The sequence below is a fragment of the Delftia sp. RIT313 genome (assembly GCF_000632165.1).
Taxonomy (GTDB): domain Bacteria; phylum Pseudomonadota; class Gammaproteobacteria; order Burkholderiales; family Burkholderiaceae_C; genus Comamonas; species Comamonas acidovorans.
Genome location: NZ_JFYT01000029.1, coordinates 57,672 through 113,989, shown reverse-complemented (window position 1 = coordinate 113,989; position 56,318 = coordinate 57,672). Strand labels below are relative to the sequence as shown.

Genomic DNA, 56,318 nt, shown 5'->3' with positions numbered 1-56,318 from the left:
GGGCCTGGAGCCCGGCGAGGTGTTCGTGCACCGCAACGTGGCCAACGTGGTCGTGCCCAGCGACCTGAACTGCCTGTCCACCATCCAGTACGCGGTGGACCAGCTCAAGGTCGAGCACCTGATGGTCGTGGGCCACTATGGCTGCGGCGGCGTGCTGGCGGCACTGGAAGATGTGCGCGTGGGCCTGGCCGACAACTGGATCCGCCATGTGAAGGATGTGCGCGACAAGCACCAGGCGCTGCTGGCCAGCCTGTCTCCGCAATGGCGCCACGATGCGCTGTGCGAACTCAATGCCATCGAGCAGGTCATCAATGTGGCGCAGAGCACGGTGATGCAGGATGCCTGGGCGCGCGGCCAGAAGGTCACGCTGCACGGCTGGTGCTATGGCCTCAAGGACGGCCTGATCACCAATCTGCAGATGACCGTGCCCGGTGTCGGCGGCATCGCCAACATCCATGCCGAGGCTGTCGAGCTGGTCGCCAGCCGCCAGCGCGACTGAGCGGCCATGGCAGGCGGGACCCCGGGAGACTTCATGCCGATGCCTGCCCAGGACACCCTGCTTGCCCATGACATCGCGCGGGCGATGATGGATGGCTTCAACCGCCATTACCGCCTGTTCCGCGCCGAATCCGCCCGCGCCAAGCACCGCTTCGAAACCGCCGACTGGCTGGGCCAGCAGCGTGCCCAGCGCGAGCGCATCGAGTTCTACGACCTGCGCGTGCGCGAATGCGTGCGCCGGCTGGAAAAGGAATTTGCGGCGGGCGCCCAGCCCATGCCGGTCTGGCAGCAGATCAAGCGCCACTACATCGGGCTCATGGTCAACCACCTGCAGCCGGAGCTGGCCGAGACCTTCTTCAACTCGGTCACCACCAAGATCCTGCACCGCACGCATTTCCACAACGACTTCATCTTCGTGCGGCCCGCCGTCAGCACGGAATACATAGAGAACCAGGAGCCGGCTGCGCGCCCGGCCTACCTGGCCTTCTACCCCACGCGCGAGACGCTGCCGCAGACGCTGCGCGAAGTCGTGGAGCAATTCGCGCTGCAGCGCCCCTTCGAGGACCTGGAGCGCGACATCGCCCGCCTGGCCGAGCGCCTGGAGCCGCAGCTGCAGGCCATGCGCCTGTACGCCAACTTCCAGATCCAGGTGCTGTCCAGCCTGTTTTTCCGCAACAAGGGCGCCTACATCGTCGGCAAGATCATCAACGGCTTTGCCGAGCTGTCCTGGGCCGTGCCCATCCTGCACGGCGACAACGGCCGGCTGGTGCTGCATGCGGCCCTTTTCGGCGAGAAGGACTTCCACGGCCTGTTCAGCTTTGCGCGCGCCTACTTCATGGTCGATACCGACGTGCCCAGCGCCTACGTGCAGTTCCTGCGCAGCCTCATGCCGCGCAAGCCGCGCGCCGAGCTGTACAACGCCCTGGGCCTGGCCAAGCAGGGCAAGACGCTGTTCTACCGCGACTTCCTGCACCACCTGCGGCATTCGCGCGACCAGTTCCGCATCGCGCCCGGCATCAAGGGCATGGTCATGCTGGTGTTCGACCTGCCCAGCTTTCCCTATGTGTTCAAGCTCATCAAGGACCGCTTCGCCGCGCCCAAGGAGATCACGCGCGAACAGGTCAAGGCCAAGTACCGCCTGGTCAAGCAGCACGACCGCGTGGGGCGCATGGCCGACACGCTGGAGTACAGCCTGGTCGCCTTCCCGCGCGAGCGCTTTTCGGATGCGCTGATCGCCGAGATCCTGGAGCATGCGCCCAGCCAGGTCGAGATCAGCGACCGCGACGGCGATGGCCGGCAGGAGGTCATCATCTCCCACCTCTACATAGAGCGGCGCATGGTGCCGCTGAACATGCTGCTGCAGGAGTGCTTCGATGACGGGCTGGACCTGCCGGCACCGCGGCAGCGCCTGGAGAGCGCCGTGATCGAGTACGGCAATGCCATCAAGGATCTGGTCGCGGCCAACATCTTTCCGGGCGACATGCTGTGGAAGAACTTCGGCATCACGCGCGGCGGCAAGGTGGTGTTCTACGACTACGACGAGATCGAATACCTGACCGACTGCCACTTCCGCCAGGTGCCCGCGCCGCGCAACGAGGAGGACGAGCTCAGCGGCGAGGTCTGGTACCCCGTGGGCCCGCGCGATGTGTTCCCGGAAACCTTCGCGCCCTTTCTGCTGGGCAACCCGGCCGTGCGCGAAGTCTTCATGCGCCACCATGCCGACCTGCTCGACCCCGCCTTCTGGCAGGCGCACCAGCAGCGCATCCGCGAAGGCCATGTCCACGATGTCTTCCCCTACGAGCGCAGCCGCTGGCTGGCCTGACCCGTTTTCCCTTTCTTTCACCATCACGACAACCCAGGAGACAAGCATGCAAGACCCCATCGTCATCGTCGGCGCAGCCCGCACCCCCATGGGCGCCTTCCAGGGCGACTTCGCCGACCTCGCGGCCCATGATCTGGGCGGCGCTGCCATCAAGGCGGCCGTGCAGCGCGCGGGCGTGGCGCCCGAGAAAGTGGACGAAGTTCTGTTCGGCAACTGCCTGATGGCGGGCCAGGGCCAGGCGCCCGCCCGCCAGGCCGGCTTCAAGGGCGGCCTGCCACGCAGCACGGGCGCCGTGACCCTGTCCAAGATGTGCGGCGCCGGCATGGAGGCCACCATCCTGGCGCACGACCAGCTGGTCGCAGGCAGCCGCGATGTCGTGGTCTCCGGCGGCATGGAGAGCATGACCAATGCGCCCTACCTGCTCAAGAAGGGCCGTGGCGGCTACCGCATGGGCCACGACAAGGTCTATGACCACATGATGCTCGACGGCCTGGAGGACGCCTACGAGCCTGGCCGCTCCATGGGCACTTTTGGCGAGGACTGCGCCGCCAAATACCACTTCACGCGCGAGCAGCAGGACGCCTACGCCATCGAAAGCGTCAAGCGCGCCCAGGCGGCCACGGAAAGCGGAGCCTTCGCCGCCGAGATCACGCCCGTCACCGTCTCCACGCGCAAGGGCGACGTCACCGTCAGCATCGACGAAGGCCCGGCCAAGGCCAAGCTGGACAAGATTTCCAGCCTCAAGCCCGCCTTCAAGAAGGACGGCACGATCACGGCCGCATCGAGCTCCAGCATCAACGACGGCGCCGCCGCCCTGGTGCTGATGCGCGAGTCCACGGCCAAGGAACTGGGCTGCAAGCCGCTGGCGCGCATCGTCGCCCATGCCACGCATGCCCAGGAGCCCGAATGGTTCACCACGGCCCCCGTGGGCGCCACGCAGAAGGCCCTCAAGAAGGCTGGCTGGACGGCGGCGGACGTGGACCTGTGGGAAGTCAACGAAGCCTTTGCTGTCGTGCCCATGGCCCTGATGGCCGAGCTGGGCGTGCCGCGCGACAAGGTCAACGTCAACGGCGGCGCCTGTGCGCTGGGTCACCCCATTGGCGCCAGCGGCGCGCGCATTCTGGTCACGCTGCTGCACGCCCTGCAGGCGCGCGGCGGCAAGCGCGGCCTGGCCACGCTGTGCATAGGCGGCGGCGAGGGAACAGCCATGGCGATAGAAATGGTCACCCCCTGAGGCGCTGCGCGCCCTCCCCCTGAAAGGGGGACGACACCCTCGGTGCGGGGCGGCCCTTCCTCGGTGTCTCTGATTTGCATTGCGCCAGTTTTATGGGCAGCGCCACAGACGTCCAGAGAGCTAGACTTGGATCGGCCGATCCGCTATTACCTTAACCTCTCGACCATGATCACCAGCGAAGAACAGTTGCGCAGCCTGTATGCCATGCCGGCCGAAAGGGCCTTGCTCAAGCAGCAGGTGGACCTGGACCGGCATTGCCTGCGCTTCATCGCGCTGTCGCCGCTGTGCATCGTGGCCACGGGGGGCGGGGCGGGCGCGATGATGGATGCCTCGCCGCGCGGCGGCAAGCCGGGCTTCATCAAGGCGCCCGACAACCAGACGCTGCTGATTCCCGATTCGGGCGGCAACAACCGTCTGGACAGCTTCAGCAACCTGATCGCCGATCCGCGCATCGGCCTGCTGTTCATGGTGCCGGGTTTCGACGAGACCCTGCGCGTCAACGGCGTGGCCAAGCTGCGCGACGAGGCCCACTACACGGCGCTGTTCGCCAGCGAAGGCTTCCGGCCCAAGATCGTTCTGGAGATCCAGGTGCAGGAGGCCTATCTGCACTGTGCCAAGGCCCTGATGCGCGCCCGGCTCTGGAAGCCAGAGTCCCAGGTGTCGCGCAACGTCATGCCCTCGGTGAACCAGATGGTCCACCAGCAGATCGGCCTGCCTGCGCCCACCGAGACGCAGGAGGCCATGGTCGAGCGCTACGAAAAGCAGATCGCGGACGAGCAGGGCCGCTGACCGCATTCCATTTGAAAGGTCGAAAGACATGGCAGTCACTCTGGTGTTGGGAGCCTCGCGCGGGCTTGGTTTTGCCTTGGTGGAGGCCTATGCGGCCCAGGGCCGCAGCGTGGTCGCCACGGTGCGCAGCGAGGCCGACCGCGAGCGCGTCGAGGCCACGGGCGCCAAGGTGCTGCTGGTGGATGTGGCCGATCCGGCCAGCGTCAGCGGCCTGGCCTGGCAGCTCGACGGCGAGAAGATCGAGTTGGCGCTGTATGTGGCCGGAGTGTGGGATGCTCACAGCTCGGCCACGCCGCCCACGCGCGAGCAGTTCGACCGCGTCATGCACACCAATGTGCTGGGCGCCATGCAGGTGCTGCCCCAGGTGGCGCCGCTGGTCGAGGCGGCGGGCGGCGTGTTCGGCCTGTTCTCCAGCCAGATGTCGCTGCTGGCCGACGCCGAATCCGACGCCTGGCTCTACCGCGTCAGCAAGGCTGCGCTCAACATGGTCGTGGCCAGCGCCCAGCCGCAATGGCCGGGCGCCACCGTGGTCGCGCTGGACCCGGGCTGGGTGCAGACCGACATGGGTGGCGCGGCTGCCACCTTCACCGTGGAGCAAAGCGTGCAGGGCCTGGTGCGCACGCTGGCCGGCGTCACGCCGGCCGACCGGGGCCGCATGCTGAGGCATGACGGGCAGCGCATCGCCTGGTAGATCCGACGGCAGATCCGACCGGCGCAACGGACAACGAACAACGAAACAAGAATCAGGAGACAAGACATGCTGCTCAACGCAGACCAGGAAATGATCCGTGATGCGGTGCGCGACTTCGTGCGCACCGAGATCACGCCCCATGCCGCACGCTGGGACAAGGAACACCACTTTCCCAAGAACGTGCACCAGGGCCTGGCGGCGCTGGGCGCCTACGGCATCTGCGTGCCCGAGGAGTACGGCGGCGCCGGCCTTGACTACCTGAGCCTGGCCCTGGTGCTGGAGGAAATCGCAGCCGGCGACGGCGGCACCAGCACGGTGATCAGCGTGACCAACTGCCCCGTCAACGCCATCCTCATGCGCTACGGCAGCGAGGCGCAAAAGCAGCAATGGCTGGCGCCGCTGGCGCGCGGCGAGATGCTGGGCGCCTTCTGCCTGACCGAGCCGCATGTGGGCTCGGATGCCTCGGCGCTGCGCACCACGGCCACGCGCGACGGCAGCGACTACGTGATCAACGGCGTCAAGCAGTTCATCACCAGCGGCAAGAACGGCGACGTGGCCATCGTCATCGCCGTCACCGACAAGGCTGCTGGCAAGCGCGGCATGAGCGCCTTCATCGTTCCGACCTCCGCACCCGGCTACCAGGTGCTGCGGCTGGAGGACAAGCTGGGCCAGCACAGTTCGGACACGGCCCAGATCCAGTTCGAGGGCTGCCGCATCCCCGCCGCCAACCTCATCGGCGCCGAGGGCGAGGGCTACAGGATTGCGCTGTCGGCGCTGGAAGGAGGGCGCATCGGCATTGCCGCGCAAAGCGTGGGCATGGCGCGTGCGGCCTTCGATTGCGCGCTGCAGTACTCCAAGGAGCGCGAGAGCTTCGGCCAGCCCATCTTCAACCACCAGGCCGTGGGCTTTCGCCTGGCCGACTGCGCCACGCAGATCGAGGCCGCGCGCCAGCTGATCTGGCATGCGGCCAGCCTGCGCGATGCCGGCCTGCCCTGCCTCAAGGAAGCGGCCATGGCCAAGCTGTTCGCCAGCGAAATGGCCGAGCGCGTGTGCAGCTCCGCCATCCAGACCCTGGGCGGCTATGGCGTGGTCAGCGACTTCCCCGTGGAACGCATCTACCGCGACGTGCGCGTCTGCCAGATCTACGAAGGCACGAGCGACGTGCAGAAAATTCTCATCCAGCGCGCCCTGGCCTGAGGCCAATCCCCCACGCTGCGGGTCGGGCCGGATGGCCCTGACACCCGCAGGGCTTAGCATGGAGCATCGCCGGCACGGTGCCCGAGAGAGGCGGGCGGCCGTTTCCGGCAGGTTTGTGACCACCTTCGCAGGAGATCCCGACATGCCCATCGCTTCCGTCAACGGCCAGAACCTGTACTACGAGGACACGGGCGGTAGAGGCCCGGTCCTGGTGTTTTCGCACGGGCTGCTCATGGACCACACCATGTTCGCTCCCCAGGTCCAGGCACTGCAAGGGCGCTTTCGCTGCATCAGCTGGGACGAGCGCGGCCATGGCCAGACGGCAGACCCCGAGCAGTGCGCCCCCTTCGACTACTACGACTCGGCCGACGACCTGGCCGCCCTGCTCGAGCACCTGGGCGTGGAGCGCGCGGTGCTGGTGGGCATGTCGCAGGGCGGCTATCTGTCGCTGCGCTGCGCGCTCATCCACCCCGAGATCGTGCGCGCGCTGGTGCTGATCGACACCCAGGCCATGCTGGAAGACCCCGAGCAGATGCCCCACCACGAAGCCTTGCTGCGCGCCTGGATGGAGCATGGCCTCAGCGACGACATGGCGACCACGGTGGAGCGCACCATCCTGGGCCAGGGCTGGAGCGGCGCGGCCGCCTGGCGTGCCAAATGGAAGAAGGCCACGCCCATCAACCTGGGGCAGAGCTTTCTGGCGCTGGCCCAGCGCGATGACATCAGCCCACGCCTGCCCGACATCCATGTGCCGGCCCTGGTCATCCATGGCACGGACGACACCGCCATCGCGCCCGACCGTGCACGCGCCATGGCCAAGGCCTTGCCCAGGGCGCAGTGGGTGGAGGTGCCGGGTGCCGGCCATGCGGCCAACCTCACGCATCCGCAGCCCGTGAACCTGGCCATCGAGCGCTTCCTGGAGCAGCTCGACTGACAGAGCCTGCCGGGCAGGGGGTCAGACCGGCGGATCGCCGTCGTTCTCGCTGTCGCGGCGGCGCAGGACGACGGTGATGCTGCCGTCGGTCTCCAGCGTGGCGCGCTCCACCTCGCGCAGGTGCAGGCAGCCGCCCGCGCGCAGCGCGGCCTCGATATCGTCGCGCGTGATGCGTTCCTCGCGCATCAGGTCCTTGTTCAGGTGTCCGTCCCTGATCAGGGCCTTGGCCTTGCCGTCGATGAGCCGCTCCAGCGCGGGAAAGCGAAAGGTCAGCCAGGACAGCAGCAGATGGCACAGGATCAGCGTGGAGGCCGAGACCATGCCGCCGATCAGCGAGTTGTCCCCGGCATTCATGGAGTTCTGCACCGCATTCGACAGGATGAGCAGCAGCACCAGGTCGAACGGCGCGTACTGCCCCGTCTGGCGCCGCCCGGTCAGGCGCAGGAACACCAGCAAAAACAGGTAGACGGCCACGCCGCGCACCACGAACTCCCACCATGGGACCGACATTGAAAACATGGGCTCTCCTTACAGGCCCGAGGGCCCGCGGTCAGTATCATGGCCCGCCTGTCCTCCATCAAGAACCCGGTCGCAGCAAGGCGGCCGTGACTGACATGCATTCCTGCTCCCGCGCCGTCCTCCCCCAAATTCCGCAAGTTCCGCAAGTTCCGCAGGGCCAGCCGCTATGAGCGCTGCCGCCACCTCCCCGGCCTGTCCCTGCGGTCTTCAGGATGCCAAGGGCCGTCCCCTGGCCTTCGATGCCTGCTGCGGCCGCTACCTGGACCATTTCGGCGACTGCCCTGCGCCCGACGCCCAGGCGTTGATGCGCTCGCGCTACAGCGCCTTCGTGCGCGAGGACACCGCCTATCTGCTGGCCACCTGGCACGCCAGCCAGCGGCCCGCCACGCTGGACTTCGAGCCTTCGGCACGCTGGCTGGGGCTGGCGGTCAAGGACTTCCGCAGCACCGGCGAGGACAGTGCCGAGGTGGAATTCGTCGCGCGCTACCGCGTGGGTGGCCGCGCCGTGCGCCTGCATGAGCGCAGCCGTTTCGTGCGCGAAGCCGGGCGCTGGCTCTACGTGGATGGCGACCAGTTCTGAACACGGCGGCGGCCCTGCCGAGCCGCTGTGGAAACTGCAGCAGCGCCAGCGGCTGCTGCTGTCCATCGCATCGCGGGGCTCGTCCGAGGCGGCGGCCCTCATCATCCCCGGCATCGTGGTCTGGCTGCAGCGGCACGAAACGGGTGCCTTCCAGGCGCCGCTGCTGATGTGGTGGCTGGGCATGGCGTTCATGGCCTGCGTCTTTGTCGGGTTGCGGCGCCAGTTGCGCCGGGACCTGGGTGCTGCCGTGCCATCGGCCGAGTTGCCAGCGCGGCTGCAGCGCTGGGAACGCGTGATGGGCCGCATGGCCCTGCTCAACGCCGGTTCCTGGGCGCTGGCGATACCGCTGACCCATGGCAGCGGCCATGAATTCCGGCTTTTCATCTACCTGGTGCTGTGCGGCGTCGTGGCCTCGGCCGCCACCTTCCTGGCGCCGGCGGCTGCCGTGTTCAAGCGCTTCTTCGGCGTGCTGTACGGCGCCATGCTGCTGGCCGTGGTCTGGTACTTCCCGAACAGGGGCCTGTACCTGCTGCCGCTGCTCATGCTGTATGGCGCCACCATCGCGCGCCATGCCTGGGGGGCGCGCCAGCTCATGCTGCAGCAATGGGCGCAGGAGCGTGACCGCCAGCTGCTGGCCGAGCGCTACCTGGCCGCCAAGGAGCAGGCCGAACAGGCGCTGGAGGCCAAGAGCCGCTTCCTGTCGGCCGCCAGCCATGACCTGCGCCAACCGCTGCATGCTTTGGGCCTGCTGGTGGAAACCGCCCGCCAGCGCAATGCCGACGGCGCACTGGCAGGCGTGCTTGACGATGCCCAGGCCTGTGCCCAGTCGCTGGGCACCATGTGCAACGACCTGCTGGACCTGTCGCGCCTGGAGAACGGCACCTGGGAGCTGCGCGCCCAGGTGATGGACCTGCGCATTCTGCTGGGCGATGCCACGCGCCTGTTCGCGGCCGAGGCGCGGCAGCGCGGGCTGGTGCTGCGCTGGCGCGTGGCGCGCGGCATGGACAGCCTGGTGCGTGCCGACGAGGCCCTGCTGCGCCAGATGGTGTTCAACCTGCTGCACAACGCCCTGCGCTACACCCAACGCGGCGGGGTGCTGCTGGCCGCCCGCGTGCACGGCGGGGGCTGGCGCATCGAGGTCTGGGACACGGGCCTGGGCATTGCGGCCGAAGACCGGCCCCATGTCTTCGCACCGCACTTTCGCGCGCGCTCAGGCCAGGCGGCCCGGCGCGCGGCCCAGCCTGCGGCCGACCACCTGCCCGGCGTGAGCAGCCAGGGCCTGGGCCTGGCCGTCGTGGCCGCAGCCGCGCGGCGCATGGGCGTGGAGCACGGCCTGCTGTCCACGCCGGGGCGGGGGTCCTGCTTCTGGCTGCAATTGCCGTCCAGCCTGAATGTGCAGGCGGCCTTGCCGCAGTCCGAGGGACCGTCCGAGGGACCGCAGGCGCAGGCCCGGCCGCCCCTGCTCCAGGGCCGGTGCTGGGTGGTCGATGACGATGCGCAGGTGGCGCGGGCCCTGGCCGGCCTGCTGCGCGATTGGGGGCTGCAGGTGGATGTGGCTGCCACAGGCCGCGAGGTGGCCGACTGGCTGGCGGCGGGGCAGCACCCCGATTTCGTGCTGTGCGACCACCATCTGGCCCAGGGCGAGAACGGCTTTGCGCTGCTGCAGAACGTGCTGGCGCAAGCGCCGCAGGCGGCGGGCGCCCTGCTCAGTGGCGAGCCGTCACCGGCGCTGGAGCAGGAGGCGCAGGAACTGGGCTATCTGCTGCTGCGCAAGCCCGTGGACCCGCTGGCGCTGCTGGCCCTGCTTCAGCGCAGGCTGGCCGTGGCCGGCGCCTGAACCGTATCGGTCGGCGGCACGGAGGGCGGCAGCTCCAGCGCAATGCCCTGCATGCGCGTGATGGCGTCGATGCGGCTGTGCACGCCCAGGCGCTGCAGGGCGCCGGCCACATGCTCCTTGACCGTGTGCGGCGACAGATGCAGCAACTGCGCAATGCTGGGATTGGGCAGGCCGCGCAGCACCAGATCCAGCACCTGGGCCTGGCGCGGGGTGAGGCCCAGCTCGGCCGCCGTCATGCGGATGGCATGGGCGCCGCCCGGTGACTGCGGCGCCAGCGGGGCGGCGGGGAACCAGGTCTCGCCGCGCAGCAGGGCCGCCACGGCCTGCTGCAGCACCTGCGGCGGCTGGGACTTGAGCACAAAGCCATGGGCCCCGGCCGCGCGTGCCTTCAGGGCAATCGCGCCATGCGTGTCGCCGCTGGTCATGAGCACGCGGCAGGCGGGCGCCAGCGTGCGGATTTCGCGCACCACGTCCGTGCCCGCGCTGGCACCCAGCCAGAAATCCACGATGGCCAGATGCGGCGATCCCCTGCCGGCCATGCACTGCAGGCCTTCGCCCGCATCGGCCACGGCATGGACTTCGGACAGGCCGAATTGTTTCAGGAACTCGGACACGCCCATGGCCGTCAGCGGGTGGTCGTCGATCACCAGGGCATAGCGCCCCGATTGGAGACAGGAGGAATCGGTCAGGAGGGGATGGCTGTGCATGGTCCGCGCAAAGGCATGTCGAAAGGGCTGGAGCGCCAGGGCGCGCCCGGATACACCTTGCGCACATCGTAACGATTACCCCCCGGCCGGGGGGTGACCGGATGTCGGCCAACTCCCCAAAATCGCCGCCGATGCCCTGAGATTCCGCATGGAACGGGCACGTATTCAACGAGAAGGGGAGATAGTCATGAAGATGGTACAGCTCACGCGCCGCAGTGCGGCATTGATGCTTCTGGGAACCCTGGCCGCCTGTGGCGGCGGCGGTGGTGGTGGATCGGGAGAACCGGGCGGCGGAGATCCCGGCAATGGCGGAAATCCCGGCAACCCCGGCACGCCCGGCAACCCCGGCGGCGGCACGACGACCCCGGTGACCGGCCAGTACCGCATGGAGACGGCTGCCGAAAACTTCGACGCGGCCCTGTCCGCCATGAACACGCTGGGGGCGCAAGGCTATGCCTTCACCTACAGCCTGGCCTCGGGCGGCACGACGTTCCCCGTTCCCATCGGTGACTTCTACGTCACCGACACGGCCCACACCGGCACGCGCCTGGACTACCGCATGGTGGCCGACGTGGCGGGCGTCTCGGCCCTGGTGGCCCAGCTCAATGCGCAGGGCGCGCAGGGCTACCTGTACAAGTCGGGCATGGCGTTCCCCAGCAGCACGCAGGACCTGCGCAACCTCTATGTGCGCAGCAGCAGCGCCGCCGCCACCTACAGCTACGAGACGCGCCCCGCCGTGGGTGCGCTGGACACGTCCGGCTTCACGCAGCAACTGGCCGAGATGAGCGGCCGGGGGTTCCGCTACACGGGCCCGCTGATCTCGGGCGACGAGATGTTCAACCTCTACGTCAAGGACTCCAAGGCACCGGCCTTCGAGTACGCGGTGTTCGCCCTGGCCGCGCCCTTCGGCATGGCCAACGGCACGGCGCTGAAGCAGCGCCTGGACGAGATGGGTGCCAAGGGCCACCTGCTGCGTGGCGCCCTGGTGCTGCGCGGCAATACCGAAGGCGTGCAGCTGTACGAAAAGAGCGGCGACCAGCAGGGAGCCATCGAGTACCGCCTCGAATCCGTGTCCAACAACGCCAGCCTCGCGCAGCGCCTGGAGCAGTTCAACCGCAACGCGGCCGAAGGCTTTTTCGCCTTCGGCGATGTGGTTACCGACGATGGCCAGTTCCATTCCATCTCGGTGCGCAACGTCAAGCGCATGGTCCATCCGCTGGCCGGTGCATCCTTCCCCTGAGCAGGGCACAGGCATGCGCGGCCGGCGCATAATCCGGCCATTTTCCGCAGCAAGGGCGCCCCAGGGCGCCCTTGCTCAGTTTGTTTCGAGAATCCATCCATGACTGCTTTCGAGGCCGTGCTCTTCGACTGTGACGGCGTGCTCGTCGACAGTGAATCCATCACCAACCGCGTGCTGTGCACCATGCTCAATGAATCGGGCTGGCCCATCAGCACCGAGGAATGCCTGCGCGAATTCATCGGCAAGACCGTGCGCAGCCAGGCCGCGCTGATCGAGGCGCGCACCGGCAAGCCGCTGACCGACGCATGGATGGCCGCCTTCTACGAGCGCCGCAACGCCGCGCTGCGCGCCGAGCTGGTGGCCATTGACGGCGCGCTGTCCGCCGTCAGCGAATCCCATGCGCTGTGCGCTGGCCGCATCGCCTGCGCCTCGGGCGCGGACCGCGCCAAGGTGGAGATGCAGCTGGCCCAGGTCGGCATGGCCCCGTATTTCGAGGGCCGCGTCTTCAGCGGCCATGAGCTGCCGCGCAGCAAGCCATTTCCCGATGTGTACCTGGCCGCCGCCGCCGCCCTGGGCGTGGAGCCGGCGCGCTGCCTGGTCATCGAGGACACGGTGACCGGCGTCACCGCCGGCGTGGCCGCAGGCGCCACGGTCTGGGGCTACTTCCCGGCCGACCAGGGCCACGCATCGGCCGAGCAACTGCTCGAGGCCGGCGCCAGCTGCGTGTTCGGCGACATGGGCGAGCTGCCCGCCATGCTGCGCGCCATCGGGCAGGCCAGCGTCAGCGCTTGAGCTTGGGCTTGAGCCGGCCCTAGCGCAGCCGCGGCGAAGGCGTCTCGTCCACGGCCTGCGCACGCGCGGCCTGCTGCTCGGCCTGCAGCGCCCGCTGGAAGGCGGGCCGCTGCTGCAGGCGCTGCCAGTAGGCCTGGGTGGCAGGCCCCCATTGCGGCTCCATCTCCAGGTGCGCCGACAGCATCAGCGCATAGCCCACAGCCACGTCGGCAGCGGTGAAGCGGTCTGCCGTGAGCCAGTCGCGCTGCTCCACGGCCTGCTCCACGGCGCGCAGCCGCGCGAGGAACCAGCGCTGGTAGTCCTGGGCCACCTGGGGCTGGCGCCGTTCGGCCGGCTCGAAGTGCGCATAGCGCAGCACCAGGGTCTGCGGGAAGGTCAGCGTGGCATCGCTCATGTGCAGCCAGTTGAGGTAGGCCGCAAAGCCCACCTCCTGCGGCTGCACGGACAGGCCCGCCCCGGGGTGCAGGGCGGCCAGGTATTCGCAGATGGCGGCTGACTCGGTCAGCCTGGCCTCGCCGTGGCGCAGCAGCGGCACCGTGCCCAGCGGGTTGAGCTCCAGGTAGCTGCGCTGCAGCACGCGCGGCGGAAACGGCAGCATGTGCAGCGTGTAGGGAAGCTGCAGTTCTTCGAGCATCCACAGCGCGCGGAAGGAGCGCGCGCTGACGCAGTGGTGGAGATGGTGCATGCGCAAAGCCTAGGCCAGATGCGCGGACGGCGGCTGTCGCGCAGGATGCAAATCGCGCCAGGATGCGCGCTGCCCTCACTCGGGCCGGGCTCGCGCGCTCTTGCGGAATTCGGAAGGCGACAGCCCCGTCCACAGCCGGAAGGCGCGGATGAAGCTCTTGTCGTTGAGAAAGCCGCAGGACTGGGCGATGCGCTTGATGGGCCGGCTGGTGCGCAGCAGCAGCGCCACGGCACGCTCGCGCCGCACCTCGTCCTTGAGCGCCTGCAGCGAGGCGCCTTCTTCCTTGAGCTGGCGATGCAGGCTGCGCTGGGACAGGTGCAGCTGGCGCGCCAGCGTGTCGGCCGTCTGCAGGCATTCGGCGTCGGCCGCCAGCAGCTGGCGCACGCGCTGCACCAGCTGGCGCTCGCGCCGGTAGGGGCGCACCTGCAGCGGCAGGGCGCGCTGCAGCATGCGCTGCAGCGCAGGCTCGTCGCGCGTCAGCGGCATATCCAGAAAACGCGCGTCGAACTGGAGGCAGGCCCGGGCCGCGCCAAACTCCACCTCGCCCGGCGGGAACAGCAGCGCATACACGCCCGCATGCGGCGGGGGATCGAAGGGAAAGCAGGCGCGCCGCAGCGGCAGCGGCTCATCGATGAACCAGCTGGCCAGGCCGTGGATATTGCGCAGCACCGACAGCAGGCAGAACTCGCGCATGGCGCCCAGCGTGGACAGCTCCTCGATGGCCAGCGTGGCCAAGCCGTCTTCCTGCGTCAGCGTGAGGCGGATGTCGTCGGCCAGCAGGCCATGGTGGCGGCACCAGCGCGCCAGCGCCAGGCCCAGCTGCTCGCTGCCCATGCTGGCGCGTGCCAGCATGCCGTAGCTGCCCCAGGGCAGGCGCCGGGAGAACCAGCCCAGGGCCTCGTCGTCGAGTTCGCGCATGGCGGCATCGGACAGTGCCTCCATCTGCAGCGCCGTGATGCACTCGTTGCGCTCTTTGACGGAGTCTGGCGCGATTTGTGCCTTCTCCAGGGCGGACAGGGCGCTGATGCCCCGGCGTTCGTAGGCCAGCATAATGGCCTGCACAAAGGCCATGGGCGTGACTGCAGGGTGTGCGGAGGCCATGGTGGCGGCCGCCTGGGGCAGGGGGGTCTTGACCAGCGAGGGGGTGAACATGCTGGCAATTATTGCAACCTTCGTGGCCTGTTCTGCTCGGGGTTGGCCCTTATGCTGCCACGCAATAGCTGCCGTGACGGGGCAGGCCACTGCATTTGCCCGTCCCAGGCGCCGCCGACGACACAGGAGACAACGCATGCCCGCCCAGAACGCCCCGCTCGCTTCCAGCCATGCCCAAGGCCGCACCGATGTGCCGCTGATCGAGCAGACCATCGGCGACTTCTTTGCCGACATGGCGGCCCGCCAGCCCGATCGCGAGGCCCTGGTCAGCCGCCACCAGGGCCTGCGCTACAGCTATGCCGGCCTGCACACCGAGGCGCGCCGCCTGGCCAGCGCGCTGCTGGGCCTGGGGCTGGACAAGGGCGATCGCGTCGGCATCTGGTCGCACAACAACGCCGAATGGGTGCTGATGCAGCTGGCCACGGCCCAGGTCGGCCTGGTGCTGGTCAACATCAATCCGGCCTACCGCACCTCCGAGGTGGAGTACGCGCTCAACAAGGTCGGCTGCAAGGCGCTGGTGACCATGGCGCAGTTCAAGACCAGCGACTACCTGGGCATGCTGCGCGAACTGGCACCAGAGCTGGCCACGGCCGAGCCCGGCCGCCTGCATTGCGCGCGCCTGCCCCAGCTGCGCAGCGTGGTCTGGATCGACGTGGCAGGGCAGGGCGAAGAGCAGCCCGGCATGCTGCGCTTTTCCAGCCTGCTGGCGCGCGGTGATGCGCAGGATGCGCGCATCGACGCCGTGGCCGCCACGCTGAAGAACACCGACCCCATCAACATCCAGTTCACCAGCGGCACCACGGGCTTTCCCAAGGGCGCCACGCTGACCCACCGCAACATTCTGAACAACGGCTTTTTCATCGGCGAGTGCATGCGGCTGACGCCCGAGGACCGGCTGTGCATTCCCGTGCCGCTGTACCACTGCTTCGGCATGGTGCTGGGCAACCTGGCCTGCTTCACGCATGGCTCGGCCATCGTCTACCCGAATGACGGATTCGATCCGCTGCTGGTGCTGGAGACCGTGCAGGCCGAGCGCTGCACGGGTCTGCACGGCGTGCCCACGATGTTCATCGCCGAGCTGGACCACCCGCGCTTCAAGGAGTTCGACCTGAGCACGCTGCGCACCGGCATCATGGCCGGCTCGCCCTGCCCCATCGAGGTGATGAAGCGCGTGGTCAGCGACATGCACCTGTCCGAGATCACCATCGCCTACGGCATGACCGAGACCAGCCCCGTCAGCTGCCAGAGCGATGCCGACACGCCGCTGGAGCGCCGTGTGTCCACCGTAGGCAAGGTGCAGCCGCACCTGGAAGTGAAGATCGTCGACCCGGCCACGGGCGAGGTCGTGGCGCCCGGCGTCTCGGGCGAGCTGTGCACGCGCGGCTACTCGGTCATGCATGGCTACTGGGGGGACGAGGCCCGCACGCGCGAGGCCATCGACGACGATGCCTGGATGCACACGGGCGACCTGGCCACCATGGATGAGCAGGGCTACGTGAACATCGTCGGCCGCATCAAGGACATGGTGATCCGCGGCGGCGAGAACATCTACCCGCGCGAGATCGAGGAATTCCTCTACCGCCATCCCCAGGTGCAGGACGTGCAGGTGGTCGGCGTGCCCGATGTGCGCTACGGCGAGGAGCTGTGCGCCTGGATCATCGTCAAGCCCGGACAGACGCTGACCGAAGACGGCGTGCGCGACTTCTGCAAGGGCCAGATCGCCCACTACAAGGTGCCGCGCTACATCCGCTTCGTCGAGGCCTTCCCGATGACGGTGACCGGCAAGATCCAGAAGTTCAAGATCCGCGACGAGATGATCGCCATGCTGGATCTGCGTCCGGCCAGGACCGCCTGAGGGCTGCTTTCATGTGCTGCCGCCAGCTGTCCACCGCGTGCCGCCTAGTGCGTGCCGCCCTCGGGCGCGGCCACGGCCGAGGCTGCAGCGCGGCGCGCCACCACCAGGCGCTTGCGCAGCGAGATCTCCTGCATGTCCAGCTCGCTGACCAGGCGGCGCAGCGACTCGTCGTTGATGCGGTGGGCCTGGCGCTCGGCGTAGAGCGCGTCGCGCTCCTGGTGGATGCAGCGCAGGCGCAGCTCGATCTCCAACAGGTAGCGCAGCTTGCGCTGGCGCACGACTTCGGGCGCCTCGCGCTGGATCTCGATGCTGGAGGCCGTGCCGCTGCCGTCGTCCAGCAGCTGGACGCGGTTGCGGTACTCCTGCGTCAGGTGGCCCATGACCTCCTGGTGCATGGCCACCCATTCGGGCGTGTGGCCCTGGATCTCTTCCTCGCTCAGCGTCAGCCCGCCAATGGCGGACTGGCAGGCGGCCACGCGCGCCAGGCGCTCCTCGCGCACCGTGGGCGATTCGCCGGGCTGGGGCATGCGGCGCAGGATCAGCGGCAGCGCGATGCTGCCCAGCACCAGGGTGAACAAGATGGTGCCGGTGGCCAGGAAGATCAGCATCTCGCGGCCCGGAAAGGGCTGGCCGTTGTTCAGCAGCATGGGCACGGACAGCGCGCCAGCCAGCGTCACGGCGCCGCGTATGCCGGCCATGGTGGTGGCCAGGTTCAGCAGGTGCGAGGGGCGCTCTGCCATCTTTCCCTGGAAGTGGGCGCGTGCCAGGCTGCGCTGCACGCCCAGGGTCAGCCAGATCCAGCGCATCAGCAGCAGCGCGCTGGAGATGATCACCACATAGCCCACCAGCACCCACCATTCGCTGCCCGCATCGTGCAGCGTCACGCCGATGATGGAGGGCAGCTGCAGGCCCAGCAGCAGGAAGATGGCGCCGTTGAACGAGGCTTCCACCATGCTCCAGGTGCCCTCGGTCTGCAGCCGCTCGCTGATGTAGCTGCTGCGCTCCAAGTCGGCGAAGTTGGTGGCAATGCCCGCGGCCACGGCCGACAGGATGCCCGACACGCCGATCTTTTCGCCCACGATGTAGGCGGCGAAGGGCAGCAGGATCAGCAGCAGCACCATCTGCGTGGCCGCCACGTCGCCCAGGCGGCGCGTGATGGTGCTGCGCGCATAGGAAAAGCCCCAGCCGATCAGCGTGCCCACGCCCAGGCCGCCCAGGGCCATCCACATGAATTCCTTGGCCACCTCGGTCCACGAGAACAGGCCGGTCAGCGTGGCGGCAATGGCGAACTTCAGCGCCACCAGGCCCGAGGCATCGTTGAGCAGGGACTCGCCTTCGAGGATGTGCATGGTCTTCTCGGGCATGCCCAGGTTGCGCGTGATGGCCGAGACGGCCACGGCATCGGTGGGCGAGACCACGGCGGCCAGCGCAAAGGCCACGGTCAGCGGCATGCCGGGCACCAGCCAGTGGATCAGCCAGCCCAGCCCCACCACCGTGAACAGCACCAGGCCCAGCGCCAGGCGCAGGATGGGGCGGTACAGCGAGAAGAACTCGCGCTTGGGGATGCGCCAGCCGTCGGCAAACAGCAGCGGCGGGATGAACAGCAGCAGGAACAGCTCGGGATCGAAGGCGATGTGCAGGCCCTTTTGCGGCCAGGCGATCAGCGCTCCCAGGGCGATCTGTATCAGCGGCAGCGGGATGGCGCGCACATAGCGCGCGGCAATGCCGGTCAGTGCCCCCAGCAGCAAAACGAGCAAGACGATTTCAACGGTGTGCATACGGCATTTTCCCCAGCCCGGGCCGCCGTTCTTTGCAGCACATTCGAAAAAACCAAGCGCCCGCATCGGGCAAACACAAGAAGAGGCCACACATGAGCATTCTGGGCACCCAACTCAATCCGCGTTCGGCGGACTTCCTGGCCAATGCCGCCGCCATGCGCGCCGTGGTCGAAGACCTGCAGGCCCAGGTGGCCAAGGTCGCCGAGGGCGGCGGCGAGGCCGCGCGCGCCAAGCACGTGGCGCGCGGCAAGCTGCTGCCGCGCGACCGCGTGGCCATGCTGCTGGACCCGGGCACGCCCTTTCTGGAGATCGCGCCGCTGGCCGCGCTCAACATGTACCGCAACGATGCACCCGGCGCGGGCCTGATCGCCGGCATCGGCCGCGTCAGCGGCGTGGACTGCATGATCGTGTGCAACGACGCCACGGTGAAGGGCGGCACCTACTACCCGATGACGGTGAAGAAGCACCTGCGCGCCCAGGAGATCGCCGCACAGAACCGGCTGCCCTGCATCTACCTGGTGGACTCGGGCGGCGCCAACCTGCCCAACCAGGACGATGTGTTTCCCGACCGCGAGCACTTCGGCCGCATCTTCTTCAACCAGGCCAACATGAGCGCCCAGGGCATTGCCCAGATCGCCGTGGTCATGGGCTCGTGCACGGCCGGCGGCGCCTATGTGCCGGCCATGAGCGACGAGTCCATCATCGTCAAGAACCAGGGCACCATCTTCCTGGGCGGCCCGCCGCTGGTGAAGGCCGCCACGGGCGAGGTGGTCAGCGCCGAGGACCTGGGCGGCGGCGACGTGCACACGCGCCTGTCGGGCGTGGCCGACCACCTGGCCCACAACGACACCCACGCGCTGGCGCTGGCGCGCCAGTCCGTGGCCAACCTCAACCATGCCAAGCAGCCGGCGGCCGGCGACCTGCCCCCCGAGGCGCCGCTGTTCGATGGCGGCGAGCTGTACGGCGTGATCCCCGTGGACACGCGCAAGCCCTTCGATGTGCGCGAGATCATCGCCCGCGTGGTGGACGGCAGCCGCTTCGACGAGTTCAAGGCCCGCTTCGGCGCCACCCTGGTCTGCGGCTTTGCGCGCATCGAGGGCATGCAGGTGGGCATCATCGCCAACAACGGCATCCTGTTCAGCGAATCGGCGGTCAAGGGCGCGCACTTCATCGAGCTGTGCTGCCAGCGCAAGATCCCGCTGGTCTTCCTGCAGAACATCACGGGCTTCATGGTGGGCCGCAAGTACGAGAACGAAGGCATTGCCCGCCACGGCGCCAAGCTGGTCACGGCCGTGGCCACGGCGGCCGTGCCGAAGTTCACCATCATCATCGGCGGCTCCTTCGGCGCGGGCAACTACGGCATGTGCGGCCGCGCCTACTCGCCGCGCTTCCTGTGGATGTGGCCCAACGCGCGCATCTCGGTCATGGGCGGCGAGCAGGCGGCCAGCGTGCTGGCCACCGTCAAGCGCGACGGCATCGAGGCCAAGGGCGGCCAGTGGACGGCCGAGGAGGAAGAGGCCTTCAAGGCCCCCATCCGCCAGCAGTACGAGGATCAGGGCCACCCCTATTACGCGACGGCGCGCCTGTGGGACGATGGCGTCATCGACCCTGCCGACACGCGCCGCGTGCTGGCGCTGGGCCTGGCGGCCACGCGCAACGCTCCCATAGCGGACACGCGCTTCGGCGTGTTCCGCATGTGACGGCGGCCCCTCTTTCCTTGCAGCGAGGTACTTCATGAAAACCACCGCACTGACCCTCGAATTCCAGGGCCCCCTGGCCACCATCACGCTGACCCAGCCCGAAGTGCGCAACGCCTTCAGCGACGAGGTCATCGCCGACATCACCCAGGCCTTCCACTCCGTGGGCAAGCGCAGCGACGTGCGCGCCGTGGTGCTGGCCGCCGAGGGCCCGGCCTTTTGCGCAGGCGCCAACCTCAACTGGATGCGCCGCATGGCCGACTACTCGCGCGACGAGAACCGCGAGGACGCCGGCCTGCTGGCCGAAATGCTGCGCGTGATCTACGAATGCCCGCAGCCCACCATCGCGCGCGTGCAGGGCGATGTCTATGCGGGCGGCATGGGCCTGGTCGCTGCCTGCGACATGGCCGTGGCCGCCGAGGGCGCGGGCTTTTGCCTGTCCGAGGTGAAGATCGGCCTGATCCCCGCCACCATCAGCCCCTACGTGATCCGCGCCATGGGCGCGCGCGCTGCCCACCGCTACTTCCTGACCGGTGAGCGCTTCGACGCGGCCGAGGCGCTGCGCATCGGCTTCGTGCACCGCGTGGTGGCGGCCGACGAGCTGGACAACGCCGTGGACGGCCTGCTCAAGCACCTGGTCAGCGCCGGTCCCGCCGCCGCCCGCGCCTGCAAGCGCCTGGTGATCGACGTGGCCGAGCGCGAGATCAACGAGCAGCTGATCGCCGCCACCGTCGAAGGCATTGCCGACATCCGCGCCAGCGCCGAGGGCAAGGAGGGCGTGCAGGCCTTCCTGCAAAAGCGCAAGCCGGCCTGGCTGGCCTGACACGCGCGGGCTACCCATTCATCGCGCCACCACCGAGCAACGCCGAGCCAACGCCGAGCCAACACCATGAGCACCCTGACCGACTCCCTCGTCCAGTGGCTGCAGTCCGTGGGCCTGTACCCGGGCCCGGCCGTGCACCACACGGTCAGCGAGGCGGCTGGCGAAGTGGCCGAGCGCGTGGGCCAGGCCACCAGCGGCATGGACATGGCCGGCCTGCTGGCGCTGGCCGCCGCACTGGGCTGGGCCAGCGGCTTTAGGCTCTACGCCGTGGTCTTCGTGACCGGGCTGCTGGGCGCGCTGGGCTGGGTGGCGCTGCCGGGCGGGCTGCATGTGCTGGAGCATCCGGCCTTGCTGTTCGCCAGCGGCGCGCTGCTGTTCGTGGAGTTCTTCGCCGACAAGATCCCCGGCGTGGACTCGGTCTGGGACCTGCTGCAAAGCGTGATTCGCATCCCTGCGGGCGCGGCGCTGGCGGCCGGCGTCTTCGGCGCCGACAGCGCGACCATGGCCACCATGGCAGCCCTGATGGGCGGCTCGCTGGCCCTGTCCAGCCAGGTGGCCAAGAGCACGGCGCGCGCGGCCATCAACACCTCGCCGGAGCCGTTTTCCAACGTGGGCGCGAGCCTGGTGGAGGACGGTGCCTCGGTGGGCGCGATCTGGCTGGCGCTCACGCATCCGCTGGCCTTCGCCGCCGTGCTGCTGGTCGTGGTCATCGCCCTGTGGCTGCTGACCTGGGCGCTGTGGCGCTTTCTCAAGGCCGTGGTGCAGCGCCTGCGCTCGCTGTTGGGCGGCTCTCCCGCGATGAATCAAAAACCATAGCCGCCGGTCGCCGAATGACCGGGGCTGCAGAGAAAACACTGGAGATAACGCATGTTCAAGAAGATCCTGATCGCCAACCGCGGTGAAATCGCCTGCCGCGTCGCGGCTTCCGCCCGCCGCATGGGCGTGCGCACCGTGGCCGTGTACTCGGACGCCGATGCCCGCGCCAAGCATGTGCAGGCCTGCGACGAGGCCGTGCACATCGGCGGCAGCGCCCCCAAGGACAGCTATCTGCGCTGGGAACGCATCCTGGAGGCCGCCAAGGCCACGGGCGCCCAGGCCATCCACCCCGGCTACGGCTTTCTCAGCGAGAACGAGGAATTCGCCCAGGCCTGCGCCGATGCCGGCCTGGTCTTCATCGGCCCGCCGCCCTCGGCCATCCGCGCCATGGGCCTGAAGGCGGCCTCCAAGCAGCTCATGGAAAAGGCCGGCGTGCCCCTGGTGCCCGGCTACCACGGGGCCGACCAGGACCCGCAGCTGCTGCAGCGCGAGGCCGACCGCATCGGCTACCCGGTGCTGATCAAGGCCAGCGCGGGCGGCGGCGGCAAGGGCATGCGCCTGGTCGAGCGCAGCGAGGACTTCGCCGCCGCCCTGGCCAGCTGCCAGCGCGAGGCCATCAACAGCTTCGGCGACGACGCCGTGCTGGTCGAGAAATACGTGCTGCGCCCGCGCCACATCGAAATCCAGGTCTTTGGCGACACCCAGGGCAACTGCGTCTACCTGTTCGAGCGCGACTGCTCGGTCCAGCGCCGCCACCAGAAGGTGCTGGAGGAGTCCCCAGCGCCTGGCATGACGCCCGCGCTGCGCCAGAAGATGGGCGAGGCCGCCGTGGCCGCCGCCCAGGCCGTGAACTACGTGGGCGCGGGCACGGTGGAATTCATCGTCGAGCAGCCCGGCGGCTACGACCAGCCCGAGGCCATGAAGTTCTACTTCATGGAAATGAACACCCGCCTGCAGGTCGAGCACCCGGTGACCGAGGCCATCACGGGCGAGGACCTGGTGGACTGGCAGCTGCGCGTAGCCAGCGGCCTGCCCCTGCCCAAGCGCCAGGACGAGCTGCGCATCACCGGCCACGCCATCGAGGCGCGCATCTGCGCCGAAAACCCCGACAACGGCTTCCTGCCCGCCACCGGCACCCTGCATGTCTACCGCAAGCCCGACTGCGCCAGCTTCCATGTCGGCGACGTGCGCGTGGACGATGGCGTGCGCGAGGGCGATGCCATCAGCCCCTTCTACGACTCCATGATCGCCAAGCTCATCGTGCATGGCGGCACGCGCGAACAGGCGCTGGCGCGGCTCGATGCCGCCCTGGCCGAGACACGCATCGTGGGCCTGGCCACCAATGTGCAGTTCCTGCGCCTGGTCATCGCCAGCGATGCCTTTGCAACCGCCAAGCTGGACACGGCGCTGATCGAGCGCGAGAAGCAGCATCTGTTCCACCAGCAGCGCCTGCCGCAGGCCCAGGCCGTGGCCGCCGCCGTGGCCCAGGTGCTGCAGGCCGAGCGCGCGCAGGAAACCACCGACCCCTTCAGCCGCCGCGACGGCTGGCGCTCGCACGGCGTGGCCGAGCGGCGCTGGGACTTCCGTCAGGGCGAGGCCGCCGTGCCCGCGCGCCTGCGCTACCTGCATGACGGCGCGCTGCAACTGGCCGTGGGCGAGGGCGAGTCCCTCGCCGAGGGCCTGCTGTCCTGGCAACAGGCCGGGGACGGCGCCTTCGACGTGCAGTTCGCGGGCCAGCGCCTGCGCGCCCAGGTCCATGTGCTGGGCGAGCAATGCCATGTGTTCGCCCCCCAGGGCGCGGCCGTGCTGGGCCTTGCCGATCCGCTGGCCCATGCGGGCGAGGTGCAGTCCGAAGGCGGCCGCCTGACGGCGCCCATGCCGGGCAAGGTGGTCTCCTTTGCCGTCAAGGCCGGAGACAAGGTCAGCAAGGGCCAGCCGCTGGCCGTGATGGAGGCCATGAAGATGGAGCACACCATCGCCGCGCCCGGCGACGGCGTGGTGGCCGAGCTGCTGTACGCGCCCGGCGACCAGGTGACCGAAGGCTCCGAGCTGCTGCGCCTGGAAAGCTGAGCCCGCAGGCAAGACAGTTTTGCGCAAAAGTCGCGCGTGGGCGTCGCCAGGCCGTTAGGCTTGGCCCCCTATGCGAGTGACTTTCTGCTGCGAAGACACCAGGCCCGACGCCTGGCTGCAAGGACTGCGCGCGGCCCTGCCGGGCGCCGAGGTGGACATCTGGTCGCCGGGCGCGCCGCAGGCCGACTACGCCCTGGTCTGGGCGCCACCCCAGCGCTTCATCGACGAGCAGCCGGGCCTCAAGGCCGTGTTCAACATCGGCGCGGGTGTCGATGCGCTGCTGCCGCTGCGCCTGCCGGCCGACCTTCCCGTCTACCGCCTGGAGGACGCCGGCATGGCCGTGCAGATGGCCGAATATGTCTGCCAGGCCGTGATCCGCTTCTTCCGCGGCCTGGACGGCTACGAGGCCGACATGGCCGCCGGCCTGTGGCAGCACCGGCCCAATCCCCGGCGTGCCGACTTCCCCGTGGGCGTCATGGGGCTGGGCCGCATGGGCGAGCGCGTGGCGCGCGCGCTGACGGTGTTCGATTTCCCCGTCAACGGCTGGAGCCGTACGCCGCATGCCATCGACGGCGTGCGGGGCTTCTGCGGCCCGCAGGACTTCGACGCCTTTCTGCGCGCCACCCGCATCCTCGTCAACCTGCTGCCGCTGACGCCCGAGACCGACAGCATCATCGACGCGCGCAGCCTGGCCCTGCTGCAGCCGGGCGCCTATGTGATCAACGTGGGACGCGGCGGTCATGTGGCGGACGAGGACCTCATCGCCGCCATCGACGGGGGCCATGTGTCCGGCGCGTTGCTCGACGTGTTCCGCACCGAGCCGCTGCCCGACGGCCATGCCTTCTGGCGGCATCCGCGCATCACGCTCACGCCCCACACCTCGGCCCGCACCCTGGCGCGCGACAGCGTGGAGCAGATCGTGGGCAAGGTCGCGGCGCTGAGCCGGGGCGAGGCCGTGAGCGGCCGCGTGGACCTGCGGCGCGGCTACTGACGGGCGCGCTCAGTCCAGCGTCACGCCGGTGCTGCGCACCAGCGCACCCAGGCGCTGGGAGTCGCTCTTGATCAAGGCGCCGAATTCGGCCGCCGTGCCGCCCACGGCCGGCGTGCCTATGGCCTCCCAGCGCGTGCGAAAGGCCGGGTCCTTGAAGATGGCGTTGACCGTGGCATTGAGTTTGTCGATGGCGGCGGGCGGCGTGCCCGCGCGCACGGCAATGCCATGCCAGCCCGTGATCTGGTAGCCGGGTACGCCGGCCTGGGCCATGGTGGGCACGTCGGGCAGCACCTTGGTGCGCTCGGCCGAGGTGACGGCCAGCGGGATCAGGCGCCCGCCCTGGATGTGCTGCAGCGAGCTGCCCACGATGTCGAACATCACGCCCACCTGGCCGCCGATCAGGTCGTTGAGTGCCGGTCCTGCACCCCGGTAGGGCACATGGCCCAGCTTGACCTGCTCCATGGAGTTGAACAGCTCGCCCGCCAGGTGCTGGGGCGTGCCATTGCCGGCTGAGGCAAAGCTCAGCGTCTTGCCCGTTTTGGCCAGGGCCAGCAGCTCGGCCACGGTCTTGACGCCCAGCGAGGGATGGACCTCCAGCACCAGCGGGAAGGCCGACAGCTGCACCACGGGCTCCAGGTCCTTGAGCGGGTTGAAGGGCATGCTCTTGTACAGCGAGGAATTCACGGCCATGGGGCCGCTGGCGGCCAGCAGCAGGGTGTGGCCGTCGGCGGGCGCCTGGCGGGCCACCTCGGCGCTGCCCAGGTTGCCGCCCGCGCCGCTCTTGTTCTCCACGATGACGGTCACGCCCAGGCGCTGCTGCAGCTCGGGCTGCAGCATGCGTGCCATCAGGTCGGTGGGGCCGCCGGGTGGATAGGGCACGACGAAGCGGATGGTCTTGCTGGGGAACGCCGGCGACGGGGTCTGGGCCGAGGCCTGGCCCGCCAGGCCCAGGGCCATGAAGGCCAGGGGAAGCGCCGTGAATGCGGTGGCTGCCTTGATTTTGGCGATGGCGTCACGCCGCGTGCCGTGGGTGGGCTGTTGCATGGTTGTGTCTCCTGCCTTTGGTTGGAATGGAAGGCCCGTCTTGTGCGGGCTCATGGGCCTATCGGCTTATGGGCTTATGGGCTTATGGGCCTGTAAGGCGCCTGGTGCTCAGCCCGGTGTGAAGCGCCGGCGTATGTCGTCGGCCGTGGCCAGGGGGCGGCCCAGCGCCTGGGCGGACACCACGGCCTGGCGGACCAGGGCGGCGTTGTCGGGCGCGGTGTGGCCGTCCCGCGTCAGCAGGTTGTTCTCGAAGCCCACGCGCGCATGGCCGCCAAACGCGGCGGCTGCCGCGATGCAGGTGTTTTCCGTGGCGCCGAAGGCGCACACGGCCCAGGGCTCGCCGCCGTCATGCGCCGCAAGAAAGGGCAGCAGGTCCTGGGGCCGCGAGGTCTGGCCAGCGCTGTAGCGGCCCAGCACGAAGAGCAGGAACCAGGGCGCCTCGGGCACCACGCCCTGGGCGCGCAGCGCCTGCCAGCGGCGCAGGTCGGCCACGTCGTAGAGGATGACCTGCACCATGACCTGGTCGCGCACCAGGCCCGTGAAAAAGTGCGCCAGTCCCGCATCGCCGATCTCGGGCTGGTCGATCTCGCGCAGGCCGATGGAGACGGCCTCGGGCCGCAGCGCCTGCACCATGGCGATCTGCTCGGGCGCGCGGTAGACGCCGGCCGCCTCGCTGGTGATCTGCACCACCATGTCCGTGCCCACGGCCTCGCGCACCACGCGCCAGGCTTCGCGGTAGCCGTCCACATCCAGGCTGTGGCGCCCCTGGGCGTCGCGGATGTGCATGTGGATCATGGCCGCGCCGGCATCCAGGCAGGCGCGTGCCGTGGCAGCCAGCGCCTGCGGTGTGATCGGCAGGGCTCGGTGGTCGGCCGGCTGCTTGTAGGCGCCGTTGGGGGCCACGGTGACGATCAGCGTGTCGCTCCACTGCGACGTGGTTGACGTGGGCGATGTGGGCGACGCGGTTGACTTGGGGACCGGCGTGCTCATGGCGTGTCCTGTGCCTGCTCCGGCACCGGCAGCTCGCTGGCCAGCAGGGCCAGGCCCTGGCGCAGCAGCGCGTCGTAGCGGGAACGCTCGGCCAGGCGGCGGTCCTCGGGCCAGTCGAAGAAGCCCTTGCCGGTCTTCATGCCCAGATCGCCGCGCGCCACGCGATCGCGCAGGGCCTGGGCCGGCACATCGGTGTTGGACAGCGTGGGGTACATGGTGGCGGCGGCCGCGCAGTGCACCTCGATGCCCGCATGGTCGCGCTGCAGCACGGGGCCGGCTGCCAGGAAGCGGAAGCCGAAGCCGAAGCGCACGGCGGCATCCACGTCCTCGGGCGAGGCAATGCCCTCGTCGATGAGGGCGAAGGCCTCGCGCGACAGCGCATGCTGCATGCGGTTGGCCAGAAAGCCGGGCTTGTCCTTCTTCACCAGCACCGGCACGCTGCCGCAGCCGCGCATGAAGCCGTGCAGCCACTGGCCCAGGGCCGGGTCGCTGCGCTCTCCCAGCACCACTTCCACCAGTGGCACCAAATGGGCGGGCATGAAGAAGTGCAGGCCCAGCATGCGCTGCGCCGTGGGCAGGCCGCTGGCGATGGCGCTGATGGGAAAGCCCGAGCTGTTGCTGGCCAGCACGGCGTCGGCCGGCGCATGCGCCTCAAGTTCGGCGAACAGCGCCTGCTTGGCATCCAGCCGCTCGGTGATGCATTCCACCACCAGGGCGACGCCATCCCAGGCCACATCCTCCAGCGCCGCGCAGACCGAGACCTGGGACGCGCACCGGGCAAAGCCGGCCGTGGCCAGCTCGATGGCAATGTGCTGCAGCAGCAGCTCGCGCCGTGCCGCGCCGGGGTCGACCACGGTCACCAGGGCGCCGCCCCGGGCCAGGACCACGGCCACATCGGCACCCATGGTGCCTCCCCCGACGACCACCGTGCGCGCGTTGCGCGGCGAACTGCTGTGCATGCTGTCTCCTGCTGATTTCATGGATTTGAGGCGCAGTCTAGGCAGCCGTCATTGAACGGTAAAGACGCATTTTTCGCTAAACTGATCGGCTATGAAGATCAATTGGTCGGCCCGCGAGGTCGATGTCTTTCTGGCGCTGGCCGATTCGCTGAGCTTTCGGCGCACGGCGCTGCAGATGCACCTGTCGCAGTCGGCCGTCTCGGGCACGCTGGCGCGGCTGGAAGAGATGCTGGGCGCGCGCCTGTTCGAGCGCACCACGCGCGCCGTGGAACTGACACAGGCCGGCGAGGTCTTCGCCGAGCAGGCGCGCATCCTGCGCCACCAGATGGACGAGACCGTGCGCCGCGTGCAGGAGGTGGCCCAGGTGCAGGTGGGCCGGCTGGCGCTGGCGGCCCTGCCTTCGCTGGCCGCGGGCCTGCTGCCCCGCGTGCTGGCGCGCTTCGCGGCCGAGCATCCGGGCGTGCATCTGGAACTGTTCGACAGCCTGGCCGGGCCGGCCTTCGACATGGTGCGCGCAGGCCGCGTGGACTTTGCGCTCACGGCGGCCAACCCCGCCTATGCCGACCTGGACTACCTGCCCCTGGCCTCCGACCGCTTCGTGCTGCTGCTGGGCCGCGGCCATGCGCTGGCGCGCGGGCGCGGCGATCTGGGCTGGGCCGACGTGGCCCATCTGCCCCACATCTCCATGCCGGCCGGCACCAGCGTGCGCCAGTACGCCGACGAGGCCCTGCTGACCCACGGCATACGCTTTGCGCCCCAGTACGCCGTGGAGCACCTGGCCACCATCGCGGCCATGGTGGCCGCCGATCTGGGCGTGAGCGCGCTGCCCCTGCTGGCCGCGCAGGTGGTGCAGCGGCCGGAAGTGGTGGCGCGCCCGCTGGCACGGCCGGTGCTGCGCCGCCCCATCGGCCTGGTGCGCCTGAGCGGCCGCCGCCTGTCGCCGGCTGCCGCGCGCATGGTGGAGATGCTGCGCGAGGAAATGGCGGCCCTGCCGGGCTGAAGGGGGCGCTGGCAGCCGTTGTGCATGGCCCGGCAGGATATGGGGTGGTGCCCGGGCCTGCAAGCCTGGACAATAGGGGCCGTACCCGTCATCCCGGTGAGAACACCCCATGAGCATTCCTTCCCGCGTCAAACTCGTCGATGTAGGCCCCCGCGACGGCCTGCAGAATGAAAAACAGCCCGTGCCCGCCGCCGTCAAGATCGAGCTGGTGCACCGCCTGCAGGAAGCCGGCCTCAAGGAAATCGAGGTCACCAGCTACGTCAGCCCCAAATGGGTGCCGCAGATGGCCGACAACGCCGAAGTCATGGCCGGCATCGTCCGCCGCCCCGGCGTGCGCTACAGCGTGCTCACGCCCAACATGAAGGGTCTGGAGGCCGCGCTGTCGGCGCCGCGCGAACTGTGGCCCGACGAGATCGTGGTCTTCGGCGCAGCCAGCGAGGCCTTCAGCCAGAAGAACATCAACTGCTCCATTGCCGAAAGCATCGAGCGCTTCGCCCCCGTGGCCGAAGCCGCCCGCGCCCAGGGCATCTACGTGCGCGGCGCCATGAGCTGCACCGTGGGCTGCCCCTACGAAGGCGAGATCGCCCCCGAGCGCGTGGCCTACCTGGCCGGCCTCATGAAGGGCATCGGCGTGCAGCATGTGGGCGTGGCCGACACCATCGGCGTGGGCACGCCCGTCAAGGTGCGCAAGGCCATCGAGGCCACGCTGCAGCACTTCGCCATCGACGATGTCTCGGGCCATTTCCACGACACCTACGGCCAGGCCGTGTCCAACACGCTGGCCGCGCTGTCGCTGGGCGTGTGGCAGTTCGACACCTCGGTGGCGGGCCTGGGCGGCTGCCCCTACGCCAAGGGCGCCACGGGCAATGTGGCCACGGAGGACGTGGTCTACATGCTGCAGGGCATGGGCATAGAGACCGGCATCGACCTGGACAAGCTGATTGACGCCGGCCAGTTCATCAGCGACCACCTGGGCCGCCCCACGCAGTCGCGCGTGGCCAAGGCACTGCTCACCAAGCGCGCCAGCGCGGCTGCATGCGAGGCGGTGTGAGCATGTGCGGATCTGAACTCCACCATCTTCCCGAAGGCGTGCAGCGCGTGGCGGCCTTCCTGCAGCAGGCCGGCCACGGCGACGGACCGCGCATGCTGGACGGCGCCGCGCGCACGGCCCAGGAAGCGGCCGACCAGCTGGGCATCCTCGTGGGCCAGGTGGCCAAGAGCATCATCTTCCGCCGCCGCAGCGACGGCGTGGCCGTGCTGGTCGTGGCCTCGGGCGACCGCCGCGTGGACGAGAAGAAGGTCGCGGCCCTGGTCGGCCCCGTGGGCCGTGCCGATGCCGACTTCGTCAAGGCGCAGACGGGCTTTTCCATCGGCGGCGTCAGCCCCGTGGCCCATGCCAACACGCCCGTGACCCTGGTGGACCGGGAGCTGCAGCGTTTCGACACCGTCTGGGCGGCCGCCGGCCATCCGCATGCGGTGTTCGCGGCCACGCCGGCTGCGCTGCAACTGCTGGCCGGCGCGCCCTGGGCCGACGTGGTGCAGGAGGTGGCGGCATGATGGGCCCCAAGGAAATGCTGGCCCAGAAGGCCCGCGCCGCATACGCTCCGCGTGCCGAAGAGGAGCCCGTGCTCTCGCCCTGCATCTCGGTCTGCCGCATGACGCCCGACCGCAGCCATTGCGAAGGGTGCTTTCGCACCATCGACGAGATCCGCGCCTGGTCCAAGTCCGATGCGCCGCAGCGCCTGGCGATCTGGAACGCGCTGCTGGAGCGCGCAGGCATCGCGGCCACCGCACCCTAGATCCCCATCACGACGCACCCGCCATGAAGCAGATCACCTTCCATCTCGACTTCATCTCGCCCTATGCCTGGCTGGCGTTCGCGCAACTGCCGCAGGCGCTGCAGGGCATCAGCCACCACATGCAGTACCGCCCCGTGCTGCTGGGCGCGCTGCTGCAGCGCCACGCCAACCCGGGACCGGCCGGCATCGCGGGCAAGCGCGAATGGACCTACCGCCATGTGAGCTGGCTGGGCCATGCCACGGGCGTGGGGCTGGACATGCCGGCCCGCCATCCGTTCAACCCGCTGCCGCTGCTGCGCCTGGCGCTGGAGTGCAGCGATGACGGCTCCATCAACCGCTTTGTGGCGGACGCCGTGCTGCGCCATGTCTGGCTGGGCGGCGCCGACGCGCTGGACCCCGCGCGGCTCGACGCACTGCGCGCCACGCTGGCGCCGCAGCTGCGCACGGATGCGGCGGACAACGCCAAGCGCCTGCTGCGCGAGAACACCGACGCCGCCGCCGCGCAAGGCCTGTTCGGCGTGCCGGCGTGGGAGGTCGATGGCCGCCTCTTCTGGGGCCTGGACAGCCTGCCCATGCTGCGCGCCTACCTGGAGGGCGACAGCTGGTTCGACAGCGGCTGGGACGCGGCTGCAAGCGTGGAGCAAGGCCTGAAGGTTTGAATGGCGGGGCTGGAACAACGGCCCCGCCCCATGCCCAACGCCTTCAACTTCGCCGCCTCGCCCTTCGACTGCCTCACGCCCGACGAACAGGCGCTGGTGCGCGATGGCGTGGACATCGCCTACTTCCCCGAGGGCGCCGTGGTGCTGGACGCGGGCTCGGCGCCCACCCACCTGTTCGTCATCATCAAGGGCCATGTGGTGCAGACCGAGGGCGACGAGGTGCTGGCCAGCTACGGCCCCGACGACAGCTTCGACGGCCGCGCCCTGGTGGCCGGCCGCACGGGTAGCCGCTTCACTGTGGCCGAGGAGCTCATCGCCTACCAGCTTGCGCGCGAAACCGTGGGCGAGCTGATCGCGCGCAACACGGCCTTTGGCGCCCTGCTGTTCTCCGACCTGGGCCACAAGCTGGGCACATTGGCCCAGCGCGCCGACCGGCACGAATTGCAGTCGCTGACGCTGGCGCGCGTGGACCAGGCCTATCTGCGTGCCGCCCATGTGGTGGATGCGGCCACCGACATCGTCTCCGTGGTGCGCCTGTTCCATGCCGAGCGCACAACCTGCGTGCTGATCTCGGGACTGCCGCAGGGCGGCCTGGGCATCTTCACGGGCACCACGCTGCAGCGCGCCATCCTGGACGGCCGCCCGCTGGACCGGCTGGCCGTGGGCGAATTCGCCAGCCAGCCCGTGTTCACCGTGCGCGCCGACGACCAGCTGGGCGATGCCCTGGTCGTGCTGCTGCGTGCGCGCGTGCACCGGCTGGCCGTGCTGGATGCACAGGGCCAGGTGCTGGGCATCCTGGAGGCGCTGGACCTGTTCAGCTTCCTGGCCAACCACTCCCACCTGATCACCGTGCAGATCGAGCAGGCCGCCGACCTGCAGGCGCTGGAGCAGGCCGCCGCCCAGATCACGCGCCTGGTGGCCGCCCTGCACCGGGGCGGCACGCGGGTGGCCCTGATGGCGCGGCTGGTGCAGCAGCTCAATGCGCGCCTGTTCGAGCGTGCCTGGCAGATGCTGGCGCCGCCGGACCTGGTGGCCCACAGCTGCCTCTTCGTCATGGGCAGCGAGGGGCGCGGCGAGCAGTTGCTCAAGACCGACCAGGACAACGGCCTGCTGCTGCGCGACGGCTATGCGCCGCCCCAGGACCTCGATGCCATCTGCGCGCGCTTTTCCGCGCAGCTGCAGCGCTTCGGCTACCCCGAATGCCCGGGCGGCATCATGCTCAGCAACCCGCAATGGCGCGGCACGGTGGCCAGCTTCGGCAGGCAGGTGCGCGAATGGCTGATCCTGCCCGGCCCCGAGGGCCTCATGCACCTGGCGATCTTCCTGGACGCCCATGCCGTGGCCGGCGATGCCGCGCTGCTGGCCACGGTGCGGCGCGACCTGATGGCGCTGGCCCTGGACAGCGATGCCCAGGTGGCGCGCTTCGCCTCGGCCGTCGACGCCTTCGCGCACGAGCCGGGCAGCTGGTGGGAGCGGCTGCTGGGCCGCGGCGGCGAGGGCGCGCCCGTGCACCTCAAGAAGGCCGGCATCTTCCCCATCGTCCATGGCGTGCGCAGTCTGGCGCTGTCCCAGCGCATCGCCGCCACCGGCACGGCCGAGCGCATCGCGGCCCTGGTGGACAAGGGCGTGCTCGACAGCGCCCAGGGCCAGGAGCTGCTCCAGGGCCTGCATTTCCTCATGGGCCTGCGCCTGCAGGCGGGACTGGCCGAGATCGACCTGGGCCGCCCCGTCACCGGCCATGTGGACCCGGCTCGCCTGAGCAGCCTGGAGCGTGATCTGCTCAAGGACACGCTGGCCGTGGTGCGGCGCTTCCGCGAACTGCTGCGCCAGCGCCTGCGGCTGGACGCCGTATGAGCGCGGCGCCCTTGCAGCGCTGGGTGGCGGGCCTGCGGCGCAACTGGCAGCGGCGCAGGCTGGCGGACCCGGCCTATGCCTTTCTCTTCGACGCGCCGCCGCCCGGCGAATGGGTGGCGCTGGACTGCGAGACCACGGGCCTGGATGTGCGCTGCGACCAGATCATCTCCATCGGCGCCGTGCGCATCGTGGGCGAGCGCATCCTGTCCAGCGAGCGCCTGGAGCTGCTGGTGCGCCCCTCGCGCAGCGTGCCCGGCGACAGCGTGCGCATCCACCGCCTGCGCGAGCGGGACCTGGCCCGGGGCCTGGCCATCGAGGACGCGCTGGTGCAGCTGCTGCGCTTCATCGGCAGCCGCCCGCTGGTCGGCTACTACCTGGAATTCGATGTGGTCATGATCGAGCGCGTGCTGCGTCCCTGGCTGGGCACGGGCCTGCCCAACGAGCGCATCGAGGTCTCGGCCCTGTACTACGACCACCGCTTCCGGCAACTGCTGCCCTGGCAGCAGCAGGCGCCCGAGATCGACCTGCGCTTTGCCACGCTGATGGCCGACCTGGGCCTGCCGCAGCGCGAGGCCCACGACGCGCTCAACGACGCTGTGATGGCGGCGCTGGCCTTCATCAAGCTGCGCAGGCTGGCCGGCGCGACGTAGGGCGCCCGGAAAGGCGTTCGCTCAAGCGGCGGAGACCGCAGGGTTCAGGCTGTACAGGCCGGTGATGCTGGCCTTGCCCAGCACCTGGCCGGCTTGCAGCGCCGCGCGCACATTGGCGCCGGTCAGCTCGCCGGAGACCGCCAGCGTGGGCGTGGCCAGCGCATAGACGGTGAAGACGTAGTGGTGGACGATGCTGTCGTTCCACGGAGGGCAGGGGCCGTCGTAGCCGAAGTAGTCGCCCTTCATCTGCTCGTCGCCCGCGAACCAGCCCGTGTAGTCGTTGATGCCGTGGCGCAGGCCGCCGGGGGCTGCCGGGCCGCTCTTGCCGCGCGGCGTGACGCCGTCGGACTGGGCGCCTGCCGCGATCTCGGTGGTGGCGGCCGGAATGTCCAGCAGCAGCCAGTGGAAGAAGTCCACGCGCGGCAGGCTGGCGGGCACTTCGCGGCCTTCCTGGTTCACATCGTCGCCGCGGCTGGGCACGTCGGGGTCATGGCAGACCACGACGAAGGACTGCGTGCCCGCAGGCGCGCCGCTCCAGGCCAGGTGCGGGTTGCGGTTGGACGACAGCGCCACGTGCGAGGCCGCATCGGGCACCGCGAACGCGAATTCGCCGGGAATCGCCTGGCCGTCCTGGAAGCTTTGGCTGATGAGTTGCATGTCGGATCTGTCCTGTGCGTTGAAGAGGGAATCGGTGCTGCACAGGCGAAGCTGCGCAGACCCCGCAAGTCTAGAGGCCTGGACGGCGCCGGCCATCGCAGATCCGATCAGGCGCCTTCTCCAGCCGATCAAGCTGAGGGCGGCGGCTGCCACGCCAACGAAAAAGCCGGGCGCTGGGCCCGGCTTTTCATGGTGGGAGCCTGAGGGGCTCGGTGGCTCAGTGGCCCGAAGCTCCCGAGGCGCCAAGGCCTGTTTCCGAGCGCACCTGCTGCGCGGGGAAGATGGCGCGTTCCTTGGCGGCCTGGGCGCTCTTGTCGAGCACCGAGAACAGCCACACGCCCACGAAGCCGATGGTCATGGAGAACAGCGCGGGCGAGGCGTAGGGGAACCAGGCCGAGCCTGCGGGGTTGCCCAGCGTGGCCTCCCACACCGGGGGCGAGACCACGGTCAGGCCCACGGAGGAGATCAGGCCCATGAAGCCGCCGATCACCGCGCCCTTGGTGGTGCAGTCCTTCCACAGCACCGACAGCAGCAGTGGGGGGAAGTTGGCCGAGGCCGCGACCGCGAAGGCCAGCGACACCATGAAGGCGATGTTCTGCTTCTCGAACACGATGCCCAGCAGCACGGCGATGGCGCCCAGCGTCAGCGTGGTGATGCGCGAGACGCGCAGCTCGGCGGCGCTGTCGGCCTTGCCCTTCTTGATCACGGTGGCGTACAGGTCATGCGACACGGCCGAGGCGCCCGACAGCGTCAGGCCCGCGACCACGGCCAGGATGGTGGCGAAGGCCACGGCCGAGATGAAGCCGTAGAACACGTCGCCGCCCACGCTCTTGGCCACCAGCACGGCCGCCATGTTGGCCGTGCCCGCGCCGCCGTGGATCACGCCCTTGACCGTATCGGCCATCTCGGGGTTGGTCAGCACCAGGGTGATGGCGCCGAAGCCGATGATGAAGATCAGCACGTAGAAGTAGCCGATCCAGGTCGTGGCCCAGAACACGCTCTTGCGCGCTTCCTTGGCATCGGGCACGGTGAAGAAGCGCATCAGGATGTGGGGCAGGCCCAGCGTGCCGAACATCAGCGCCATGCCGAAGCTGATGGCCGAGATCGGGTCCTTGATGAAGCCGCCCGGGCCCATGATGGCCAGGCCCGCCTTGGCGGCGGCCGAGGGGTCGGCGCCGTTGTTGGCAGCGATCTCGGAGCGCACGCGCACGCCTTCGGCGAACAGCGCCTCGGGGCTGAATCCGTACTTGGCCAGCACCATGAAGCCCATGAAGGTCACGCCGGCCAGCAGCATGCAGGCCTTGATGATCTGCACCCAGGTCGTGGCCGTCATGCCGCCGAACAGCACGTAGATCATCATCAGGCCGCCCACCAGCACCACGGCGATCCAGTAGTCCAGGCCGAACAGCAGCTTGATCAGCTGGCCCGCGCCCACCATCTGCGCGATCAGGTAGAAGGCCACCACCACCAGCGTGCCGCTGGCCGCGAAGGCGCGGAACGGTGTCTGGGAGAAGCGGTAGCCTGCCACGTCGGCGAAGGTGAACTTGCCCAGGTTGCGCAGGCGCTCGGCCAGCAGGAAGGTCAGGATGGGCCAGCCCACCAGGAAGCCGATGGAGTAGATCAGGCCGTCATAGCCGCTGGCCATGACCGAGGCCGAGATGCCCAGGAAGGAGGCGGCCGACATGTAGTCGCCCGCAATCGCCAGGCCGTTCTGAAAGCCCGTGATGCCGCCACCGGCCGTATAGAAGTCGGCGGCCGACTTGGTGCGGCCTGCAGCCCACTTGGTGATCCACAGCGTGGCCACGACGAAGGCCGTGAAGAGAATGATGGCGGTCCAGTTGGTGGCCTGCTTGGCGGCCACGCCGACATCTCCGCCGGCGGCCAGCACGGGCCCCGTCAGGGCCAGCGCCACGGCGGGCGCCAGCAGCATGCGTTGTGCGGAATTCTTCATTTCGTGGCGTCCTTCAGGATGTCCTGGGTGAGCTTGTCGTACTCGCCATTGGCGCGGCGCACGTAGAGGCCGGTGATGATCACCGAGAAGACGATCACGCCCATGGCGATCGGAATGCCCAGCGAGGTCACGCCCGCGCCAATGGGCTGGGCCAGAAAGGATTTGTCGAAGGCAATCAGCGCGATATAGCCGTAATAAACGACCAGCATCAGCAGCGTCAGAAAAAGGCCCAGGCGATTGCGTCTGGATCGCAACTCCTGGTATTTGGGATGGCGCTGTATTTTGTCTACCACCGGATCGGTCATGGTTTGTCTCCTGAAGTTGGAATCGCGGCGGCAGCCCCATGGATCTGCAGCCTTGCGGCGCATTCTGGAAAGCGCTTCTGACCGAGTGCTTACGCAGTGCAGCATGGTTTGGCAGGGTTTTTACGGTGCTTTTCACATGGAAAAAGACGGCATCAGGGTTGCTGCTGAGTTAGTAAGAAATCGTTCAGTTCGCCGTCAATTTCTGTAAGAGGTGAGTCAGATTCGCGTCAGCAGGCAGGCGGATAGTGAATCGGCGGGCCTATGGCAAGCCCGCTAAATATTCAATAAATCAAGGAGACAGACATGGCTATCAACGCATCGCAAGGCGCGGGGGTCAAGGCGACCCCGCGGCCCATGACTCCGGAAGAACGCAAGGTGATCTTTGCCTCGTCGCTAGGCACGGTTTTCGAGTGGTACGACTTCTATCTCTACGGATCGCTGGCGGCCATCATCGCCAGGCAATTCTTCAGCGGGCTCGATGCGGGATCGGCCTTCATCTTCGCGCTGCTGGCCTTCGCGGCCGGCTTCATCGTGCGGCCCTTCGGCGCACTGGTGTTCGGGCGGCTGGGCGACATGATCGGGCGCAAGTACACCTTCCTCGTGACCATCCTGATCATGGGCCTGTCGACCTTCATCGTCGGCATCCTGCCCACCTACGCCAGCATCGGCGTGGCGGCGCCGGTGATCCTCATCGGCCTGCGCATGCTGCAGGGCCTGGCCCTGGGCGGCGAGTACGGCGGTGCGGCCACCTACGTGGCCGAGCATGCGCCGCACGGCAAGCGCGGCGCCTACACCTCATGGATCCAGACCACGGCAACGCTGGGCCTGTTCCTGTCGCTGCTGGTGATCCTGGGCGTGCGCACCTCCATCGGCGAGCAGGCCTTTGCGGACTGGGGCTGGCGCATCCCCTTCCTGCTGTCCATCGTGCTGCTGGGCATCTCGGTGTGGATCCGCATGACGCTGTCCGAGTCGCCGGCCTTCCAGAAGATGAAGGCCGAGGGCAAGGTCTCCAAGTCCCCGCTGACCGAGTCCTTCGGCCAATGGCGCAACCTCAAGATCGTGATCCTGGCGCTGATCGGCCTGACCGCCGGCCAGGCCGTGGTCTGGTACACGGGGCAGTTCTATGCGCTGTTCTTCCTGACGCAGCAGCTCAAGGTCGATGCGGTGACGGCCAATCTGCTGATCGCGGCGGCGCTGATCATCGGCACGCCATTCTTCGTGATCTTCGGTTCGCTGTCCGACAAGATAGGCCGCAAGCCCATCATCATGCTGGGCTGCGTGCTGGCCGTGGTGACCTACTTCCCCGTGTTCAAGGCGCTGACCGAAGCGGCCAACCCCGACTTGGCTGCGGCACAGGCCAAGAACAAGGTGGTCATCGTCGCCGATCCCAAGGAATGCTCGTTCCAGTTCAATCCCACGGGCACCTCCAAGTTCACCAGCTCCTGCGACGTGGCCAAGCAGTTGCTGGCCGCAGGCTCGGTCAGCTATGACTCCGAGGACGCAGCACCTGGCAAGACAGCCTTCATCCGCATCGGCAGCACCGAGATCCCCTCGTTCTCCATCAAGGGCCTGAGCCCCGAGGAAGCCAAGGCCAAGGACGCCGAGTTCAAGAAGACCGTGGCCAAGGTGCTGGCCGAGGACGGCTACCCCACCAAGGCCGACCCCGCGAAGATGAACAAGGTCATGATGGTCGCCATCCTGACCTACCTGGTCATCCTCGTGACCATGGTCTACGGGCCCATCGCCGCCATGCTGGTGGAACTGTTCCCCACGCGCATCCGCTATACCTCGATGAGCCTGCCGTATCACATCGGCAATGGATGGTTCGGCGGCCTGCTGCCCACCATGTCCTTCGCCATCGTGGCCCAGACCGGCAACATGTACAGCGGTCTCTGGTATCCCATCGTCATTGCAGGCGCCACGGCCATCATCGGCACGCTGTTCCTGCGCGAGACCAAGGATGTGGATATCTACGCGAATGATTGAGGGCTCCCCCTGAGGCGCTGACGCGCCTTCCCCCTCTCTCGCTTCGCGGGAGGGGGACGACGCCATCGCCGCGAGGCGGCTCTTGCTCGGCGTCTCTGAGTTGGGCCGCGCCGGTTGCATGCGGTGTGCGCAGTATCCGACTGTGTTTTGTGGCGCTGCATTGACGAAAGCCCATGGCGGTTTGCCGTGGGCTTTTTCTTTGGGTGCTTCTAATGGTTTTCCATGTCATGCCTGTGGCAGCAAAGCATCAGATGGCGCATTTTCAGAGGCGGGCATACATTTTTTGACATGCCCGCACCTAGAATCCGCAGCAGCCGCAAATGGCACTGATCTAGAGCCGGAGTCGGCCCTGAGATTTCAAGAATACCCACTCAACAATCCCAAGGAGATGCCGAGATGATCAAGATGAACCGCGTTGCCCTGGCCGTGCTGGCCGTGCTGGGTTCCACCACCGTGATGGCGCAAAGCAGCGTGACGATTTATGGCCGTATCAATACGACCATCGAACGCGAAAAGATCGGTGACCAGACCGTCAACAAGATGGAGAACAACTCCTCGCGTTGGGGCATGCGCGGTGTCGAAGATCTGGGCGGCGGCCTGAAGGCCGGCTTCGTGCTGGAAAGCGGTTTCGCTTCCGACACCGGCATGGGTTCCTCCTCCACGGGCGCGCTGACCTTCGGCCGTCAGAGCGAAGTGAACCTGTCGGGCAGCTTCGGCAAGATCCGCATGGGCAACTTCTTCCCCGGTTCGTACTTCGCCACGGCCGACTACGTGAGCATGCACAACCATGACACGGGTACCTCGTCCGACGCGCTGTACTTCGATCCCGTCTGGTTCGCCAGCGGCCTGGGCACCGCCAACAAGATCTCCTACACCACCCCCAACATCGGTGGCCTGACGGTCGAAGGCTCGGTCTCCATGCACGAGAAGGCCACGCCCGCTCGCAAGAACGGCTATGACCTGGCCGTCAACTACGACGTGGGCCCTCTGGCCCTGGGCGCCGGCTACAGCCAGGTGGACGAAGACAAGCAGGCCGCCTTCCGCGCTGCCTACACCTTCGGCCAGTTCGTGGTCGGTGGCTACTACCAGCGCAACGACGAGCAGATCCGCGGCACGCGCAACAACTTCCGTCTGTCGGGCATGTACACCCTGGGCGCTTCCGAGTTCCACGTGAACCTGGGCCACGCCAACAAGTGGAGCAACATTGCCGACTCCGGTGCCAACCAGTGGACCCTGGGCTACAACTACAACCTGAGCAAGCGCACCAAGGTCTACGGCTACTACACCAAGGTGGACAACAAGGCCGGCGCCAACTACATGACCGGTGTGAAGGGCGCGGACTTCTCCTCCTTCGCCCTGGGCGTGCGTCACGCATTCTGATCGCCGCGCGGCGTAAGCCGCGAGCAAAGCAGGTCTGTTCCAATCAGCACCTGCCTGCCACATCAGGCCTCGTACCGAAAGGTGCGGGGCCTTTTTGTCTGGGCTCGTCTTTTCAAAGCCTGATCAAGGAAAAAACCATGAGGATCATCGCGGCCGGTTGCCTGGCCTTTATCGTCGTCTCACTGCTGGCCATCACCCAGGTGAAGGGCGTGCCGGGTGAGCAGGCCATGCCTGCCTCCGTGCAGATGGCCAAGTAAGCCCTCGGCAAGAGGCACGAGCCCCGGACTGGTTCCGGGGTTTTTTTATGGTCGCGCGGATGCGTTGAGGGGGTATCTTTTTGTTTAACCTGTATGAAAATACAGGTATTGAGAAGCGTCTGATGCCTGACGCATGGACTGCCTAGAATGTTTGGCTCCCACTGACCACAGAACACCCATGACGCACGGTCTGATTCGAATTCGCGGCGCACGCCAGCACAATCTCCAGAACCTGGATCTCGACATCCGTACCGGCGAGCTGACCGTGGTCACGGGGCCCAGCGGCTCGGGCAAGTCCAGCCTGGTGTTCGATACCCTGTATGCCGAAGGCCAGCGCCGCTATGTCGAGACCTTCTCGGCCTATGCGCGCCAGTTCCTGGACCGCATGGACAAGCCGGCCGTGGACCGTGTGGAGGGGGTGCCGCCGGCCATCGCCATCGACCAGACCAATCCCGTCCGCAACTCGCGCTCCACCGTGGGCACGATGACCGAGCTCAACGATCACCTGAAGCTGCTGTTCGCGCGTGCGGCGCAGCTGTTCGACCGCGACACCGCCGTGCCCGTGCGCCACGACACGCCCGACAGCGTGCTGGAGGAGCTGGCCGAGCGTTGCCGGCAGGCCGGTGATCCGCGCATCGCCATCACCTTCCCCGTCGAGCTGCCCGCCAACACCACGGCTGCCGAGGTGGAGCAATGGCTGTCGGCCAGCGGCTTCACCAAGGTCCAGGCCGAGCGCGAGGCCGAGAAGGCCGGCGCCGTGGAGCCTGCCGCCGACGCCAAGGGCAAGAAGGCCAAGGCGGCGGCGCCGCTCAAGGTCAAGATGCTGGACGTGGTGGCCGACCGCTTCCGCCTGGGCAATGTGGAGCGTGCGCGTGTCTACGAGGCCATCGAGGTCGCGCTCAAGCGCGGCAGCGGCCACATGACGGTCTATGTGCTGCCTGACTCCGCCGTGGAAGCTGCAGGTGGCCAGCCCACCGAGCCCCAGCTGTGGAAGTTCTCGCTGGGCCTGCACTGCCCCGAAAGCGGCCTGAGCTACCAGGAGCCGATTCCCTCGCTGTTCTCCTTCAACTCCGCCGTGGGCGCCTGCGAGGCCTGCCGGGGCTTTGGCCGCGTGATCGGCGTGGACTGGGGGTTGGTCATCCCCAACGACAAGCTCACCCTGCGCACGGGCGCCATCAAGCCCGTGCAGACACCGGCCTGGAAGGAGATCCAGGACGACCTGATGCGCCACGCCGAGGCCGAAGGCATCCCGCGCGACACGGCCTGGGCCAAGCTCACCGACGCGCAAAAGAGCTGGGTGCTGGACGGCTCGCCCAACTGGAACGGCAAGTGGACCCAGACCTGGTACGGCATCAAGCGCTTCTTCGAATACCTGGAGAGCAAGGCCTACAAGATGCACATCCGGGTGCTGCTGTCCAAGTACCGCAGCTATACCGAATGCCCCACCTGCGGCGGCGCGCGCCTGAAGACCGAAAGCCTGCTGTGGCGCCTGGGCGGCAAGCAGGCCGCCGATGCCGTGCTGCCGCCCGGCGACGAAGGCCGCTACCGCCGCTTCATGCCGAAGGGCGTGGCCTGGAGCCGCGAGCAGCTGGACGCGCTGCCGGGCCTGTGCCTGCACGACCTGATGCAGCTGCCCCTGGTGCGGCTGCGTGACTTCTTCCAGCAGCTGGCGCCGGCTGCCGACGCCCCATTGCATGACGGCGAGGCCCAGGCGCTCAAGATGCTGCACGCCGAAATCATGGCGCGCGTGCAGTACCTGTGCGACGTGGGCATCGGCTACCTCACGCTGGACCGCCAGAGCCGCACGCTGTCGGGCGGCGAGGTGCAGCGCATCAACCTGACCACGGCCCTGGGCACCTCGCTGGTCAACACCCTGTTCGTGCTCGACGAGCCGAGCATCGGCCTGCACCCGCGCGACATGGAACGCATCACCGAGGCCATGCAGCGCCTGCGCGATGCGGGCAACACCCTGGTCGTGGTCGAGCATGACCCGGCCGTGATGTTCGCGGCCGACCGCATGATCGACATGGGCCCCGGCCCCGGCGCGCGCGGCGGCCAGATCGTGTTCGACGGCACGCCCGAGGACCTGCGCCATGCCGACACGCTGACCGGCGCCTACCTGGGCGGCCGCAAGCAGGTGGGCTTCGGCCTCAAGCGCATGGTGACCGAATCCACGCCGCGCCTCATCCTCGAAGGCGCGCGCGAGCACAACCTGCGCAGCATCGACGTGGACTTTCCGCTGCAGCGCCTGGTCACCATCACCGGCGTCAGCGGCTCGGGCAAGTCCACGCTGATCCAGGACGTGCTGGTGCCCGCGCTGATGCGCCACTTCGGCAAGCCCACGGATGCGGCCGGCGCCTTCGAGCGCCTGCTGGGCGCCGACCACCTGAGCGACGTGATGTTCGTGGACCAGTCGCCCATCGGCAAGACGGCGCGCTCCAACCCGGCCAGCTACGTGGGCGCCTGGGACTCCATTCGCGAGCTGTTCGCCATTGCGCCGCTGTCGCGCCAGCGCGGCTACACGGCCGCCAAGTTCAGCTTCAACAGCGGCGACGGCCGCTGCCCCACCTGCGGCGGCTCGGGCTTCGAGCATGTGGAGATGCAGTTCCTCTCCGATGTCTACCTGCGCTGCCCCGACTGCAACGGCACGCGCTACCGCCCCGAGATCCTGGAAGTCACGATCGAGCGCCACGCGGCCGGCGAGCTGCAGCCGCGCAAGCTCAACGTGGCCGATGTGCTGGAACTCACCGTGGCCGAGGCGGCCCTGCTGTTCGCGCAGGACCGCGAGGTCATCCGCGCCCTGCAGCCCATCGTCGATGTGGGCCTTGAATACGTGAAGCTGGGCCAGCCCGTGCCCACGCTGTCGGGCGGCGAGGCCCAGCGCCTCAAGCTCGCGGGCTTCCTGGCCGAGGCGGCCAAGTCCCAGGCCAAGTCGAAGCAGGCGCTTGCCAAGAAGGGCACATTGTTCCTGTTCGACGAGCCCACCACGGGCCTGCACTTCGACGACATCGCCAAGCTCATGCGCGCGCTGCGCAAGCTGCTGGAGGCCGGGCACTCGCTGATCGTCATCGAGCACAACCTCGACGTGATCCGCGCCAGCGACTGGCTGATCGACCTCGGCCCCGAAGGCGGCGACGGCGGCGGCGCCATCGTGGCCCAGGGCACGCCCGAGGAAGTGCGCCAGATTCCCGGCTCGCACACGGCCCAGGCGCTGCGCGAGTACGACCTGGCGATGGGCGTGGGCGGCGAGGCCGTGCGCGAGGTCGCTCCCATGCTCTACAAGAGCCAGCGCAAGGCGCATGCCATGTCGGGCGCCGCGGCTAGGAATGCCATCGAAATCGTCAATGCCAAGGAGCACAACCTCAAGCAGCTGTCGGTGGAGATTCCGCGCGGCAAGTTCAACGTGGTGACGGGTGTCTCGGGCTCGGGCAAGTCCACGCTGGCCTTCGACATCCTGTTCAACGAAGGCCAGCGCCGCTACCTGGAATCGCTCAACGCCTATGCGCGCTCCATCGTCCAGCCTGCGGGCCGGCCCGAGGTGGACGCGGTCTACGGCATTCCGCCCACCGTGGCCATCGAGCAGCGCCTGTCGCGCGGCGGGCGCAAGTCCACCGTGGGCACGACCACCGAGGTCTGGCACTTCCTGCGCCTGCTCTACGTCAAGCTGGGCACGCAGCACTGCATCCACGACGGCGCCGCCGTGCAGCCGCAGACGGCGGAAAGCATCGCGGCCCAATTGCTCACGCAGTTCAGGGGCCAGACCATCGGCCTGCTGGCGCCGCTGGTGGTCAACCGCAAGGGCGTCTACACCGAGCTGGCCGACTGGGCGCGCCCGCGCGGCTACACCCATCTGCGCGTGGACGGCGAATTCCTGCCCACCACGGGATTCCCGCGCATCGACCGCTTCAAGGAGCACACCATCGAACTGCCCGTGGCCAGCGTCACCGTCACGGCGGCCAACGAGCGCGAACTGCGCGGCCACCTGGCGCAGGCGCTGGAAACAGGCAAGGGCGTGCTGCATGTGCTGTCCGGCCTGGACAACCTGGCCGATGCCATGGCCGGCGGCCGGAGCACGGCCGGCATCGGCAGCCTGCAGGTGTTCTCCACCCAGCGCGCCTGCCCGGTCTGCGCCACCAGCTATGCCGAGCTGGACCCGCGCCTGTTTTCCTACAACAGCAAGCACGGCTGGTGCCCCGACTGCGTGGGCACGGGCGTCAAGCTCACCAAGGACCAGCGCAAGGTCTATGACGACACCCTGCTGGTCGAGGACAACCGGGGCCGCGAGGTCAAGTTCGAAGGCCAGGAAATCGAAGACCTGGCCGAAGTGACCTGCCCCACCTGCCAGGGCACACGCCTGAACGCCACGGCGCGCGCCGTGCGCTTCCATGGCGTGGGCATTGCCGAGATCGCCCAGCTGTCGGTCAACGACGTGCGCCAATGGGTGCAGGCGCTGGCCCTGTCCGGACGCGAGTCCGACATTGCGCGCGACCTCATCCCCGAGATCCAGAGCCGCCTCGAATTCCTGGAGGAAGTGGGCCTGGGCTACCTGACGCTGGACCGTGGCGCGCCCACGCTGTCGGGCGGCGAGGCCCAGCGCATCCGCCTGGCCGCGCAACTGGGCAGCAACCTGCAGGGCGTGTGCTATGTGCTGGACGAACCCACCATCGGCCTGCATGCGCGCGACAACCAGATCCTGCTCAACGCCCTGCACAAGCTGGGCGACAAGGGCAACACCCTGGTCGTGGTCGAGCATGACGAGGACACCATCCGCCGGGCCGACCACATCATCGACATCGGCCCCAGCGCCGGCATACGTGGCGGCCGCCTCGTGGCCCAGGGCACGGCGGCCGACATCATGGCGGCCGAGGACTCCATCACGGGCCGCTACCTGCTGCACGCCATGCGCCACCCCTTCCAGCCGCGCCGCTGGGTGGGCGAGGGCCAGCCGCCGCAGGCGGCCGCCGAGCTTGCAGCAGTGGCCGAACCGGTGCCGGAACCCGCGTCTGTCAAGGTATCCAAATCCAAAAAGAAGGCCGCGCCTGTCGTTGTCGACGCCGAACCCGCGTCCGACGCACTGGGCTGGCTGACCGTGCGCGGCGCCCACTTGCACAACCTGCAGAACGTCGATGCGCGCGTGCCGCTCAAGCGCCTGGTGGCCGTCACGGGCGTCAGCGGCTCGGGCAAGTCCACGCTGGCGCGCGACGTGATGCTGGCCAATGTGGCCGCCTGGGTGGGCCAGCGCGCCACCAAGGCCGGGCGCGATGCCATGGACGCGGGCAAGGCGCCGCCGCTGTCCGGCTGCAAGGGTCTGCAGGGCTTCGAGGGCATTGACCGCGTGCTGGAAGTGGACCAGACCCCCATCGGCAAGACCCCGCGCAGCTGCCCGGCCACCTACATCGGCTTCTGGGACACCATCCGCAAGCTCTATGCCGAAACGCTGGAGGCCAAGGCCCGCGGCTACGCGGCCGGCCGCTTCTCGTTCAACACCGGCGAAGGCCGCTGCCCGGCCTGCGAGGGCCAGGGCATGCGCACCATCGAGATGAGCTTCCTGCCCGACGTGAAGGTACCCTGCGAGGTCTGCCACGGCGCGCGCTTCAACCCCGAGACCCTGGCCGTCTCCTGGCGCGGCAAGAGCATTGGCGACGTGCTGCAGATGGAGGTGGACGAGGCCGTCGAGTTCTTCGCCAGCATGCCCAGCATCGCCCACCCGCTGCAGCTGCTCAAGGACGTGGGACTGGGCTATCTCACGCTGGGCCAGCCCTCGCCCACGCTGTCGGGCGGCGAGGCCCAGCGCATCAAGCTCGTCACCGAGCTGACCAAGGTGCGCGACGACGTGACCCGGCGCGGCAACAAGGCACCGCACACGCTCTATGTGCTGGACGAACCCACGGTGGGCCTGCACATGGCCGATGTGGACAAGCTCATCCGCGTGCTGCACCGGCTGGTCGATGCGGGCCACAGCGTGGTCGTCATCGAGCATGACCTGGACGTGATCGCCGAGGCCGACTGGATCATCGACCTTGGCCCCGAAGGCGGCAAGGACGGCGGCCGCATCATTGCGGCCGGCACGCCCGAGGATCTGGTGGCTGCGGGCACGCACACGGGCAAGGCGCTCAAGCCCGTGCTTGCCCGTTGAGCCTCAGGCGCAGGCCACGCCTGCGCTGCGTGCGGAGCCTGCGGACAGGCGACTGCTCCAGAAGACCAGCACCAGGCCCACGGCCGTCAGCGCGGCGGCGGCCCAGCCCAGGTTGACCAGGCCCAGGCCACCGGCCAGGGCCAGGCCGCCAACCCAGGCACCCAGGGCATTGCCCAGGTTGAAGGCCGCAATGTTCAGGCTGGAGACCAGGTTGGCACCCTGGGGGCCGGCCTGGTCCAGCACGCGCATCTGCATGGGTGCCACCGTGGCGAAAGCCACGATGCCCAGCACGATCACATAGGCCATGGCCACGGCCTGGTTCCCGAAGGCCCAGCGGCCTGCCGCCAGCACCACCATCAACGCCGCAATGCTCCACACCAGTGCGCGCATCACGCCCCGGTCGGCCAGCTTGCCACCCAGCAGATTGCCTGCGGCCAGGCCCGCGCCGAACAGCAGCAGGGTCAGTGCCACCAGGCTGTCGCCCATGCGGGTCACCTGGGTCAGCAGCGGCTCCACATAGGTGTAGAGCGCAAACACGCCTGCAAAGCCGAAGGCCGTGATGCCCAGGCCCAGCCAGACCTGGCCGTTGGCCAGCACGGCCAGCTCCTGCGCCAGCGGCGTGACCTCGGGGCGGCCCTGGTCGCGCGGCACGAAGGCGGCCAGGATGGCAAAGGCCAGAACGCCGATCGCGGCCACGGCCAGGAAGGCGCTGCGCCAGCCGAACATCTGGCCGATCCAGGCGCCGGCAGGCACGCCCAGCAGGGTGGCCAGTGTCAGGCCCGAGAACATCAGCGCGATCGCCGACGCCTTCTTGTCCACCGGCACCAGGCCCGTGGCCACCACGGCGCCCACGCCGAAGAAGGTGCCGTGGGTCAGCGAGGTCAGCACGCGCGCCGACATCAGCCATTCATAGCTGGGCGCGAACGCGGCGGCCAGGTTGCCGGCAATGAAGATCAGCATCAGCGCCAGCAGCAGGCGCTTGCGCGGCCATTGGCGCGTCAGCAGCGTGAGCACGGGCGCGCCCACGGCCACGCCGATGGCGTAGCCCGAAATCAGCGAGCCCGCCGTGGGAATGCTGATGTGAAGATCCTGGCTGACCTGTGTCAGCAGGCCCATGATGATGAATTCCGTGGTGCCGATGCCAAAGGCACCGGCCGCCAGGGCGAGTAGGGAAAGAGGCATGGACGGATTCCTTGTGATCCTTGGTGTGATGTCCATTAATGTCGCACTGCAACATACCTTTGTGTAGATGGAATAATGGAAACGGATCTGTTCCTGTGTGGAATAGATGATCCTTTTCTCGGAGACACCATGCCCGCACTTGTTCCTCTCGCCGCCGCCGACACGGGCAGCGCCGATGCCAACCGCTTTGCCGAGCTGGAAATGCTGATCCTGGTGGCCGAGCGCGGCAGCCTCTCGGCCGCTGCGCGCCACCTGGGCATCTCGCCCTCGGCCGTCAGCAAGAGCATGTCGCGGCTGGAGGCGCGCCTGGGCGTGCAGCTGCTGCAGCGCAGCACGCGGCGCCTGCATCTCACGCCCGAAGGCTGCCAGCTGTTCGAGCGCGGCAAGCGCGTGCTGGCCGACCTGGAGGAACTGGAGGCCTGCGTGGCCGTGCGCAGCGAACCACGCGGCCTGGTGCGCATCAACACCAGCTCATCGACTGGAAAAATGCTGCTCGTGCCCCTGGTGCCGCAATTGCTGCAGCGCCATCCCGGGCTGAGCCTGGAACTGAGCTTCACGGACCAGATCGTGGACCTGGTCGAGGCCGGCACGGACATCGCCGTGCGCTGGGGCCAGCTTCCGCCCTCGGACATGGTCGCGCGGCTGCTGGGCCACACGCGGCAGGTCATCCTGGCCTCACCGCAGTACCTGGCCCGCATGGGCAGGCCGCCGCATCCAGACGAGCTGGGCCACCATGTGCGCCTGGGCTGGAGCTACCAGCGCGCCATACCGCACTGGCCATTTCTGGTGGACGGCCAGCGCGTGGCCGTCGATATCGGGGAGGTGGTGCGCGTCAACGACGGCGATGTGATGCGCGAGCTGGCGCTGCACGGCACGGGCCTGGCCCGCCTGTCGCTCTATCACGCCTGGGCCGACGTGCTCGCCGGCCGGCTGGTGCCCGTGCTGGAGGAATTCAACACGGGCGACCTGGAGCCCATCCACGCCGTCTACCTGGGCAAGCCCGACCGCCTGCCCCCGCGCACGCGCGCCGTGCTCGACTTCCTGCAGGCGCATGTGGACCTGCGGCATGCGGAGCAGCTGCCGGCGCTGCCCTGAGGGGTAGCCGGCAGCGGGGGCATCACTCCTGCTCGGCTGGCAGAGGTGCGGCGCTGAAGGACAGGTTCTCGATGATGTCGTGCAGCACGGTGGGCACTGGGTCCACGGGTGCGTCGGCCGCGTAGACGATGCCTGTGCCCACGCCCTTCGGGTCAAGAAGGCGCTTGGCAACCATCACCTGTTCGGGGCGGGTTCCATTGGTGCGGGAACTGCCTTCACCCTCGTTCACGCTGTAGACGAAGTAGTAGGAACGCAGCAACTGGCCAGAGCTGGTGATCTTCACGCACAGCACGCCGCCCGCCAGATTGCCACGGATCTGGTGTTCGCAGCCAAACAGCCGGTCTGCCGTTTCCATCAGGCCATTTCCGTTCGCCGTGGCGGGTGTCTGCAGCTGCATATTCACGACTTCGGAGAAAACGCCTTCGCTGCCGAACGAAGTCAGCGCCCAGATTCCGCGCAGGCTGGATGCCACGGCGGGGTAACCGAAGTTGAAACGCGAAATCGCCACTTCCTGCTCGCCGGGCAGCGTGATGAACCCCGAAACGCCGCTGGTGAAGCGCATGCTGACCTGGCCCATATTCCGGTCTTCTGTGCCCGACAGAGGGCCGCTGCCCAGATAGCGGCCACCCGTATAGCGCATCAGCGGCGCCGAAAAACGGTTGTTGGTCAAGGCGCCCGACGTCATGTAGAAGCTCGGCTGCCCGCTGGGCTCGTAGGCATACATCTGCATGACCAGGGTGCCGTTCTGCGCATCAAGGGCGAGTCCGCGACCCGGCTTGCCGTTGAGTTCGGAAGTCACGACCCAGGTGCCATTGCTGGGCATGAATGCGTGCGCCAGGCCGCAGCCCAGCAAGATGGCTGCTGCCAATGCTTTCTTGAACATGGTCCCTCTCTGTCTGATTAAGAAAATGCATGGGCATTCTAGCCATCGTCTTTACAAAGAGAAACAGTGCGATGGTTTCGAGTGGTTTTTGCTGGAGTCCGTGAAATGGGTTCGTACGCCGGCAATGTGTTTTCCGGCGTGCGTATTCACCTTTCTTGAAAGCGCCCGGATTCCATCCATTCACAGGCCTGCCCTGGCATTGCCCACGGGCCGAAAGGCGCGGGCACCCTGCCCATCCCTCCCGATCGCCCAGGCACACCACGCCGATACCGCTCCCGCAAACACCACATACAGGCACACCAGCCACGGGCTGCCACCGGCCGTCTTGACCAGCGCCGTCGCAATGATGGGCGTGATGCCGGACGCGAAAATGCCCGAGAACTGGTAGACGAAGGAAATGCCGGTGTAGCGCACCTTGGCGTCGAACAGGTCGCAGAAGAGGGCGGCTTCGGGACCGTAGACCGCCGCGTAGAGAATGCCGAAGGGCACGACGATGGCGATCCATATCAGCAGCACATTGCCGCCGCTGTGGGCCATGAGCCAGAAGGCCGGGAAGGCAGAGACCGCGGTGATCAGCGATCCCCACAGATACACGCGGCTGCGGCCCAGGCGGTCGGACAGGCGGCCGAACAGCGGAATCGTGAAGCACATCACCACGGCGGCGATCATCACGCCGATCAATGCGTCGGTGCGGCTGATCTGCAGGGTGGAGGTCAGGTAGCTGATCGAGAACACGCCGAAGACGTTGAAGAAAACGCCGTCGATATAGCGTGCGCCCATGCCCTTGAGCACATTGCCGGGGTAGCGCCGCATCATGTCCATGAAGGGAATCGCGGTCTCGGCATTGCGTGCCTTGACGGCTGCGAATTCGGGCGTCTCCTTCACATGCAGGCGGATGTACATGCCCACGGCCACCATGAGTCCCGAGATCAGGAACGCGACGCGCCAGCCCCAGGCCATGAATTGCTCTTCGGTACACAGCCAGGACAGCAGGGCCACCACGCCCGAGGCCATGAACAGGCCGATGGCCAGGCCCACCTGGGGCAGGGAGGCGTAGAAGCCCCGCTTTTCCTTGGGCGCGTATTCGTAGGCCATGAGCACGGCACCGCCCCATTCGCCGCCCAGGCCTATGCCCTGGGCCACGCGCAACAGCAGCAGCAGGATGGGCGCGGCCACGCCGATCTGCGCATGCGTGGGCAGCAGGCCGATCAGGAAGGTGGACACGCCCATGATCATCAGCGTGACCACCAGGATGCTCTTGCGCCCCACGCGGTCGCCGAAGTGCCCGAAGATCACCCCGCCCAGCGGCCGCGTGACAAAGCCCACGGCGAAGGTGGTGTAGGCCAGCAGGGTGGAGATCAGCGGATCGTCGCTGGGAAAGTACAGCTTGCTGAACACGATGCCGGCGACCACGCCGTAGAGAAAGAAGTCATACCACTCGATGGTTGCGCCGATGAGCGCGGAGGTCACCACCTTGCGGATGACCCTGGGATCGGTTGCCGTCGTCATGCTGTCTCCTGGTTGTCTGTCGCATTGCCGGGATGCAGGAACGGGCAGTCATGCGACCTTGAGCTGCCCTGTCTCTCCGTGCCTGTCTTCGCGAACCATGTCGGCGGCCTTCTCGGCCATCATCACCACGGGCGCGTTGGTGTTGCCCGAGACCAGGGTGGGCATGACCGAGCAATCGACCACGCGCAGACCGGCCATGCCGTGCACGCGCAGCCGCGCATCGACCACGGCCAGGGCGTCGCTGCCCATGCGGCAGGTGCCGCTGGGGTGGAAGATGGTGGCGCCGTGGTTGCGGCAGAACTCCAGCAGTTCCGCATCGCTGTGCGCATCGGGGCCGGGCTTGACCTCGCGCTTCACGAAGGGGCGCATGGCCGGCGTGTCGGCAATGGCGCGTGCCGCGCGCACGGCCGCCACGTTGGTGCGGCGGTCCAGGTCGGTGGCCAGGTAGTTGGGCTGGATGGAGGGCGGCTCGAAGGCATCGCGCGAGCGGATGCGCAACTGCCCGCGCGACTCGGGCCGCAGCTGGCAGACCGACATGGTGAAGCCCGAGTACGGATGGACCTGCCCCCCTGCCATGTCGGCCGACAGCGTGGAGACGTGGAACTGGATGTCGGGCGTGGCGGCCACGGGCCGGCCCTGCTCGTCCCTGAGCGCACGCATGAAGCAGCCGCCCTGGTTGATGCCCACGGCCAGCGCGCCCGAGCGGAACAGCAGCCATTCCAGCCCCAGCTTTGTCCTGCCCACCCAGGAATTGAGCTGGTCGTTGGTGGTGATGGGCTGGCTGCATTCGTAGCCCAGGCGGATCTGAAGATGGTCCTGCAGGTTCTCGCCCACGCCCGGCAGATCGTGCACCACGGGAATCCCCAGGGACTGCGACAGCGCGGCAGGTCCTATGCCCGACAGTTGCAGCAGCTGCGGCGACTGGATGGCGCCTGCCGACAGAATCACCTCGGCCCGCGCCTGGGCCTGGCGCTCCTGCCCGCCTTGCCGGTAGCGGATGCCGGTGGCGCGCCGGCCGCGCAGCACCAACTGCGTGGCCATGGCATCGGTCTCTATGCGCAGATTGGGGCGGCGCCGGGCCTCGCCCAGATAGGCCTTGGCCGTGCTGCAGCGCAGGCCCTTGTGGGTGGTGAGCTGGTAGTAGCCTGCGCCCTCCTGGTCGCGGCCGTTGAAGTCCTCGGTGCGGGGCACGCCGACCTGGCCTGCACCGGCAATGAAGGCCTCGATCAGCGGATGCTGTGCGCCGATGTCCGAGACCTTGAGCGGCCCGTCCGCGCCATGGCCCGGGAAGGCGCCGCGCGCATTGCCTTCGGACTTCACAAAGTAGGGCAGCACCTCGTCATACGACCAGCCCGCATTGCCCAGCGCCGCCCAGTGGTCGTAGTCCTCGCGCTGGCCGCGCACGTAGATCAGGCCGTTGATGGAACTGCTGCCGCCCAGCGTGCGGCCGCGCGGCCAGTAGATGCGCCGGCCGTTCATGTTGGGGTCCGGGTCGGTCTCGAACTTCCAGTTGTAGACGGGGCTCCACATGGTCTTGCCGTAGCCGATGGGCAGGTGGATCCAGGGCGAGCGGTCCGGCGGGCCGGCCTCCAGCAGCAGCACCCGCGTGGCCGGGTCCTCGGACAGGCGCGCGGCCAGCACGCAGCCGGCAGAGCCTGCTCCCACGATCACGTAGTCATAGCTGTCGATGGGGTCCGGCATGCAGTGGCTCCTTTTGAGTTTCTTTTAAAGGAACTATTTGTTCCTTTGTGTGAAACTTATTCGTTGCCGCTGTGGACTGCAACCCCGCGCAAACCCTTGCCGCCTCCTGGCGATCAGGCATGATCGAAAGCGTTTCCGGCCTTCCACACGACACGACACCCCCCCATGCCGCCATCCCTTGCCAGCGCTGCCCCGGACCCCACCCCTGCACGGCAGGACGAAGCGAACTCGGTCTCCGATCGCTCCCTGGCCGTGCTCGATTTCGTGACCCAGGCCGAGGCCCCGCCGGGCCTCATGGACATCGCAGCCGCGCTCAACCTGCCCAAGGCCACGGCCTCGCGCCTGTGCTCCCACCTGGAGGCGCGGCAATGGCTGCTGCGCCATGAGGGTGACCGCAGCTTCTCCCCCGGCCCAAAGCTGCTGAGCCTGGCCGTGCGCGCCCTGCAAGCCGACCCGCGCCAGGCCCTGCGCCATGAGCTGCTGTCCCAACTGGTGGCGCGGCTGGGCGAGACCTGCAACCTCACCGTGCTGGACGGCACGCGCGTGCGCTACCTGGACCGTGTCGAGACCCACTGGCCGCTGCGCATCCAGCTGGAGGCCGGATCGATGGTGCCCATCCACGCCACGGCCAGCGGCAAGCTGTTCCTGGCCCATATGCCTGCGGCCCGGCGCGCCGCCATTCTGGACAGCGTGGAACTCACCGCCTGCACGGCCAACACGCTGACCACGCCCGAGGCGCTGGCACAGGAGTGCGCGCGCATCGTGCGCGAAGGCCACTCCTGCGACCGCGAGGAATTCATGCGCGGCATGATCGCCGTGGCCGTGCCCGTGCGCGATGCCAAGGGCCAGTGCCGCGCCACGCTGGCCGTACATGCGCCCGAGGCGCGCATGCCGCTGGCGCAGGCGCTGGAGGGCCTGCCGCACCTGAAGGAAACGGCCCAGCGCATGGCCGGCCTGCTCTTCTGAGGCGCTGGGCACCCCAGAAAAAAGGCCCCCACGCTACCCTTGCTGCGCAAGGTCCGCTGCCCCCCAGGGGGCCGCTTCTTGCCTTGGGGCGGCCCGGCGGCAAAAAAAAGGGCCTCACTCGGAGGCCCTTGTCGTCACTGGAAGCCCAGCGTATGCGGCAACCAGGTGGACAGCGCGGGGATGAAGGTCAGCAGGCACAGCACCACGAAGTGGGCCAGCAGGAACAGCGGCATCTCGCGCGTGAGATCGGTGATGGACACGCGCGTGGCCACCGAGGTCACGAACAGCAGCCCGCCCACGGGCGGCGTGATCATGCCCAGCGTCAGGTTCACGATCACCACCATGGCGAAGTGCGTGGGATCGATGCCCAGGCTGAACGCAATGGGCGCCAGGATGGGCACCAGGATCATCACGCCGGGCAGCGGCTCCATGAAGATGCCGAACACCAGCAGCAGGATGTTCACCGCCACCAGGAACAGGGTGGGCGACAGCTCCCAGCTCACGATCAGCTCGGACAGGTACTGTGGGATGCCCTCCACCGTCAGCACCCAGGCAAATGCGGCCGAAGTCGCCATCACCAGCAGCACCGAGGCCGTCAGCATGGCCGAGCGCGCCGCAATGCCCGGCAGCGCCGACCACTGCAGCGTGCGGTACACCCACTTGCCGCAGACCAGGGCGTAGAACACGGCCACCACCGACGCCTCGGTGGGCGTGAAGATGCCGAAGCGGATGCCCACCACGATGAGCACGATCAGCATCAGCGCGGGAATCGCCTTGAAGCTGTTGATCCACATCGTGCGGCCGTCAGGGCGCGGCTCGGTGGAGCGGTAGTCGCGCTTCCTGCACACCCACCAGTTCACGGCGGCCATGGCCAGCGCGATCAGGATGCCGGGAATGAAGCCGGCCATGAACAGCCCGCCCACCGACACGTTCTCATCCTGCAGCGCGTAGATGATCATGCTCACCGACGGCGGAATGATGGGCCCCACGATGGCCGTGCTGGCCGTCAGCGCCGCCGCGTAGGAGCGTGCATAGCCGGCCTTGTCCATCATCTTGACCATCATCGAGCCGGGGCCGGCCGCATCGGCCAGGGCCGAGCCCGAAATGCCCGAGAACAGCGTCAGCGACAGCACATTGGCATAGCCCAGGCCGCCGCGCAGATGGCCCACGAACTGCGCGGCAAAGCGCAGCAGCACATGCGTGAGCGCCCCGCCCGACATCAGCTCGGCCGCCAGGATGAAGAAGGGCACGGCCATCAGCGGAAAGCTGTCTATGCCCGTGAACATCTCCTTGAACACGATGAGCTGCGGATAGCGGCCCCCCACGAAGACGGCCAGTGCGGCGGAGATCGCCAGCGCGAAGGCCACCGGAAAGCCCAGCGTGAGCAGGACGATGATGGCGATGAAAAGCGTGATACCCATGATGTGTCTGCCTGGTGGATCAGATCGACGCGGCTGCGTCGGCATCCATCTCGTCGGATTCGGCGAAGGAGCCATCAGCCACGTAGCCGCGCGCAATGAACAGCAGATGCACCAGCATCAGCACGAAGCCCACGGGCATGGCCGCGTAGACGAAGGAGATCGGAATGTCCGTGGCCGCCGTGGTCTGGAAGCGCGTGGCCCAGACGTACTGCGACGAGGCCACCGCCATCACCGCGCAGAACAGGCCCACGCCCAGCACCACGAGGCGGCGCAGCCACTGCGCCTTGCGCGTGCCCACCGAGCGGTGCAGGTTGTCGATGGCCACATGGCCGCCGAAGCGCAGCACCAGGCCCGCGCCCAGGAAGGTGACCCAGATCATCATGTGCCGGGCCACTTCCTCGGCCCAGACAATGGAGTCGCCCGTGGTGTAGCGCAGCACCACATTGGCAAACACGATGCAGGCCATGGCCAGCAACAGCACGATCAGCAGCCAGCGGTTGCAGGCCACAAGGGCGCGTTCGATTCGGTTGAGCATAGGAGTGGGCGAGGGCAGGAGGGGAGTGGCGCAAGGGCCGGGCTGCCGTCGGAGGTCAGATCATCGGCGTGGGCGCCGTGCGGGGCCATGGGGCTTGCCCGCAGCGGCGGCCCGGTGCCACGGGCGGGCCGCCCGTGGCAGGAAGGATTACTTGGCGTTGGCGATGGTGTCCAGCGTCTTCTGGCCGAACTTCTTCGCGTATTCCTTGTAGGCCGGCTCCAGCGCGGTGCGGAAGGCGGCCTGGTCCACCTTCTCCACCACCTGCATGCCGTGGCTCTTGGCCTCTTCCACGCCCTTCTTCTCCACCGTGTCCACGAACACGCGCGAAGCGATGGCGCCCGACTTGGCGCCCTGCGTGAAGGCCGCCTTCTGGCTGTCGTTCAGCGTGCCCCAGAACGAGGGCGACACCAGCAGGGCCATGGGCGCGTACACATGGGCCGTCAGCGTCAGGTGTTTTTGCACCTGCCACAGCTTGGCCGAGGCCAGCACCGAGATCGGGTTCTCCTGGCCGTCGATCGTGCCCTGCTGCAGCGCACCGATCACCTCGGGCCAGGACATGGGCGTGGGCGATGCGCCCAGCGTGCGGAAGGCCGTGATGTGCACGGGGTTCTCGGTCACGCGGATCTTCAGGCCCTTGAGATCGGCCACGCCGTTGACGGCGTGCTTGTTGTTGGACAGGTGGCGAAAGCCCT

The 56,318-nt window shown here is 68.2% G+C and carries 47 protein-coding genes (2 of these 47 cut by a window edge); 29 read left to right on the top strand and 18 right to left on the bottom strand.

Annotation, left to right across the window (positions count from 1 at the left end; all coding sequences use genetic code 11):
- From can to BW39_RS05010, 7 genes are all read left to right on the top strand, one after another.
- Positions 1-499 carry the 3' portion of a carbonate dehydratase gene (gene can / locus BW39_RS05040; protein ID WP_012207787.1) on the top strand. Its footprint begins 164 nt before the window's first position, so only the last 499 of its 663 coding nucleotides appear in the window; the start codon falls outside the window, past its left edge; it ends in the stop codon at positions 497-499.
- A 33-nt stretch (positions 500-532) separates the two neighbouring features.
- Positions 533-2,320: a bifunctional isocitrate dehydrogenase kinase/phosphatase gene (aceK, locus tag BW39_RS05035; RefSeq protein WP_013800382.1), complete on the top strand. Its 1,788-nt coding sequence runs from the start codon at positions 533-535 to the stop codon at positions 2,318-2,320.
- Between the two features lie 46 nt (positions 2,321-2,366).
- Positions 2,367-3,554, top strand: a complete 1,188-nt coding sequence (locus tag BW39_RS05030) for an acetyl-CoA C-acyltransferase (protein WP_013800383.1) — start codon at positions 2,367-2,369, stop codon at positions 3,552-3,554.
- Positions 3,555-3,719: 165 nt separating this feature from the next.
- Positions 3,720-4,343, top strand: coding sequence for a pyridoxamine 5'-phosphate oxidase family protein (locus BW39_RS05025; RefSeq protein ID WP_034397418.1), 624 nt, complete (start codon positions 3,720-3,722; stop codon positions 4,341-4,343).
- A gap of 28 nt (positions 4,344-4,371) precedes the next feature.
- Positions 4,372-5,034, top strand: a complete 663-nt coding sequence (locus BW39_RS05020; RefSeq protein ID WP_013800385.1) for an SDR family oxidoreductase — start codon at positions 4,372-4,374, stop codon at positions 5,032-5,034.
- A 66-nt stretch (positions 5,035-5,100) separates the two neighbouring features.
- Positions 5,101-6,231, top strand: a complete 1,131-nt coding sequence (locus tag BW39_RS05015) for an acyl-CoA dehydrogenase family protein (protein ID WP_043820291.1) — start codon at positions 5,101-5,103, stop codon at positions 6,229-6,231.
- A gap of 142 nt (positions 6,232-6,373) precedes the next feature.
- Entirely contained in the window at positions 6,374-7,165 is a 792-nt protein-coding gene (locus tag BW39_RS05010) for an alpha/beta fold hydrolase (protein WP_013800386.1), read from the top strand.
- A gap of 21 nt (positions 7,166-7,186) precedes the next feature.
- Here the strand turns inward: BW39_RS05010 and BW39_RS05005 are convergent, their stop codons facing one another.
- Positions 7,187-7,684: a DUF421 domain-containing protein gene (locus BW39_RS05005; protein WP_012207780.1), complete on the bottom strand. Its 498-nt coding sequence runs from the start codon at positions 7,682-7,684 to the stop codon at positions 7,187-7,189.
- A 166-nt stretch (positions 7,685-7,850) separates the two neighbouring features.
- Here BW39_RS05005 and BW39_RS05000 point away from each other — a divergent pair, with 166 nt between their 5' ends.
- Positions 7,851-8,264 carry a YchJ family protein gene (locus BW39_RS05000; RefSeq protein ID WP_043820289.1) on the top strand — a complete coding sequence of 138 codons (414 nt, stop codon included), beginning with the start codon at positions 7,851-7,853 and terminating at the stop codon, positions 8,262-8,264.
- Complete coding sequence (locus BW39_RS04995; protein ID WP_043820287.1) at positions 8,248-10,101, top strand: hybrid sensor histidine kinase/response regulator; 1,854 nt, start codon at positions 8,248-8,250, stop codon at positions 10,099-10,101. Before BW39_RS05000 ends, BW39_RS04995 begins: the two co-directional genes overlap by 17 nt.
- Here BW39_RS04995 and BW39_RS04990 read toward each other — a convergent pair.
- Complete coding sequence (locus BW39_RS04990) at positions 10,071-10,808, bottom strand: response regulator (protein WP_012207777.1); 738 nt, start codon at positions 10,806-10,808, stop codon at positions 10,071-10,073. The two genes, BW39_RS04995 and BW39_RS04990, sit on opposite strands and share 31 nt — an antisense overlap.
- Positions 10,809-10,995: 187 nt before the next feature.
- Here BW39_RS04990 and BW39_RS04985 point away from each other — a divergent pair, with 187 nt between their 5' ends.
- Together BW39_RS04985 and BW39_RS04980 are read left to right on the top strand one after the other, a co-directional pair.
- Positions 10,996-12,048 carry a hypothetical protein gene (locus tag BW39_RS04985; RefSeq protein WP_043820284.1) on the top strand — a complete coding sequence of 351 codons (1,053 nt, stop codon included), beginning with the start codon at positions 10,996-10,998 and terminating at the stop codon, positions 12,046-12,048.
- A gap of 99 nt (positions 12,049-12,147) precedes the next feature.
- Positions 12,148-12,840, top strand: coding sequence for an HAD family hydrolase (locus BW39_RS04980; RefSeq protein ID WP_043820282.1), 693 nt, complete (start codon positions 12,148-12,150; stop codon positions 12,838-12,840).
- 19 nt (positions 12,841-12,859) lie between these two features.
- Here the strand turns inward: BW39_RS04980 and BW39_RS04975 are convergent, their stop codons facing one another.
- Both BW39_RS04975 and BW39_RS04970 read right to left on the bottom strand, forming a co-directional pair.
- Positions 12,860-13,525, bottom strand: coding sequence for a glutathione S-transferase family protein (locus BW39_RS04975; RefSeq protein ID WP_043820280.1), 666 nt, complete (start codon positions 13,523-13,525; stop codon positions 12,860-12,862).
- Positions 13,526-13,600: 75 nt separating this feature from the next.
- On the bottom strand, positions 13,601-14,677 hold the full coding sequence (locus BW39_RS04970) for an AraC family transcriptional regulator (RefSeq protein WP_016450029.1): 1,077 nt from the start codon (positions 14,675-14,677) through the stop codon (positions 13,601-13,603).
- A gap of 136 nt (positions 14,678-14,813) precedes the next feature.
- Between BW39_RS04970 and BW39_RS04965 the strand changes: the two genes are divergently transcribed.
- Positions 14,814-16,532 (top strand): AMP-binding protein, encoded by a 1,719-nt coding sequence (locus BW39_RS04965; RefSeq protein WP_043820278.1) that lies wholly within the window; start codon positions 14,814-14,816, stop codon positions 16,530-16,532.
- Positions 16,533-16,576: 44 nt separating this feature from the next.
- Here BW39_RS04965 and BW39_RS04960 read toward each other — a convergent pair whose 3' ends face one another.
- On the bottom strand, positions 16,577-18,310 hold the full coding sequence (locus BW39_RS04960) for a Na+/H+ antiporter (protein WP_013800394.1): 1,734 nt from the start codon (positions 18,308-18,310) through the stop codon (positions 16,577-16,579).
- Positions 18,311-18,402: 92 nt separating this feature from the next.
- Between BW39_RS04960 and BW39_RS04955 the strand changes: the two genes are divergently transcribed.
- The 5 genes from BW39_RS04955 to BW39_RS04935 all read left to right on the top strand — a co-directional run bounded on the left by BW39_RS04955 (position 18,403) and on the right by BW39_RS04935 (position 24,707).
- Complete coding sequence (locus BW39_RS04955; protein WP_043820276.1) at positions 18,403-20,010, top strand: carboxyl transferase domain-containing protein; 1,608 nt, start codon at positions 18,403-18,405, stop codon at positions 20,008-20,010.
- 34 nt (positions 20,011-20,044) lie between these two features.
- On the top strand, positions 20,045-20,830 hold the full coding sequence (locus BW39_RS04950) for an enoyl-CoA hydratase/isomerase family protein (protein WP_012207769.1): 786 nt from the start codon (positions 20,045-20,047) through the stop codon (positions 20,828-20,830).
- Between the two features lie 66 nt (positions 20,831-20,896).
- Positions 20,897-21,646: a DUF4126 domain-containing protein gene (locus tag BW39_RS04945; protein WP_043820273.1), complete on the top strand. Its 750-nt coding sequence runs from the start codon at positions 20,897-20,899 to the stop codon at positions 21,644-21,646.
- A gap of 51 nt (positions 21,647-21,697) precedes the next feature.
- Positions 21,698-23,716 (top strand): acetyl/propionyl/methylcrotonyl-CoA carboxylase subunit alpha, encoded by a 2,019-nt coding sequence (locus BW39_RS32265; RefSeq protein ID WP_043820272.1) that lies wholly within the window; start codon positions 21,698-21,700, stop codon positions 23,714-23,716.
- A gap of 70 nt (positions 23,717-23,786) precedes the next feature.
- On the top strand, positions 23,787-24,707 hold the full coding sequence (locus BW39_RS04935) for a 2-hydroxyacid dehydrogenase (protein WP_043820269.1): 921 nt from the start codon (positions 23,787-23,789) through the stop codon (positions 24,705-24,707).
- A gap of 9 nt (positions 24,708-24,716) precedes the next feature.
- Here the strand turns inward: BW39_RS04935 and BW39_RS04930 are convergent, their stop codons facing one another.
- The 3 genes from BW39_RS04930 to BW39_RS04920 all read right to left on the bottom strand — a co-directional run bounded on the left by BW39_RS04930 (position 24,717) and on the right by BW39_RS04920 (position 27,700).
- Positions 24,717-25,751 carry a Bug family tripartite tricarboxylate transporter substrate binding protein gene (locus tag BW39_RS04930; RefSeq protein ID WP_043820267.1) on the bottom strand — a complete coding sequence of 345 codons (1,035 nt, stop codon included), beginning with the start codon at positions 25,749-25,751 and terminating at the stop codon, positions 24,717-24,719.
- A 108-nt stretch (positions 25,752-25,859) separates the two neighbouring features.
- Entirely contained in the window at positions 25,860-26,741 is an 882-nt protein-coding gene (locus BW39_RS04925; RefSeq protein WP_043820265.1) for a 3-keto-5-aminohexanoate cleavage protein, read from the bottom strand.
- Complete coding sequence (locus BW39_RS04920; protein ID WP_043820262.1) at positions 26,738-27,700, bottom strand: 3-hydroxyacyl-CoA dehydrogenase family protein; 963 nt, start codon at positions 27,698-27,700, stop codon at positions 26,738-26,740. The genes BW39_RS04925 and BW39_RS04920 overlap by 4 nt, the downstream gene beginning before the upstream one ends.
- Positions 27,701-27,791: 91 nt before the next feature.
- Here BW39_RS04920 and BW39_RS04915 point away from each other — a divergent pair, with 91 nt between their 5' ends.
- From BW39_RS04915 to BW39_RS04885, 7 genes are all read left to right on the top strand, one after another.
- Positions 27,792-28,700 (top strand): LysR family transcriptional regulator, encoded by a 909-nt coding sequence (locus tag BW39_RS04915; RefSeq protein WP_012207762.1) that lies wholly within the window; start codon positions 27,792-27,794, stop codon positions 28,698-28,700.
- Positions 28,701-28,809: 109 nt separating this feature from the next.
- Positions 28,810-29,751 carry a hydroxymethylglutaryl-CoA lyase gene (locus BW39_RS04910; RefSeq protein ID WP_043820259.1) on the top strand — a complete coding sequence of 314 codons (942 nt, stop codon included), beginning with the start codon at positions 28,810-28,812 and terminating at the stop codon, positions 29,749-29,751.
- A gap of 2 nt (positions 29,752-29,753) precedes the next feature.
- Positions 29,754-30,257, top strand: a complete 504-nt coding sequence (locus tag BW39_RS04905) for a YbaK/EbsC family protein (RefSeq protein ID WP_013800403.1) — start codon at positions 29,754-29,756, stop codon at positions 30,255-30,257.
- A complete protein-coding gene (locus BW39_RS04900; protein WP_049801477.1) occupies positions 30,257-30,499 on the top strand; it encodes a DUF1289 domain-containing protein in 243 nt (80 codons plus the stop codon). The genes BW39_RS04905 and BW39_RS04900 overlap by 1 nt, the downstream gene beginning before the upstream one ends.
- Positions 30,500-30,522: 23 nt before the next feature.
- Positions 30,523-31,158 carry a DsbA family protein gene (locus BW39_RS04895; RefSeq protein WP_013800404.1) on the top strand — a complete coding sequence of 212 codons (636 nt, stop codon included), beginning with the start codon at positions 30,523-30,525 and terminating at the stop codon, positions 31,156-31,158.
- Positions 31,159-33,012: a DUF294 nucleotidyltransferase-like domain-containing protein gene (locus BW39_RS04890; RefSeq protein ID WP_052155280.1), complete on the top strand. Its 1,854-nt coding sequence runs from the start codon at positions 31,159-31,161 to the stop codon at positions 33,010-33,012.
- On the top strand, positions 33,009-33,662 hold the full coding sequence (locus BW39_RS04885; RefSeq protein ID WP_043820256.1) for a 3'-5' exonuclease: 654 nt from the start codon (positions 33,009-33,011) through the stop codon (positions 33,660-33,662). Before BW39_RS04890 ends, BW39_RS04885 begins: the two co-directional genes overlap by 4 nt.
- Before the next feature lie 21 nt (positions 33,663-33,683).
- Here BW39_RS04885 and BW39_RS04880 read toward each other — a convergent pair whose 3' ends face one another.
- From BW39_RS04880 to BW39_RS04870, 3 genes are all read right to left on the bottom strand, one after another.
- Positions 33,684-34,319: a YbhB/YbcL family Raf kinase inhibitor-like protein gene (locus BW39_RS04880; protein WP_012207755.1), complete on the bottom strand. Its 636-nt coding sequence runs from the start codon at positions 34,317-34,319 to the stop codon at positions 33,684-33,686.
- A gap of 217 nt (positions 34,320-34,536) precedes the next feature.
- Positions 34,537-36,270: a cation acetate symporter gene (locus BW39_RS04875; protein WP_012207754.1), complete on the bottom strand. Its 1,734-nt coding sequence runs from the start codon at positions 36,268-36,270 to the stop codon at positions 34,537-34,539.
- Positions 36,267-36,575 (bottom strand): DUF485 domain-containing protein, encoded by a 309-nt coding sequence (locus BW39_RS04870; protein ID WP_013800408.1) that lies wholly within the window; start codon positions 36,573-36,575, stop codon positions 36,267-36,269. Before BW39_RS04870 ends, BW39_RS04875 begins: the two co-directional genes overlap by 4 nt.
- 303 nt (positions 36,576-36,878) lie before the next feature.
- Between BW39_RS04870 and BW39_RS04865 the strand changes: the two genes are divergently transcribed.
- From BW39_RS04865 to uvrA, 3 genes are all read left to right on the top strand, one after another.
- Positions 36,879-38,561: an MFS transporter gene (locus tag BW39_RS04865; RefSeq protein WP_043820253.1), complete on the top strand. Its 1,683-nt coding sequence runs from the start codon at positions 36,879-36,881 to the stop codon at positions 38,559-38,561.
- Positions 38,562-38,957: 396 nt separating this feature from the next.
- The gene (locus tag BW39_RS04860; RefSeq protein WP_013800410.1) at positions 38,958-39,941 is read left to right on the top strand and encodes a porin; all 984 of its coding nucleotides are present in this window, start codon (positions 38,958-38,960) and stop codon (positions 39,939-39,941) included.
- A 435-nt stretch (positions 39,942-40,376) separates the two neighbouring features.
- Entirely contained in the window at positions 40,377-46,334 is a 5,958-nt protein-coding gene (uvrA, locus tag BW39_RS04855) for an excinuclease ABC subunit UvrA (RefSeq protein WP_043820251.1), read from the top strand.
- A 3-nt stretch (positions 46,335-46,337) separates the two neighbouring features.
- Here uvrA and BW39_RS04850 read toward each other — a convergent pair whose 3' ends face one another.
- A complete protein-coding gene (locus BW39_RS04850; protein WP_043820249.1) occupies positions 46,338-47,516 on the bottom strand; it encodes an MFS transporter in 1,179 nt (392 codons plus the stop codon).
- Between the two features lie 129 nt (positions 47,517-47,645).
- Between BW39_RS04850 and BW39_RS04845 the strand changes: the two genes are divergently transcribed.
- Positions 47,646-48,611 (top strand): LysR family transcriptional regulator, encoded by a 966-nt coding sequence (locus BW39_RS04845; RefSeq protein ID WP_043820247.1) that lies wholly within the window; start codon positions 47,646-47,648, stop codon positions 48,609-48,611.
- A 22-nt stretch (positions 48,612-48,633) separates the two neighbouring features.
- Here the strand turns inward: BW39_RS04845 and BW39_RS04840 are convergent, their stop codons facing one another.
- From BW39_RS04840 to BW39_RS04830, 3 genes are all read right to left on the bottom strand, one after another.
- Positions 48,634-49,494 carry a hypothetical protein gene (locus tag BW39_RS04840; protein ID WP_043820245.1) on the bottom strand — a complete coding sequence of 287 codons (861 nt, stop codon included), beginning with the start codon at positions 49,492-49,494 and terminating at the stop codon, positions 48,634-48,636.
- A 180-nt stretch (positions 49,495-49,674) separates the two neighbouring features.
- Complete coding sequence (locus tag BW39_RS04835) at positions 49,675-51,003, bottom strand: MFS transporter (RefSeq protein ID WP_043820243.1); 1,329 nt, start codon at positions 51,001-51,003, stop codon at positions 49,675-49,677.
- Between the two features lie 48 nt (positions 51,004-51,051).
- Positions 51,052-52,704 carry a GMC family oxidoreductase gene (locus BW39_RS04830; RefSeq protein WP_043820241.1) on the bottom strand — a complete coding sequence of 551 codons (1,653 nt, stop codon included), beginning with the start codon at positions 52,702-52,704 and terminating at the stop codon, positions 51,052-51,054.
- Positions 52,705-52,869: 165 nt separating this feature from the next.
- On the opposite strand from BW39_RS04830, the gene BW39_RS04825 reads away from it, so the two are divergent.
- Positions 52,870-53,670 (top strand): IclR family transcriptional regulator, encoded by an 801-nt coding sequence (locus BW39_RS04825; protein WP_012207743.1) that lies wholly within the window; start codon positions 52,870-52,872, stop codon positions 53,668-53,670.
- 134 nt (positions 53,671-53,804) lie between these two features.
- Here the strand turns inward: BW39_RS04825 and BW39_RS04820 are convergent, their stop codons facing one another.
- From BW39_RS04820 to BW39_RS04810, 3 genes are all read right to left on the bottom strand, one after another.
- Positions 53,805-55,091, bottom strand: a complete 1,287-nt coding sequence (locus tag BW39_RS04820; RefSeq protein ID WP_013800418.1) for a TRAP transporter large permease — start codon at positions 55,089-55,091, stop codon at positions 53,805-53,807.
- A gap of 19 nt (positions 55,092-55,110) precedes the next feature.
- A complete protein-coding gene (locus BW39_RS04815; RefSeq protein ID WP_043820239.1) occupies positions 55,111-55,626 on the bottom strand; it encodes a TRAP transporter small permease in 516 nt (171 codons plus the stop codon).
- 147 nt (positions 55,627-55,773) lie between these two features.
- Positions 55,774-56,318, bottom strand: partial view of a TRAP transporter substrate-binding protein gene (locus BW39_RS04810; RefSeq protein ID WP_016450058.1) — the 3' portion only. It continues 442 nt past the right edge of the window; only the last 545 of its 987 coding nucleotides appear in the window; its start codon lies beyond the right edge, outside the window; it ends in the stop codon at positions 55,774-55,776.

What these genes read in the sequence shown, in the direction of transcription:
- BW39_RS04835 (WP_043820243.1), bottom strand. Translation starts at nt 51,003, where the DNA reads ATGACGACGGCAACCGATCCCAGGGTCATCCGCAAGGTGGTGACCTCC.
- BW39_RS04820 (WP_013800418.1), bottom strand. Translation starts at nt 55,091, where the DNA reads ATGGGTATCACGCTTTTCATCGCCATCATCGTCCTGCTCACGCTGGGC.
- BW39_RS05000 (WP_043820289.1), top strand. Translation starts at nt 7,851, where the DNA reads ATGAGCGCTGCCGCCACCTCCCCGGCCTGTCCCTGCGGTCTTCAGGAT.
- BW39_RS04995 (WP_043820287.1), top strand. Translation starts at nt 8,248, where the DNA reads ATGGCGACCAGTTCTGAACACGGCGGCGGCCCTGCCGAGCCGCTGTGG.
- BW39_RS04905 (WP_013800403.1), top strand. Translation starts at nt 29,754, where the DNA reads ATGTGCGGATCTGAACTCCACCATCTTCCCGAAGGCGTGCAGCGCGTG.
- BW39_RS04830 (WP_043820241.1), bottom strand. Translation starts at nt 52,704, where the DNA reads ATGCCGGACCCCATCGACAGCTATGACTACGTGATCGTGGGAGCAGGC.
- BW39_RS04935 (WP_043820269.1), top strand. Translation starts at nt 23,787, where the DNA reads ATGCGAGTGACTTTCTGCTGCGAAGACACCAGGCCCGACGCCTGGCTG.
- BW39_RS04860 (WP_013800410.1), top strand. Translation starts at nt 38,958, where the DNA reads ATGATCAAGATGAACCGCGTTGCCCTGGCCGTGCTGGCCGTGCTGGGT.
- BW39_RS04915 (WP_012207762.1), top strand. Translation starts at nt 27,792, where the DNA reads ATGAAGATCAATTGGTCGGCCCGCGAGGTCGATGTCTTTCTGGCGCTG.
- uvrA (WP_043820251.1), top strand. Translation starts at nt 40,377, where the DNA reads ATGACGCACGGTCTGATTCGAATTCGCGGCGCACGCCAGCACAATCTC.
- BW39_RS04910 (WP_043820259.1), top strand. Translation starts at nt 28,810, where the DNA reads ATGAGCATTCCTTCCCGCGTCAAACTCGTCGATGTAGGCCCCCGCGAC.
- BW39_RS04965 (WP_043820278.1), top strand. Translation starts at nt 14,814, where the DNA reads ATGCCCGCCCAGAACGCCCCGCTCGCTTCCAGCCATGCCCAAGGCCGC.
- BW39_RS04895 (WP_013800404.1), top strand. Translation starts at nt 30,523, where the DNA reads ATGAAGCAGATCACCTTCCATCTCGACTTCATCTCGCCCTATGCCTGG.
- BW39_RS32265 (WP_043820272.1), top strand. Translation starts at nt 21,698, where the DNA reads ATGTTCAAGAAGATCCTGATCGCCAACCGCGGTGAAATCGCCTGCCGC.
- BW39_RS04870 (WP_013800408.1), bottom strand. Translation starts at nt 36,575, where the DNA reads ATGACCGATCCGGTGGTAGACAAAATACAGCGCCATCCCAAATACCAG.
- BW39_RS04815 (WP_043820239.1), bottom strand. Translation starts at nt 55,626, where the DNA reads ATGCTCAACCGAATCGAACGCGCCCTTGTGGCCTGCAACCGCTGGCTG.
- aceK (WP_013800382.1), top strand. Translation starts at nt 533, where the DNA reads ATGCCGATGCCTGCCCAGGACACCCTGCTTGCCCATGACATCGCGCGG.
- BW39_RS05005 (WP_012207780.1), bottom strand. Translation starts at nt 7,684, where the DNA reads ATGTTTTCAATGTCGGTCCCATGGTGGGAGTTCGTGGTGCGCGGCGTG.
- BW39_RS04880 (WP_012207755.1), bottom strand. Translation starts at nt 34,319, where the DNA reads ATGCAACTCATCAGCCAAAGCTTCCAGGACGGCCAGGCGATTCCCGGC.
- BW39_RS04930 (WP_043820267.1), bottom strand. Translation starts at nt 25,751, where the DNA reads ATGCAACAGCCCACCCACGGCACGCGGCGTGACGCCATCGCCAAAATC.
- BW39_RS04980 (WP_043820282.1), top strand. Translation starts at nt 12,148, where the DNA reads ATGACTGCTTTCGAGGCCGTGCTCTTCGACTGTGACGGCGTGCTCGTC.
- BW39_RS04920 (WP_043820262.1), bottom strand. Translation starts at nt 27,700, where the DNA reads ATGCACAGCAGTTCGCCGCGCAACGCGCGCACGGTGGTCGTCGGGGGA.
- BW39_RS04960 (WP_013800394.1), bottom strand. Translation starts at nt 18,310, where the DNA reads ATGCACACCGTTGAAATCGTCTTGCTCGTTTTGCTGCTGGGGGCACTG.
- BW39_RS04990 (WP_012207777.1), bottom strand. Translation starts at nt 10,808, where the DNA reads ATGCACAGCCATCCCCTCCTGACCGATTCCTCCTGTCTCCAATCGGGG.
- BW39_RS05015 (WP_043820291.1), top strand. Translation starts at nt 5,101, where the DNA reads ATGCTGCTCAACGCAGACCAGGAAATGATCCGTGATGCGGTGCGCGAC.
- BW39_RS04945 (WP_043820273.1), top strand. Translation starts at nt 20,897, where the DNA reads ATGAGCACCCTGACCGACTCCCTCGTCCAGTGGCTGCAGTCCGTGGGC.
- BW39_RS04950 (WP_012207769.1), top strand. Translation starts at nt 20,045, where the DNA reads ATGAAAACCACCGCACTGACCCTCGAATTCCAGGGCCCCCTGGCCACC.
- BW39_RS05030 (WP_013800383.1), top strand. Translation starts at nt 2,367, where the DNA reads ATGCAAGACCCCATCGTCATCGTCGGCGCAGCCCGCACCCCCATGGGC.
- BW39_RS05025 (WP_034397418.1), top strand. Translation starts at nt 3,720, where the DNA reads ATGATCACCAGCGAAGAACAGTTGCGCAGCCTGTATGCCATGCCGGCC.
- BW39_RS04985 (WP_043820284.1), top strand. Translation starts at nt 10,996, where the DNA reads ATGAAGATGGTACAGCTCACGCGCCGCAGTGCGGCATTGATGCTTCTG.
- BW39_RS04900 (WP_049801477.1), top strand. Translation starts at nt 30,257, where the DNA reads ATGGGCCCCAAGGAAATGCTGGCCCAGAAGGCCCGCGCCGCATACGCT.
- BW39_RS04925 (WP_043820265.1), bottom strand. Translation starts at nt 26,741, where the DNA reads ATGAGCACGCCGGTCCCCAAGTCAACCGCGTCGCCCACATCGCCCACG.
- BW39_RS04865 (WP_043820253.1), top strand. Translation starts at nt 36,879, where the DNA reads ATGGCTATCAACGCATCGCAAGGCGCGGGGGTCAAGGCGACCCCGCGG.
- BW39_RS04850 (WP_043820249.1), bottom strand. Translation starts at nt 47,516, where the DNA reads ATGCCTCTTTCCCTACTCGCCCTGGCGGCCGGTGCCTTTGGCATCGGC.
- BW39_RS04890 (WP_052155280.1), top strand. Translation starts at nt 31,159, where the DNA reads ATGGCGGGGCTGGAACAACGGCCCCGCCCCATGCCCAACGCCTTCAAC.
- BW39_RS05020 (WP_013800385.1), top strand. Translation starts at nt 4,372, where the DNA reads ATGGCAGTCACTCTGGTGTTGGGAGCCTCGCGCGGGCTTGGTTTTGCC.
- BW39_RS04840 (WP_043820245.1), bottom strand. Translation starts at nt 49,494, where the DNA reads ATGTTCAAGAAAGCATTGGCAGCAGCCATCTTGCTGGGCTGCGGCCTG.
- BW39_RS04825 (WP_012207743.1), top strand. Translation starts at nt 52,870, where the DNA reads ATGCCGCCATCCCTTGCCAGCGCTGCCCCGGACCCCACCCCTGCACGG.
- BW39_RS04885 (WP_043820256.1), top strand. Translation starts at nt 33,009, where the DNA reads ATGAGCGCGGCGCCCTTGCAGCGCTGGGTGGCGGGCCTGCGGCGCAAC.
- BW39_RS04975 (WP_043820280.1), bottom strand. Translation starts at nt 13,525, where the DNA reads ATGCACCATCTCCACCACTGCGTCAGCGCGCGCTCCTTCCGCGCGCTG.
- BW39_RS04955 (WP_043820276.1), top strand. Translation starts at nt 18,403, where the DNA reads ATGAGCATTCTGGGCACCCAACTCAATCCGCGTTCGGCGGACTTCCTG.
- BW39_RS04875 (WP_012207754.1), bottom strand. Translation starts at nt 36,270, where the DNA reads ATGAAGAATTCCGCACAACGCATGCTGCTGGCGCCCGCCGTGGCGCTG.
- BW39_RS05010 (WP_013800386.1), top strand. Translation starts at nt 6,374, where the DNA reads ATGCCCATCGCTTCCGTCAACGGCCAGAACCTGTACTACGAGGACACG.
- BW39_RS04970 (WP_016450029.1), bottom strand. Translation starts at nt 14,677, where the DNA reads ATGTTCACCCCCTCGCTGGTCAAGACCCCCCTGCCCCAGGCGGCCGCC.
- BW39_RS04845 (WP_043820247.1), top strand. Translation starts at nt 47,646, where the DNA reads ATGCCCGCACTTGTTCCTCTCGCCGCCGCCGACACGGGCAGCGCCGAT.